We start from the raw sequence: 57,308 nt of genomic DNA on the forward strand, positions 1-57,308 counted from the left end.
TCCTCTTTATCGTGTGCGCCTGAGCGGCTGGGCGCTGAAGCTAGACATCAAAAACGCCAACTATTTATCATTTCTTCCCTTTTGAAAAAAACCGTTCCCGCAGTTTTGAATTCTTGACGAAAAAAAACCCCGCCTATTTGGGCGAGGTAAGAAAGGTTAAATACTTGCTGAGCGGTTCATTTGTTTAATAGCTGCTTTTTCAAGTCTTGAAACTTGAGCTTGTGAAATACCAATTTCATCTGCGACTTCCATTTGTGTTTTTCCTTGAAAAAACCTCATACTCAATATCATTTTTTCTCTTGCTGTCAGCTGCACCATCGCTTCTTTCAAGGCAAGGTGCTCCAGCCATTTTTTATCTTGCTCTTTATCATCACTAATTTGATCCATCACATAAATCGGATCTCCACCGTCATTGTAAATAGGCTCAAATAAAGAGACAGGATCCTGTATGGCATCCAGTGCAAATACGACTTCTTCTTTAGGCATTTCCAATTTCGCTGCAATCTCTTGTACAGTCGGCTCTTCTTCGCGTGCTCTTTCAGCCATTAACTGATCACGAACTTGAAGGGCTTTGTAAGCTGTATCCCGCAAGGATCTTGATACTCTAATGGGATTATTATCACGAAGATAACGTCTTACTTCCCCTATTATCATCGGAACAGCGTACGTCGAAAATCTTACATTTTGAGAAAGGTCAAAGTTATCAATGGATTTCATTAGTCCTATGCAGCCAACCTGAAACAAATCATCCATATGTTCACCGCGGTTGTTAAATCGTTGAATGACACTAAGAACAAGACGAAGATTTCCATTTACTAATTCTTCTCGAGCTTGTTCATCTCCTTGCTGCATTTGTCTAAACAGTTCTCTCATTTCTTTATTTTTTAGAACGGGAAGTTTAGAAGTATCAACACCACAAATCTCCACCTTGCTACGTGCCACTGTAGTCCCTCCCAAGCAATGATGTAGGGGATGCAATACACATCCCGTTAATCTTGTATGTTCATGTTCAGTATTTCCTCGCAAAGGAAAATTATGCAGACACCAATAAACATAAAAGGAGGCTGTTCTTAATTCTTCGTGTCAAAAATTCCAGCAGAAGCACACTTTTGATACATGAAGGCCTGCTTTTTTTGACTCGAAAAAAATTTTGAACAGCCTCTATATGAAGAGGAGGAATCACACCATTTTATTAAATTCTTTTCGTAATCTTTTGATTATTCTTTTTTCTAAACGAGAAATATATGATTGCGAAATGCCTAATAAATCAGCAACATCTTTTTGTGTTTTTTCTGGTTTTCCCGCCAGCCCGAAACGCATTTCCATGATTTGTTTCTCCCGCGGATTTAAGGTGCTAAGAGCTCTTCTAAGAAGCCTGCGGTCTACTTTATCTTCAATGCCCTTTGTAATAATATCTTCTTCTGTACCAAGAATATCAGAAAGAAGCAGTTCATTTCCGTCCCAGTCAATGTTAAGCGGTTCATCAAAAGATATTTCCGAACGTAATTTGTTTGTGCGGCGCAAATGCATTAGAATTTCATTTTCAATACAGCGCGAAGCGTACGTAGCAAGTTTTATCTTTTTTTCTGGATTAAACGTATTTACCGCTTTGATAAGCCCAATCGTGCCGATACTAATGAGATCTTCAATGTTTATACCAGTGTTTTCAAATTTACGGGCAATATACACAACCAATCGTAAGTTGCGTTCAATTAAAACCGACCTGGCAGCTTCATCATCTTTAGGAAGCAAACTGATTAAATGGGCCTCTTCTTCTTTGGAAAGAGGCGGCGGCAAAGCTTCACTGCCCCCAATATAATATAGTTCGTCCGGTTTTAAACCAATCTTTTGCAGCAGCCTGTACCATAATAGTTTAAACTTTAGTTTCAGCAATCATATGACCTCCTACAAAAATAGTTTTACGCACTTTCATGTGCAGAAGCCTGCAGAGGATCAGAAGGAATTATCATTTGAAAATCTTCATTTGAAGATAAAGACTGCGATTCTAAACCGACTAATATAGTATCAAAATCAATTTGTTTTTCTTCAAATTGAACCGTAACTAAATCTGGTTTTAATGCAAACATCATTTGCATATTTTGCCCCGCTGTTCGATAAGGAACCAGCCTCCACCTCCCTTCCCACCAGGTTACATATTCTAAATCTTCGATCCGTTTATGGTGAAGCATAGTCTCTAGCTGTTTAAACTGTTCTTCCGGCAGTTCTTTTCGCAATAAAGAAATTTGCATCACCATAACCGGGGACCGAGTGACCGGATCCTTTAATTGATTGCCCGTATCAATTAAAGCTTCGCCTTTCCAAGTTGTATTTTCTACTTTGATTGTCACTGTCGCTAGCTTAGACCATTGCATTTTTCTAGCTTTGGTCGTGTTGTCCGTCCATTTAAATGTCAACCATAAAACAGGAAGCGAAAACACAATAAGTATGATGGAAAAACTGCTGTACATCGAAGCGGCATACTCAGATAAAAATCCTTCTCTATGCTGTAAAGAAAAACGCATCGTTTCTATAGCTGTAATTGTCCCGGCTGCCAAAAAGCTCATCACGTAAAACATAAACAAACTTTGCAAAAAGGCGAATAGAGACGGAAAACCAAATGCAGCAAAAACTAAAACGATAGATAACAATACTTTGCCTAACGGATGCACCAGCCATAGCTCAAATGGAGTAAGTACAATAAAAATACTGCAGGATCCAATCACAGAGACGATAAACAGACGTTTTAATGAGAGTTTTCGTTTGATCAACCGCGCAGTCCCTGCGAATAACACAAGATGAATGATGACATTTAATCCCCATAACAAGTCAAGATAATATATTCATATCACCTTCTAGCATTCATCTGTTGATAGAGTATTTCCTATTATATATATAAACTATTTAAAAGTCTGTCAGTTCATGACAGTTTTTTTCTCTTCTTTTCAGTTATTTTGTCATTAGAAAAACGCGGCTTGAGAAATACGTCTAAATTCAGGGCAAGAGTATATTTTGATTGTTTAATAAACTTAAACCTTCCTAGGCTTGCCGCCTGTTCCTTATTGGAAAATATTTGATCCTTTAGCATAGTTAATCTTTCAAAGCAAAAAAGAGCTGTCCCTTTAAGCCAAAAAGTCGGCTTAAAGGGACAGCCCTTGTAAAATATTCTAAGATTATTTTCTTCTGCGGCGGTTGCGCAGAAATGTTGGTATATCCAATGTTTCTGTTTCTTCTTGCGGCTGCTGCTCTCTTACAGGTTCATTGACTTCTTCTTGTTGAGGCGGTCGTTCTTGCTGCTGGTTATTCATCCGCGGTGTTACTCCTGCAGCAGGCTGGCTTCGCCTTTGCTGTAAACTTGACTGCCGCTGCGTTTGTTTTTCCTGTTTATCTTCATTATCTTCAAATCCGGTAGCAATGACAGTGACCACAATTTCATCATTTAAATTTTCATTAATAACAGAACCAAAAATCATATTCACTTCATGATCAGATGCATCTGAAACAATCTCTGCTGCTTCATGCACTTCAAATAAGCTGAGATTCGTGCCGCCTGTGATATTCATCAAGACTCCTTGTGCGCCGTCCACTGACGTTTCTAGAAGAGGGCTTGATATCGCTTTTTTAGCGGCTTCTGCTGCTCTGTTTTCACCCGTAGCTATACCGATCCCCATTAACGCCGAACCTTTTTCACTCATAATGGTTTTCACATCAGCAAAGTCCAGATTAATAAGACCCGGTACTGCAATTAAGTCTGATATACCTTGCACACCTTGACGGAGCACGTTATCTGCTTCGCGGAACGCTTCAAGCATTGGAGTATTTTTGTCTACTATTTCTAGTAAACGATCATTAGGAATAACAATTAACGTGTCTACTTTTTCTTTTAAGGCAGAAATGCCAGTGGAAGCCTGTCCCGAACGTTTCCGGCCCTCAAAGGTAAACGGCCTGGTAACAACACCAACCGTTAATGCGCCAATTTCTTTTGCTACCTCGGCAATGACAGGCGCTGCACCTGTACCGGTTCCGCCCCCCATTCCAGCCGTTATAAATACCATATCTGCTCCGGTTAGAGCTTCTTCAATTTGTTCTTTGCTTTCTTCTGCTGCTTTCTTTCCAATTTCAGGGTTAGCGCCGGCACCAAGACCTCGCGTTAGTTTACCACCAAGCTGAAGTTTTGTTTCAGCTTCTGATAATTGGAGTGCTTGGGCGTCGGTATTTACCGCAATAAACTCTACTCCCTGAAGACCATTTTCAATCATTCGATTTACAGCGTTGGAGCCGCCGCCGCCAACACCTATTACTTTAATTTGGGCTAGTTGTTCCATATCCATCTCAAATTCCAACATTCAAGGTCCTCCTAATTCATCAGTTCTATCCATGCAGCTTTGCACCTTATTCAAAAAATACTTTAAAGAAATTTTTCACCTTATTTTTCATCCCAGGGTCATCAGGATTTTTTTCTTTTTTTGGTGCTTTTTGCTGACTCGTGCTCTCTTCCGGTTCATTGTTCTTCGAAGAAGAAACCGAAGCAGCTGTCTCCTTACCCTGCATTTTAACATTTCGGTGAGCAAATTCAATCAGACCGATTCCTGTTGTATAAACAGGCTCTCTTACTCCGATATAGTCAGGAACGGCCATTCGGACATTATGGCGCAGTACGTCCCTTGCAAGTTCAAGTGCTCCCGGTACCATGACAGATCCTCCCGTGAGTATATATCCTCCAGGAAGATCAGAAAAACCCATTTTATATACTTCATCATCAACCAGCTCTAATATTTCCTCTAATCTCGGTTCGATGATATGAGCTATTTCATATTGAGAGTATTCTTCCATATTTTCATTGCCAATCGTTTTCATTTCGAAAGTGACTTCATCAGATGCCTCATCAATAAAGGCATGTCCTTGTTCTTTTTTCACTCTCTCCGCTTCTTCTGTAGTCGTGCGAAGACCAACAGAGATATCGTTCGTAATATGATCTCCGCCGATTGCTAATACGGACATAGCCTGCATCATTCCGTTTTGAAAAACAGAGATGGTCGTAGAACCTCCGCCAACATCCACCAGTGCGACTCCTAAAGACTTTTCATCTTTAGATAGAGCTACAGTACCTGCAGCAAGAGGCTGCAAACAAATATCAGCAACTTCTAGTCCAGCTTTTTCTACGCATCGAAGCAAATTATGTAATGCAGTTTTCGCTCCTGTAATAATTATTCCTTCTAATTCAAGGCGGACTCCAAGCATTCCCCGCGGGTCATTAATCCCTTCAAGACCATCTACAATAAACTGTGTTGGAATAACATCAATGACTTCTCGTTCTGGCGGGATCGACAATACTTGAGCTGCATCCATTACGCGCTCAATATCATCATTTCTGATCTCTCGGTCAGGGCTCGAAACGGCAACAACCCCGCTGCATGCCTGCATATCAATATGATTGCCATTCACGCCCACAATTACCTGATCGACTTGAAGTCCTACCATACGTTCTGCTTGATCGACAGCCTGTTGGATTGATCTTACTGTTTCATCGATATCAACAATAGCTCCTTTTTTTAATCCGGTGGAAGGAGCATTACCTACTCCAATCACTTTTAAGGAGCCTCCGGACATTTCTCCTATTATAACTCGAACGCCGGACGTACCGATATCAAGGCTGACATAGATATCTTCGTTGTTCATGTATTGGCACCTCCCGTTGCATGTCTTAACTGCATCTATTATTCTTTCTTTTTCTGTTTCTTTCACCTTCCTTCCATCTTAGCATGTGAAAAGATGGTTGGTGTGAAAAAACTAACAAAAAATTATTTACGATTGTTTTTCAATATTATTACACTTCAACAACTAAAGTTGAAATCCTTTGAATAAGAGTGAAAAACTATTCAGCAAGTTTCAAAGATGCCTTATTTTATCTTCCACCGCCTTAAAAGCTCTCGTCTCATTATGGCAATATTTCGAAAAAGCCTTACACCAAAAGCAAAAACTGCTGCTAAGTATAAGTCTACACCAAGTTGGTTACCTAGAAAAGCTAAACTTAAAGCAAAACCAAGATTTATAACTAAACCAGATAAAAATAAGGAATCTTCAAATTTTTTTTCCAAACTGGCTTTACACCCTCCAACCAATGTATCTAAAACTGCTAAAATGGCTATGGTAAAATAAAGTGAATATCCAGCTGGAATGTGAACACCTGTTAATAATCCAATCACGACTCCTAGAAACACACCGACGACTGGCAGCCACATGACTTAGTCCTCCTCCACTGCTTCCATATGACGCACTCTTCGTATTTCATCATAGGCAGGAATGGTTACTTCATCTTTCACTGCTGATTCGGGCTCCACATTTTCAAATGATAAATATTCCACCGACTCAGAAACAATAAATTGGTTATGTACTTTTTCTGGATCATCAGCAATTATTTTTATTTGGACAGGCAATGCTGGCAGTCTATTTCCATTAATGTGTGTTGCCCCTCCAATGTCACGAAAAGCAGTCGTTTCTAAAATTCTTTCTCCTTCAATGGAAATTTCCTCGGCCCCGAAACTATATAGTTCATTCACAAGACGGCGAAGCAGTACAGGTGTTAAACTCACTTCACTGCTGCTTGTGTTAGCTTGAGTTGCGCCTGCTTTCTTCAATTCTATGGTGATGCCTGGCCCGCTTACTTCTGTAAGACCTGCTTTTTCTTCAAGGTTAGCGACGGCTTCTTTCATCGCAAACTCTCTGCTGTTTTTCTGTTCCGCTGCATATTCTTCAAGTAAACGTTCATTTTCTCTTATTCTTTCATATAACTCCTGCCTGTGCTCTTGTTCTTCTCGCAGGGTCTGCCGCAGCTCTAGAATATCCCTGCTGTTGTCTGCTGCATTCGTTGGAGCGATATTTTGCAGTTGAGTTACAGCAGCAAAACCAACTCCAACACTCACAACAAGAAGGATTGTTTTTATTACGAAACCCATATTACTCACTCTCTCCTACAACGGCTTCCATCATTACTTGATTCTGTTTTTGAGTACGTACTTCTACATTCTCATTAACAAGCTTGTCCTTCACTCCGCCAGATAACTCCAGTGCAGCTTCAAGCTGTTCAGGGTCTCCAACAGCCTGGATTACAAATGGGGCAGCAGACGTGCTGCTGTCCACTTTAATAACGGGGCCGATACATTGAATATAAGAATTTCGAGTAATACGAAATCCATTAATAGAAATAGCTTCAGCATCTGCCAACATTAATTCATCTACCACTTCTTGTATATGACGCTCGTGAACTATGTAATCATTTGGGTTGCTGCCATCCGGCACGTATGTATGATCATCAAGAGTTACTTCTATTCCGGGCCCCTTTACCGGCACTTCTCCCGTTAGCATACGCAGTCTTTCTAGATCTTCTACCAAATTAAAAGAAGACACTTCTTCCCCGGCAATCTCTTCTTCCATTTCCCGAACTTCCCCTTGCAACGAACGCCATTCTTCTTCTAATTCCTTGTTTTGTTCCTGTTCTTCTAATACGGAATTTCGCAGCCGGTCTTCTTCCCACAATGCTTGCCCTTCTTCTGCTTTATTATTTTTTTCCGCTGCTGTTTGATAAGACAGTGTTAATAAAAAACCTAGCACCATACATAATATAGTAAGTATCCGGACTTCACTCTTCTTCAACATTGTCCTCCTCTCCAGCGTTTTCTGCTTCGGTTTCTTCTATGCCTTCTGATTCTTCCGTTTGATCTGTTTCTTCTTCCGTACTTTCAAAATAAGGGCTCATTTTCATATGAAGCACACCTGGCGTATTTGGGCTTATCTCTCTTGCCACAGAAGGATAGGAAGACATATAACTTGCGAAATTATGGATGGTGGTTGCTACTTCTATGCCATCATTCATATACAAAACAAGTGAACCACTTTCTTCTGCTTGTACATAAGACACTTCTGAAATCCGGTTTAATATCCCTTCGCCTAGTTGACTTAATTCTTGTGCAAATGCTTTAAGCTGTCTTTCTTCCTCAAAGTTTTGGAGAACCGGTGCGTCTGCCGGAAGAACAGAAGTAGTATTGTCATGAAGGACCTCTCCATTTTTCAAAATTGGGATGTACTGATCTTCTGTTTCTACATAAGCCATCCGTTCATATTCGTCTATCTCAATGTGAATAGTAGAGGGGAATGATCTGCTTACTGCAGCACCTTCTACCTCAGTAAATTCTTTTAATTTAGCTGCTGTTTTTCCCGTATCTATATTCCATATACTTGTGCCTTCCTTAATATCGCTGGCATTAATAATTTCTTCTTTGTTCACATGGACATTCCCATCAACCTGAATATTCCTTACATGACTTAAAGGTGATTGGAAATAAATAACCATTAAAATCAGAATAAAAAAGATGGAAAGATATAAAATCAAGCGGCGGTTAGACCTTTTCTTCCGCTTCTCTTTCAGAGCAGGAATACGGTCATCAATTGTCACTACCTTTTTATCCGGCATCTTTTTTATCCCTCCTTAAGAAAAGCGGAAACACACTGATTTAATTTCCAAATAAGACAGGCGTTACGCCTGTCTTTTCACGAGCTCCACCTCTGTATTCATATCTACCTGAAACCGATCACGAATGGTGTCTTGTACATGCTTTATAATCGCTAACACGTCAGCTGCTTTAGCATGATTCACGTTAACAATAAAATTTCCGTGAAGCTCTGAGATTTGTGCCCCTCCAACCTGGAATCCTTTTAGGCCTGCGTTTTCTATTAAAGCACCGGCATGATCTGGGAGCGGGTTACGAAACACACTGCCTGCACAGGGATAATTCCACGGCTGGGTTTCCCGGCGATAACTTTTATGGCTTTGCATTTCTTCTACAATTGATTTTTTATCGCCTTTTTTCATTTGAAGTTTAGCTTCGACACAAATTCCTTTCTCTTTTTGCAGCCTGGAGGTGCGATAGGAAAAGTTCATATCTTTATTTTTTATCCATTCTAATCTTCCGTCAGGAAATAACACGCGCGCTTCTATTAAAATATTGGACATATCCGAACCATGAGCGCCAGCATTCATAAAGACAGCACCACCAACGGTTCCAGGAATTCCACCCGCAAATTCAAGTCCTGAAAGACCCTCTTTACTAATAATAGTAGCAAGTTTAATAAAAGAGTAGCCGCCGCCAACACGAAGGGTTTCCCCTTCTATTTCCAAATGACTAATATTTTGGCCCAGTTTTATGACTGCTCCTTCAACCCCATCATCATCAACGAGCAAATTCGATCCTCTGCCTATAGCTCTCCAGGGAACATTATGTTCGTTTATAATTTTCATCGTTTTAACAAGACCATCTACGCCGTCCGGTTCGATAAAAATATCGGCAGGACCGCCTATTTTCCAAGTAGTATGTTTGGAAAGCGGTTCTTTTTCCACTACTTTTCCGACATTTTCCTTTTCTAATTCATTTATTATTTCTTGCATTACCTTCTGATAACCTCCTTTTTTTAAAAAGATAAAAACGGAGTTGTTTTCCCATTCCCTTTTTTCTTATTAGGGCGTCATTAATTCTTCCATTAACCGGTATATGTTTTCAGCAGCACGAGGCGCTGCTAATTTTAACGCGGATTTATGCATGGCTTGCCATTTTTCATCATTTGCTAATACATCATCTATATCTTGTAACAATATATTTTCATCCAATTCTTTTTCTGTCCTTACTATTGCAGCTCCGTTATCACTTAATGCTCTTGCATTTTTTTCTTGATGATTGTTGGTTACATACGGACTTGGAATAAGAATGGATGGCAGACCTAATGCTGTAATTTCAGCCAGTGTAGTAGCGCCAGCTCTTGTAACCATGAGGTCTGCATAAGAAAGAACAGCAGGCATATTGTGAATAAACGGTTTAATCACGACATTCTTCGGATTTCCAGCTTTTTTCACTTCTTCTATTACTTTATCATAATGAACAGATCCAGTTACATACAAATATTGCCATTTATTACTGCTTACAGTAGGTAATGCTTTAAGAAAAGCTTCATTAATAGGTCTTGCACCGCGGCTGCCCCCTACAATGACCACTGTTTTCTTTCCTGCTTGCAATCCTAACTCAGGCAGCGGATTTTTCGGTTTCTCTCCTGAAACTTCTGATGCTCTTGGGTTTCCCGTATAAGCTACTTTTTCAGAAGGGAAAAACTGTGACGATTCCTTAAATGACACAGCCACTTTATCAACATACCGGCTTAAAAATTTATTGGTAAGGCCAGGCACACTATTTTGTTCATGAATAATGGCGGGCACTCCCATCTTTGAAGCAGCATAAACAACAGGACCAGCTACATAACCGCCTGTTCCTATAACAATATCGGCTCCAAAGTCTTCAATTATTTTTTTTGCTTTACGTGTTCCCCGGATAAAGCGCCATACCGTTTTAAAATTATGCAATGATAGTTTACGCCGAAATCCGCTAATTGTGATGGTTTTAATTGGGATTCCAGCTCTTGGTACAATGTCGCTTTCTAGTCCATTTTCGGTTCCTATATATAAACATTCACTATGCGGTGCAAATTTCTTTATCTCTTTTACAAGCGCTAGTGCTGGGTATATATGGCCTCCAGTTCCACCACCTGTCACAATTACTTTCATAACATCCTCCTGATTCATTATCTAACGATGATAATTCGTTCGATACCTCGTAATATTTAATAGTATACCAACAGCTACCAACATAAGTGTAAGTGAAGACCCTCCATAACTTAAAAAAGGAAGAGTGATTCCAGTTACAGGAAAAAGACCAGTGACGACCCCGATATTGATCAGAACCTGTATAAATATCATGCCGCATATGCCCGTTGCAAGAAAGGCACCGAACATATCTGGAGCAGTAAGAGCTGTCGCAATTCCTCTCCATAATAGTATTCCAAAAAGGATGAGCACAAAACCAGCCCCAATAAAGCCAGCTTCTTCTGCCAATATAGCAAAAATAAAATCCGTTTGAGGTTCCGGAAGATAATAATATTTTTGTCTGCTGTCTCCAAACCCTAATCCAAATAAACCTCCGGGCCCAACGGCATATAGCGACTGAATAATTTGAAAACCTGCTCCTAAAGGATCTGACCATGGATCTAAAAAGGAAGTAATACGCTGTATGCGGTAAGGAGCAGATAAAATCAAACCAGCAAACCCTGCAATACCTAAAGCACCTAGAAAAACAAAATGACGAATGCGGGCTCCTGCAACAAATAATAAAACAAAACAAGTTCCAGCCATAACCGTACCTGTACCAAGATCAGGCTGAAGCATGATTAAACCAAAAGCTGTGAATATGAGAAGGAGTGAAGGCAGCATCCCTTTTCTAAAGGAAGTTATTTTTTTATGGTGCTCCATTAAAAAATGAGCCAAAAAAATGATCATTCCAAGTTTCATAAATTCAGATGGCTGAATAGAAAAGGCTCCGGCTCCAATCCAGCTTCGTGCTCCGCCCCGTACCATCCCGATACCTGGGACGAGTACAGCTATTAACAGGAAGAAGCAAATGACCAGAATAACTACGGACCAGCGCTGCCAAAACCAATAATCTATTTTGGAAATGAATATCATTGCTGCCACACCAACACCGGCGAAAATGAGCTGTCTTTTTAAAAAGTAGAATGAATCTCCTTGTACAAATTCACCCCAAACAGAGCTTGCGCTATATACCATGAAAAGTCCGGCTGCGAGTAATCCTATAACTGCAGCAAGCAGTACCGTATCTAAAGGACGTACCGTTTTTTCCATTTTTGTTCACCTCTCGCTTACATTGAACTGTTCTTCTTTCAATGTATGCTTCTAAGAGGTGAACATGCTTACCTGCTCGGACTCCTCCGCTAAATTACGTTCACTTCAGTTTTTCTACTGCTTTTATATATTGACTTCCTCGTTCTTCAAACGTCTTAAATTGATCCCAGCTTGCACAAGCAGGGGAGAGAAGCAGAATATCTTTTTCATTTGTAAATGAATAGGCTTCGCTTACTGCTTCATCTAGTGACTCCACGACTGAAACGTTTTCTACGCCAGCATCGTGAGCTGCCTTTTTAAGCTTATCTTTTGTTTGTCCGTAGAACACAGCTGCTTTAACCGTTCTTAAGGATGGAATCAAGTCTTCGAAACCGTTGCCACGATCAAGCCCTCCAGCGATTAAAATAACTGGATCTTCAAAGGCTTCTATCGCTTTTTGGGTAGAAAGTATATTCGTCGCTTTTGAATCATTGTAAACTTTACGGCCAGAGACCTCTCCGACATATTGAAGCCGATGTTCAATTCCTTTAAAATTTCTCAGCACTTCACGTACCGCAGATAAACTTGCGCCATGAAGCATTGCTCCAGCGATGGCAGCCAGCATATTTTCCTGATTATGCTTTCCTGGCAGTGCCGCTTCGCTTAAGGGAAGTACTTCTTTATTTTGAAAGTAAAGAGACCCATTTTGCACGCAGGCGCCTGTACTTACCCATTTTGATACGGAAAAAGGAATTAATTGGGCCTTTGATTTTTCAGCAAGATCTGCTGCTGACTGAACGTCGGCATTATATACGGCATAATCATCAGGGCCCATATTGGCAAAAATTTTCCCCTTGGAATACTCATAATCTTCCCGTCCGCCGTGATAATCAAGATGAGCGTCAAAGATATTTAAAAGCACTGCTGTTCGAGGGTGAAAATGTTCGGTTCCCTTTAATTGAAAGCTTGATACTTCTGTAACCATTACTTCATCTTCTTGGACAGCTTGAGCTACTGTACATGCTACTTTACCGATGTTGCCAGCAATATGAGCAGGAACAGCGCTCTTTTTTAACATGTCATAAATAAGGGTGGTAGTAGTGGTTTTTCCGTTTGAACCTGTAATAGCTAGAATATCACCTTTTGAAACAAGATCAGCCAGCTCAATTTCTGTCACTACTGGCAGGCCGAGAGAAAGTGCCTTTTCTATCAGGGGAGTGTCATATCGTATTCCCGGATTTTTCACTACATAATCAATGGAACCATCCAACAAAGACAGGGGATGGCCTCCTGACACGAGTTTTATTCCTTCTCTTTCTAATTCTTGTTCTTCAGCTGTTCCTTGAAGATTTTTAGCATCATTTACTGTTACTTCAGCACCTAATGTATTTAATAGTTTTGCCGCTGCCATCCCGCTTTTAGCAAGACCAACAACCAGTACGTTTTTTCCGTTAAACCAACTTTTATTCATTATACCCACACCTCAATATATATCCCGAGTACAGCACAAACCATTCCAACAGCCCAAAAAGTGACTACAACGCGCCACTCAGACCATCCAGTCAGTTCAAAATGATGATGAATCGGGCTCATTTTAAAGATTCTTTTACCTCTTAACTTAAATGAAAGTACTTGCATAATAACCGACAACGTTTCAGCAACAAACACACCGCCGATTAAAATCAGCAGCAGTTCAAGTTTTGTGAGGATAGCAAGAGATGCGATCGCTCCACCAAGTGCAAGAGATCCAGTGTCTCCCATAAATACCTTTGCTGGATGGGCATTAAACACTAAAAAGCCTAAAACAGCACCTACAACAGTTGAAGCAAAAACAGCCGCTTCCCCCATGTCTGCATTCCATGCAAGTACGGCAAACGCCCCAAACGCGATCGCTCCTGTTCCTGCCAAGAGACCATCAAGTCCATCGGTTAAATTAACAGCATTCGATGCTCCTACAAGCATGACGATGACAAGCACCACATAAAACCAGCCAAATTCAAGGGACCAGCTCGTTCCTGGAATAGAAACAGAAGTATCAAAATTACCGTTGTTTAAAACGAGAAAGAAGATGAAAGCAATAACAAGCTGTCCAGCCAATTTTTGTTTTGATGTCAAACCGAGATTTCTTTTTTTTGTAATTTTAATAAAGTCATCTAAAAATCCTAACAGACCAAACCCAATCGTGACCAATAAAAGGAGAAACGCTTCGGTGCTGAATTCCATCTTTACCGCTTGTATAATAAGGGTAATGACCAGTATGGAAAGAAGGATCATGACACCACCCATCGTAGGGGTCCCGCCTTTTTTCATGTGTGATTTTGGTCCTTCTTCTCTTATGCTCTGTCCAAATTTCAACCTTTTTAGAAGCGGAATGAACAGCGGGGAGAAAATAACTGTTAATATAAAAGCTGCGACAAGTGCTAGAAATATTGTAGTTAACATGGCGTATCCTCCTTTCTTATTGTCTGCCTTGTTTTATATCTATGATGGCTTTTTCAGCTTCTTTCCGATCATCGAATTCTAAAACGTTTTCACCGATCACTTGATAGGTTTCGTGGCCCTTTCCAGCAATTAAAATAACATCATTGTCGTTTGCTCGTTCAACAGCGTAACGAATGGCTTCTCTTCGGTCCGCAATAACGGTATACGTATCCTCTTGATGCACACCGCTTACCATTTGATCGAGAATTTGCTGAGGGTCTTCATTTCTCGGATTATCAGATGTGAAAATGGCATGATGACTGTATTTCACAGCAATTTTAGCCATTTCGGGCCGCTTGGTTGCATCTCGGTCTCCTCCGCATCCTGCAATGACATAAATGCTTCCCTTTGCCATATCCTGTATCGTTTGCAAGACATTTTCCAAACTATCTGGTGTATGTGCATAATCGACAATAACAGCATATGGCTGACCAGCATCGACTGGTTCAAAACGACCAGCTATACCGCTCACTTTAGTTAGAGCGTTTTTTATTGTGTCAAGCCCGACCCCTTCTGCCAAACAGGCACTAGCTGCAGCAAGCGCATTGTAAACACTAAAACGACCGATTAAAGAAAGTTCAATTTTTCTCTCTCCCCACGGGGTTACTAAGGTAAACGTCGTGCCAGTCGGCGAAATGTTTACATCTATTGCTTGAATGTCACTTCTATTGTCGATTCCGTATGTAAGAACAGAAGCAGCACACATTTTTTCAAAATCCTCTGAAGCAGCATCATCTGCATTTAGAACAGCTGTTTTGCGCTCTCCATCATACGTGTTTCCAAGCTGGGAAAACAAGAGACCCTTGGCCTGTTTATATGCTTCCATTGTTTGATGATAATCTAAATGATCCTTTGTCAGATTAGTAAACACGGCTGTATTAAAATCACTGCCTCTTACTCGGCCAAGATCAAGGGCATGCGAAGACACTTCCATCACACAGCTGTCAACTTGTGAAGAAGCCATTTCTGAAAACAGCTCTTGCAATGGCAGGGATTCTGGCGTCGTATTTTTCGTTTCAGCTTTCTTTGCACCAATTTTTGTATACATGGTGCCGATTAAGCCTGTGTTACGCTTATCTTCTTGTAAAATCGTTTCAACTAAATGGCTGGTCGTTGTTTTTCCATTCGTTCCCGTGATTCCAATCAAACGGAACTTGGTAGTCGGGTGGTCAAAAAACATATTTGCCATTATAGCCATTGCCCGTTTTGAATCTTTAACAAGGACTACGGGTATACTAACATTAAGTTTTTCTTCGGCTACGATAGCGCTGGCTCCTTGTTTTTCTGCTTGCTCGGCAAATTGATGACCATCTACGGTATAGCCTCGGATACAAAAAAACAAGCCGCCTTTTTTTACTTCCCTAGAATCCATATGTATAGAAGTAATAGATGGATTTTCATTAGGTATTATATTTTCACCGAGCAAATGACTTGTTAGATCTTTTAATTTTTTCATTGTAAATCTCTCCTGAAACATAAAATAGTTAGAAAAACTTGGCTTCTCGCCAGCCAAGTCCTTATGGCGGAAGCCTTAGGAGTTAATAAATTTAAAGATAGGACACCGGCTGAACCGTATGGAAAACAGCCGGCTCTCAAAAGACGTCTTTTCTATTTTAATCGGAAGAATCTGTTTTGTCACCAAGGTAAAGTCTAATTGTTGCACCTTCTTTCACTTTTTCCCCTGCTTTTGGAGACTGAGAAACAATTACAGACCCCTCTCCTTGTGTTTCAATATTAAGTGGATAATAAGCATTATGAAGCTCTTTTAACGTTAACCCGGTCATATCAGGCATTTCCATAAGCACATCATCATTCCAGGCTAGATCTTTTTCAATTTGTTCGCTTCTTCTTTCTACTTCCATTACCGTCAAACTATCTTCTATAATGTTTCCGACAATCGGAGCAGCTACAATACCACCAAACTGCAGCGTGTCTTTTGGATTATCAATCGCTGTATAGACGACGATTTCTGGATCATCTGCAGGCGCAAATCCAATAAAAGATACGATATGGTTATTTTCTAAATATTTACCGCCTACTGCTTTTTGAGCTGTACCTGTTTTCCCGCCGACTCTATACCCGTCCGCAAACGCTCCTTTTCCTGTACCTTTAGCTACAACGTGTTCTAAAGCATTTCTAACTTCTGCTGAGGTGTCCTCAGAAATGACTCGTTTTTTCATAACAGGCGGCTGAGACTCTTTCACCTGTCCAGTTACGGGGTCGAGCCATTCTTTTGCTAAATGTGGTTCATACAAATATCCGCCATTCACAGCCGCCGATACAGCTGCCACTTGCTGCAGCGGAGTAACCGAAACACCTTGCCCGAATGCGGTTGTTGCTAACTCAAGCGGCCCGACATTTTCCTCATCAAACAAAATACCCTTTCCCTCTCCTTGAAGATCGATGCCAGTCTTTTGTCCAAAGCCAAAATTTTTAATGTAGTCAAACAGCGTTTCCTTCCCAAGCCTCTCTCCGAGTACGACAAAGCCAGGGTTGCAGGAGTTTTGAACAACTTCTAAAAATGACTGCTCACCGTGGCCGCCTTTCTTCCAGCAGCGAAGTTTCGTACCGTTAACTTCAATATAGCCCGGGTCGTGGAAATGGTCATGCTCAAGGTCAACCTTGTCCTCTTCTAATGCTGCTGCAAGTGTAATGATCTTAAACGTAGAACCCGGTTCATACTGGGACCAAACCGGCTTATTCTGGTTGTAGATCTCAGGCGGAACTTCCCTGTATTCTTCTGGATGAAAATCGGGCCGGCTGCTCATTGCTAAAATCTCGCCCGAATCCGGGTCCATTGCGATGGCCAGTGCTCCGTCCGGATCATATGTTGCTTCTGCTATATCGAGCTCTCTCTCTATTATAGTTTGGACCCTAGAATCAATTGTTAACCTTAAATTTTCCCCTTGTTCTGGACGTTTGTACTGATCCGCCATACCTTGCATACGCTGGCCTTTTGCATCCGAAAAGAAGGACACTCGTCCTGGTACACCTTTTAACTTCTCATCATAATATTGTTCAATCCCTGTCAGCCCTTGGTTGTCAATCCCCGCAAATCCAAGAACGTGGGAAAGATACTTCCCTTTCGGATAATGGCGTTTATTGTCTTCTGCAATATAAATCCCTTCTATTTCAAGGTCTCTTACTTCTGCAGCTTTTTCTTTGCTGATTTTTCGTCCTTCAGGGGTAAGGCGGACCATCCGTTCATTTTGGGTGACCCACCCATGTGCTTTCTCCACACTCACACCAAGCACTTCTGCTAACTTCTGTGCGGCATCTTCCGGATCTTCAATTTGTCTTGGCACAGCCAAAACGGAAGGGGCACTTACATTTGTTGCAAGAACTTCTCCATTCCGATCAATAATCTCTCCGCGTTCTGCTTCAAATGGAACATCTCTGCTCCAAGAGTCCTCTGCTAATTCAGTCAGCCACTCCCCCATGGAAAATTGAACATAGCCAAGTCGTATGAGAAGAATCATTATTGCTAACCCGCCTGCAATGAGTACAAAAAAGAGTCTTTTTCTAACCGTTACAAATGATACGCGCATGTCCGAAACACCACCATAAGGTTGATAGTAAAAAGAGAAATATCTGCCTCTTTACACCTTATGCTTGTTTCTTTTTTATAAGAACGGTCACAAATTCAAGCTTCTTCTCTATTAATCTCTTCGTTGTATATCATCGTCTGTTTCTCCTTCAGCTTGTCCTTCTTCAGGCGGTTGTTCACCACTTTCTCCCTCTTGATTTTCTCTAATTTGGGATGGTGCGTTTAACTCTACGGTTACGTAACCCTCTTTCTGTATGGAAGCTCCAGGTTCAACACTTTGATCTGTCACATAACCAGAACCAACATGGTGCAGTGATAAGCCGAGCAGATCGCTCATCCTCTTCACATCTCGCAGCGACCATCCTCCTAAGTCTGGCATCTTTACTTCTCCATCAGTGCGTAAAAATACTTTTTCTCCTATAATTAACGGTTCACCTTCTGTCGGATATTGGTCAACAACCGTGCTGCCATCACCTAGCACAACCGGTTCAAGTCCAAATTCCTCTAATTCATGGACGGCTTTATCCATTGGCTGATCAACATATGATTCAGCTTCGATACCCTGTTCTTCATATACCTCTTCATCTTCTACATCTTGAGGAGTAAGATTCATATAAGACAAACTTTGTTTCATAACGGGGTTAAATATCGCAGCTACTGGAGCGGAACCTGCTTCATGCCCCTCTAACTTCGGACGGTCAACCGCTACATATACAATAATGCTCGGATCATCTGCCGGGGCCATGCCCATAAAAGAGAAAATATTTTGGTTTTGTCCAGAAATATAGCCTCCACCCTCAGGATTACTGATTTGTGCTGTTCCTGTTTTTCCGGCTACATCAATCCCATCTATATAGAAAGGACGCCCTGTCCCATTTTCAGAGGTGACTACGTTCTCTAGCTTTTTTCTCACTTCTGCTGCTGTTTTTTCACTAATTGGATTACCGGCACTTTCCGGGTCAGATTCATAGGTATACGTTTCATCACTAGAATTATAAATTTTGTCGATGATATAAGGATTCATCATTTTCCCATCATTCGCAATCGCTGTAGCTGCCTTTACCATTTGAATCGGAGTTACCGCAGTCGCCTGGCCAAAAGCAGTAACAGCCGCATCCAATTCACTTGACTCTGCAATATTGCTGTTAGCTTCATTTGGCAGATCAATTCCGGTCGTTTCTCGAAATCCAAAGGCTCCAAGGTAATTATACAGCCGCTCTGGTTTTAACTTTTCTAAAGCAAGCTTAGCAAACGCCACATTAGAAGAGCGTTCAAGGCCTTCATCGTACGTAATTTCACCCCAGCCTTTGTTATTATTATGATCTCCTATTGTGGTGCTTCCAATATCATAAGTTCCTGAATCAAATGTTTCTTCTCCATTATAAACTCCTTCTTCTATTGCAGCTGCTAAGGTAAACATTTTCATAGTAGACCCCGGTTCAATCCGGTCGGATACGGCATAATTTGTATAATTAGTAATGGATTCATATTCATTAGGATTAAAGCTTGGACGATTGCTCATCCCAAGAATTTCTCCGGTTTCAGCGTTTGCTACGATAGCTGTCATTTTATTTGGCTCATATTCTTCTTCAACCTCTGTCATGGCCTGTTCCAATGCCGTTTGAATATTCGAGTCAATCGTAAGGTATACATCCTCTCCGTCTATTGGCTCCTGGAGGACTTCCTGTTTATCAAATAAAGGAATCCCTTTCACATTACGCTTATATGACAAAGACCCATCTGTTGGAGACAGGCGTTCGTCCAATCCTGCTTCTAATCCCATTCTCGCTTCACTCATATCTCTTTCGGTATACCCCAGTACATGAGAGGCAAACGTTTGGTTAGGATAATACCTCTGTTCTTCTGTACGAAAGTGTATTCCAGGAAGTTCTAATTCCTCGATCTCCTGTTTTTCAGATAAAGTTAAGTATCTCGAACCCGGTCCCAGCTCTACCTGAAAAACTTCTTCTCGTGTTAAAAGGTCGATTAGATCCTTTTTTTCTATATCAATTAATGGTGCCAGCTGTTCTGCTGTTTTTTCAGGATCTTCTACATGACCTTCATAATTTTCATCGAGAACTGCAAACGCCGTATATGATTGCACTTCTTCAGCAAGTGCTCCTCCTTTACGATCAAATATTGTACCTCGTTTTCCATGCAAAGTCTGAGTCGTCGTCCAGCGTGACTCTGCCATTGCTTGTAAATCCTGCCCTTTCACTTCTTTTGCTACTTGTACGTACACCACTCGCCCGGCAAATATTAAAAAAAACAAAGATATAAGAACCATTAATAGCAATGCTCTTTTTATAATGGTTTTTCGAGTTTGCGCCAAATTAATCACCACCTGTAGATGTAAATGTCCTCGTTGTTTTCCTTTCACCTTAAAAGGGGCGGCCAGTAGTAAATGCTACTTTCGGCCAACCCCCAAGATTTACTTATATTATTGTTAAGGCCTTGAGTTTTGAATAACTTTTACTTTATCATCATTGAGTTCCATTCCAAGCTCCTCTTTAGCATAGTGCATTATGCGATCTGGAGCGCTCAATTCTGATACTTCTAATTCAAGGCTTTTATTTATATCAGATTGTTGATTGATCGAATGGTTTAAAGAAGAAATTTCTCGTTCTTGAGCGTATATGTTTGCATAATTTGTGACAACAAGAAGGGAAGCTAATATCACAGCCATCAGCATGCCTGTAATAATCAGTTTCTCTCCTTTCGTTACTTTTCTCTGAATCGAATGTTGCTGTACTTGCTGCTGTACAACTTGTTTCTCTTGTTTTTGGCGCTGAAGTTGACGGGCCAGATTATCCATATTGCCTTCCCCCTAACGTTTTTCCGCAATTCTCAGTTTAGCAGAATGCGCACGGTTGTTCTCTTTTAATTCTGACTCTTCTGCCAGAATAGGTTTTCTTGTTATAAGCTTTAAGTTAGGTTCCGCTTCATCCGGGATAACAGGTAACCCTTTTGGCAGATCAGGCGGACTGCTTTCCTTTTTAAAAACTTGTTTACAAAGCCTGTCTTCTAACGAATGAAAAGTGATCACACAAATGCGCCCACCGCTGTTTAAAAGGGAAATTGCATCTTTTAACGCCCTTTCAAACACCTTCAATTCGTCATTAACTGCCATTCGAACAGCTTGAAAAGTACGCTTTGAAGGATGCCCTCCTTTTCTTCTCGCTGGAGCAGGAATCGCCTCTTTAATAACATCTGTTAATTCAAACGTCGTTTCAATAGGTTTTTTAGCTCTTGCAGCTTCAATTTTTCTTGCGATTTGTTTCGCAAATTTTTCTTCTCCGTATCTTGAGATAATATAGGCCAAATCCTCAAAACTCCAATGATTAATTATCTCTCTGGCGGTCAGCTCTTGATTTTGATCCATCCGCATGTCAAGAGAAGCATCATAACGATAACTGAATCCTCTTTCTGCTTGATCAAATTGCGGAGAGGAAACGCCAAGGTCAAATAATACACCATCAACGCCTGTTACATGCATTTCTTGAAGTTTTTCTTTTATCTCTTCGAAATTCGAGTGGATGAAAGTAACAGAACCGCTGTAATTATTTAAACGATTCTTTGCATGGTAAATGGCTGTTTCATCTTGGTCAAAGGCATATAAATGACCTGTTTCTTCTAAACGCTGCAAAATGGCCTCACTATGGCCACCGCCGCCAAGGGTGCAATCAACGTATGTACCATCCTTAACTGCCAGTCCTTCTACTGCTTCTTCTAGTAACACGGTATCGTGCTTAAACGAGTCCAACGGAGCGCTTCCCCCCTTTTTATGTTTCTATGTTATCTTTTCTCTTTTCACCATTTTTTAAAAATCAAAGTCTACAATATTTTCTGCGATCTCTGAAAAAGATTCCTGTGACTCTTCAAAATAGTCATCCCAGCGTTCTTTACTCCAGATTTCCACGCGTGTAGACACTCCAATAACAACACATTCTTTGGTCAGGCCAGCATAGTGGCGCAAAGTGGAGGGAATACTTGTCCTTCCCTGCTTGTCCAGTTCGCATTCCGCTGCTCCTGAAAAGAAAAAACGGGTAAAAGCTCTAGCATCTTTTTTTGTAAAAGGAAGAGATTTAAGCTTCTTTTCAAGCCGTTCCCATTCATCCATGGGGTAAATAAATAAGCATCCATCCATTCCCCGTGTGATAACGAAGGAAGCCCCCAGCCCTTCCCGAAATCGGGATGGTATTATCATTCTTCCTTTATCATCCACGTTATGGTGATACTCCCCCATAAACATTGCGGAACCATCCTCCTCCACTTTCTATATTTAAGTTACCACATTCCCCCACTTCGTACCACTTTTTCTATAAATTTTTTCACGACAAAAAAGCCCCCTTCCTATGAAGAGGACTTCCAAAAACAGCCTTTAGTTTTAATGAATTGCATCTTTTTTACAAATTAATTATTTTATGCGAAACAGTCTCGGAAAATTCCAGGGTATTTAGTCTTGAGACGAAATCATCACCGGACTTATTCACAAAGTATAAAATGTTAAAAACTCGTTCCTGAGGTCTATTTAAAGGGCATAATAATTGTGCCGTTTTTCTTATTTTTTGAAGGCGACATTGTTCCTGGTTCTCCTGGAACCCGTCTATTTTTTTCGCTAAATCCATAATATTTTTTTTCAGTAATGACCAATTTTTGTCGCCGAAACTTTTTTCTGAGGGATTTAAACGTTCCCACTCCTCCCTCATCTTCGCATGATATGGGGAAATTTCAGATAGAAGGACATCTGCCATATGGCCCCCATCGACTTTTTTTGCCCTCTCTTGAAGCCGATTAATTATTTTATCTGCTTCACCGTTTAAAAACTGGATCGCTGAAAGATTTTCATGTCGTAAAATGGATTGAATTCTCCGGGGGATAAACGTAAACTCGTATCTCGGATAAACAGGCGGAACTTTTACATGAAAACTATGAAAGAGCGGCTGCAGCATAGACCAATAGTTAATTTCACCCGGGCCAGCTATAAAAGTTAGTACTGGCAGTAATTTCTCTTGAACGAGCGGGCGTGTAAATACATTTGCGCTAAAAGAAACAGGAGAGGAAGACAATGAATCAAGTAATTCCTCTTTATAAAACACAGCGCGGCCTTTTTTATCTGTAAAAGACTGGCTGTCTCTTTCAAATAACAAATGCCTTTGAGAGCGATAATGATAGAATAGGTGAACGCCTTCCTGAGGCAGCCCTTCCGGCAGCGGGTACTCGGCTGCCTCTCGGTTCTTTCTTCCATATTCTACTGCCTCTTGCACGGTTTTATGATTTTTTATTAAAGAAGCAAACGTATCTTTTTCTAACGCTCGCAGATTAGGATTATGAGCATCTAACATAATTAGACCAGTGTCCCTGAAAAGCCAGCGCATTACTTCGCCAAAAAAATCTGTGTAATAATAAGAACGCCCGGCTAATTTTTTTAAGGTATAGTAAATGCCTTTTGTATGATTGGTCTCTGGCAGATATTCTTTCAATTCAATCCACCATTTGATTATTGCATCTTCTTCGATTGTCTGCTCTGACACCGGAACTCCTGGACGAAACGGACCTTTATATGTAAATTTCTTTAGGCTGGTCGATCCAGGAAGAAATATATGGTTTACTTCTTCCCAATCGTGATCCTCCCCTGCTATCCAAAAAACCGGAAGCACTGGAATTCCTAAATGTTTTTCTTGTTTTTGTGCTTGTTTTAGCGTCGTTATTGCTTTCGATATGGTATATAAAGGACCAGCCGCAAGACCTGCCTGCTGGCCTGTTACAACCATAACAGCATTTGAATCCTTCAGCTTTTCGATTTCTTCGAGGGCTTTTTCGTTATAAAGAAAAGAACTATTGTATGTATGCAAATGATGATATAGTGCTTTTTTATCAAATGACCTTTCTTTTAACTCTTTAGAACGGCGGTGGATCTCATCATCTGATAAGCCATAATCGAAAAAAGAAGCGGCCTGCTCAATATTTTCTTTATAATCTTTTACAAATGCATTCGGATGAGGAAAATACGATTCAAAAACATCCATGTACGGTCCAACCTTTCTACTTCATCCGCGTTTACTTATTCTGTTTATCACAATATCACGTTGTGTTAAGCAAGAAAAGCCGAAAGCAAATAGCTCGTCATTCCATAGAAAGCGAGCAAAAAGTAGACTGTAAAAAAAAGAAAAAAATTAAATCTCCAAATTCCTTTCATTAATTTTACAAATTCGACTTCTTCTCTAGAACGGTAATGTAAAATTGTAAAAATCGCAGCGATCAATAAAATAATAATTATAATAATCCCAAAAAAAGACTCCCCCCATATGACATTGGCGAGAAAATGGACGGAACCGATGAATAGAATAGTAGATGAGTCTGCAGCAAGCCGGATAGCTTTTCCTTTTCTTTTTGTCCATTTTACCGTAATAATATATACGATATACCAGGCTAAAAACGGGAGAGTGATCATAGTGGCGAATAAGAAAACCATGGCATCAGTCAAAATCAAATACTCCCCTCTCCTACCAAGCGCCGCGCGGAAAAACCGTTCACGGTTAATCAGGGCAAAAGCGTATTTTCTAAAATTTAGCATATACGACTATTTCTCATTAATCAAGGGGGGATACTGTTTGAAAGTTAAAATTATTGCGCCTATTTAAAGTGAAGATATCTTTTACCAAAAGTGTTTTACGGTATAGTACAATAGAGGTAGACCTAAGTAGAGGAGGCTTAATATGAGTACACATCATGTAAAGCGCTTACTTGTAAACTACAAAACATTAGAAGAATTTAATAACTTTAAAGAAATTGGGGCACAAGAACTTTCGATGAAAGAGGAGTTAGAAGAAAACATTATAGAAAATGACAGCCAGTCCCCTTTTTATGGTATTTATTACGGTGACCGGCTCGTAGCCAGAATGTGTTTATATAAAATTGATCGTAAATTTGACCGCTACTTTGAACCGCCCCAAGATTATTTAGAACTATGGAAACTAGAGGTCCTGCAGCCATATCGCAATAAAGGGTTCGGAAAATCACTTGTGGATTTTGCAAAAAGTTTTAATCTCCCAGTAAAGACGAATGCCAGACAGCGTTCCGATAATTTCTGGGAAAAAATGGGCTTTGAATCGGTTGATTATAACCCTGAACGTGACCGCGGAGAAAATCCTTATGTATGGTACCCAGCAGGAGTGCAAGCTCAAGAACAGCCGGATTCAGCAGGCACAACAAAATTAAGCCCAGAATAATAAAAACATCAATGAACCAGGGAATATATGATTTGTTTGCACATTATTCTATGAAATAAGAGATGCTCCCTGGTTCTTTTTATTTGAATCTGCCATCTGCTATATTTAGCCGCTTTCTTCCATCTCTTTGTCTTCATTCAAATAAGGTAAGGCCCCTTCCGACAGAGCTCTGGCTTTTTCCATAACTTCTAATAAAGCCTTGTAATCTTCCTTTAATCGATTGAAATCTTTTTTAACTTGATTTAATTCTTTATCAAGTTTTTCTTTTTCACGCTGCAGTTCATTCTTCTTTTCAAGCAGCTGTTCTGCTTGTTGAGCTTCATTATCTTCCAAGTAATCAGATAGCTCCCTTAAAAAAGAAACCATGTTTTTTAACTCTTTAGCCATTTTAGCCGGCTCTAAGTTCTTTTCGCTTGCACGAGCATTCAGTGTTTCTTTTTTCTTCGATGTTTTTTTCTGCGTATCTTCTTCTACTAGTTTTTCAATCTCCTTTTCAGGGGAAGCAAACGTTTTTTCCGTATTTCCTTTATGTTTTCTAGCTAATTCAATCGCAGCTTCATATTTTTTTCTAATACAAGCATTCCAGCGAAACCCACAAGCTGCAGCCGTTCTAGAAAGTTTTTCACCTGCTTCTTGAAAAGCTGCTAACTGCGTACTACCTTCTCTTACATGTCTTAAAACAATTTCTGCCAACATGATATCTTCATCTGCAGACCAAGCATCCTGACGCGGTAATACCATTACGATCCCTCCGATCTTTTTCTTTATTTCTATGATTAAAAACTAGAAGATAGAATGACTCTATCAAAAGATTATCTCCTACTTTTCAAAAAAATATTCCAAGTTAAAGAAAAAGAAAGGAAAGATGGACATTTTTTATCTTTTTCGCTGCTGAAAAGCCTCTACTGCTTGATGATGAATATCCGTCTCCCAAAGGACCGAACATTCTTCTACTTCTTTTTGAATTCTTCCTTTCAAGGAGGAAAGATTTGTTCTATCAAGCTTTCGTTGTTTATAAGCTTTTAGTACTTGTAAAGGGACATTCCGCCACGCCGAAAAATGTTTTTCTGCTTCGGTTTTTACATCACTGTTACCTAATACCTGTTGGACAAAGCCTAGTTCTTTGGCTTGTTGGGCAGAATACATTTGGCAAGATAACAGCATCTCAAACGCCTCTTCTGGACGAAGGCGTTCCATTAGCATAGAAGCCCCTCCCCATCCTGTCGTTATAGCAAGCTTCCCTTGTACAAACCCTATTTTTGATTGCGGAGCAGCAAGCCGAAAATCACAAGCTGTTGCAAGCTCTGCACCGCCTCCTATAGCTAATCCATTTAAAAGGGCAACTGTTGGTATATTAAGCGCATACAATTTAAACAATACACGGCTCATTTGATGAAGCATTTGATAAGCGTCTTCTTTCGTATACAGTTCATGAAATACGGAAAGATCTCCACCCGAACAAAAAGCATCCTCCCCAGTACCCGTAATAACGAGGCACTTGTCCTCTTGTTTTTCCTTCACTTCGTCAAGAATGAGATGTAATTGCTCTATAACTTCGTAATCTATCGCATTTCGTTTTTCCGGCCGATTTAATTCAATATATGTAAAAAAATCAGTCCGATTCAGCTTGAGCTTATTTCCCACTTGGTTTCTCCCCCCATGTACTAAGATAAGCTTGATATAAGAAAAGCGTATAATTAAAGTATAAAAAAAGCTGTTTCTACGAAGGGGATAGCCCTTGTAAAACAGCTTTTTTACCTATATTACTTTTCCACTACCGTTTCACCTTTGTAAGAACCGCAATGCTTACATACACGGTGAGATAGCTTCAATTCGCCGCACTCTGAGCATTTAACCATTCCAGGCACTTCAACTTTGTAGTGCGTGCGACGTTGTCTTGTGCGGGTTTTAGAAGTACGTCTTTTTGGTACTGCCATTCTTCCCACCTCCTTTACGGGGTTGCATGTTTTTCACAACGAAGAGTTCCTCGTTATTTCTTTTTGTCAAAAAATTTGGCTAGATCAGCCATTCTCGGATCTACTTCATTTTGTTTTTCTGCTTTTTGATTTTCCGCTGCCTGCTGGCTTATAACTTCCCAATCTTTGCCTTCTTGCGGAGCAGGTGATTCCTTTTCATCTATATTTTCCGCAAATATTTGAATCGGCAGTTCAAGCAAAATATTTTCTTTAATGTACGGCAGCAGATCGACGTAACCATTTTCAGGTTCATGAAGAGAAATATCCTCTTCATCGACAGGCATGCCATCTAAACGAAAACGTTCCGTTGCTTCTATATCAAAAGGAAAGTCCACATCGGCAAGCGTACGGGAACAAGGCAAGGTCATCGATCCTTTAATCTTTAAATAAAAAGCGATCGTTTCACCAGAAAATGATGCGCTGCCTGTAACCTTTACAGGCGTGATGTCTCGAATCTCCCGGTCACGATCTACTAATTCTGATACATCTACCTGTTCGTTCACCGTAAGACCTTCATGCCTTTTAGCAAGAAGTTGTTGTATACTCCATTTCATTGGGTATCACCTCTAGGCAACAAGAGTAATTATATCCACCATGTAACTATTTGTCAATATTTTTTCTTTACATTATACTGATATGAAAGCGTATGCTTCCTAAAAAAAGCGAACTTCGTCTTACTCACATCTCTTAGCATGCAGAAGGTGCTGACGCCGCCAAAGGGATAGGGTATTCTTGTTTATTTTTTTATATAATTTGTATATCATTATAAACGAACATTATATAAAACCCCCTCGTTATCGTTCGATTTTCGCTTTAGACGGACACTTTCACTTGCACAGGACGTGTGCGCTTTTAGTAGAAGTTCCTTTTCTTCTATTCAGCCTCCTTGGCAGCAAGCTGCCTGCGGGGTCTTCAGCTCAACCTTTCCGGAGGGAGTCGCCGCCTTCCGCTGCAATCGATATAATGTTCGTTTTTGATAATCAAAATAGCACTTATGAAATTGATTTAACAGTTAGTATATCATAACATGCTGCATTTTTAAGAAAAAGATGTATGCGTTAATTCAATACCTATATCTTATTATGAAACAAAGGGAGGAAATTATGAAAGCACTAGGTTTAATTGTGGAATATAACCCATTTCATAACGGACATGCCTACCACCTTCAAGCTTCAAAAGAGAAAACAAAAGCAGATGTTGTCATTTGCGTAATGAGCGGCTATTTTCTGCAGCGAGGCGAACCTGCTCTAATGCCTAGAAGAGACAGAACGTTAATGGCCCTTGAAGGCGGGGCTGATTTAGTTGTTGAACTTCCTTATATTTTTTCGAGTCAGCATGCAAGCTGGTTTGCAAAAGGTGCTGTCTCTGTTTTGCACCACCTAGATGCTGATGTGGTTTGTTTTGGCAGTGAACACGGCGATATTCAGCCATTTCTCGATGTATTAGCATTCCTTCAAACGAACGACAAAATATATAATCAATACATTAAAGAATTCATCTATGAAGGGTACAGCTATCCAAAAGCAGCTTCTCTAGCTTTTCTAAAGCTTGACCCAAAAAAAGATTGGCCAGACTTAACCCAGCCTAACAATATACTTGGGTATCATTATATTCAAGCAGTACACGACTTAAAAAGTTCCATTAAACCAGAAACCATCCGGCGCACAAAAGCGGGTTATCATGACCAGCACATTTCTGAACATTCGATCGCAAGCGCAACCAGCATTCGTCGTTCTCTTATCGATCAAGGGGACAAACCAGGAGACATTGCTCATACGATTCCCGTTTCAACACGAAATTTAATGGAAACGTATTTAAAAAAGCAGGAAAATTTTTTTCATTGGGAGCAATATTTCCCGTTATTGCAAGCGAAAACATTAACTTTATCTCCCTTGTACCTCGAGCAAATCTATGAAGCAGAGGAAGGGCTTGAGCACCGGTTTCATTCATTAATTAAAACACATGATTCTTTTCAGTCATTTATGAGCGCGTTAAAAACGAAACGATACACGTGGACAAGGCTCCAGCGTCTGGCTGTTCAAGTGTTAACAGGCACCACGAAAACGGAAGCTAATGAAGCATTGCTGACAAGCCAAGCGGATCATATCCGCATTTTAGGTATGAATGAAACCGGTCAGTCGTATTTGAACCGAATAAAAAAACATGTAGAAATCCCGTTGATTACAAATCTCCCAAAACAAAAAACTCCACAGCAAAAGCTTGATGAAAGAGCCGCACTCGCTTATTACAGCCCGTTACCGCCGAATAAAAGAAATACAAAATGGAAGGAAGAATATCAACTTCCCCCCGTTTTTCTTCATAACGACCGGTGACGTTACTGTAAGAGAAATCGCTAGCATCTTCATTACAACAAAAGGCACTGACTCATAATTTTTTCATAGCATACAAAGCTGTCTATAGGTTAGTTTAGCTGAAATACACTCTGTTTTTCAGCTGGAGTTTTTTAAAAAAATTTAGCCGACCTGACTTATGACAGCTCCTTATTTAATACTACTGAATTTAATACTACTGATTTTTAAAAATAAATTAGGATGCTTGATCCGTCTCATTTGCTGTTTTTTCTTCAAGCCTGCTTTCTAAATAGGATACAGCATCATCAAATTTTTTTACCGGAACCACCTTCATGTCGGCATTAATGTCTTCAGCTGTTTTAACAGCTGTTTCATAGTTAGACGGATCAGCTATATTATCATCCGGGGCAAAAAAGATATCCACACCTGACTTATCAGCAGCTACAATTTTCTGAGCAATGCCTCCGATTCTTCCTACATTGCCTTCATCATCAATGCTGCCGGTTCCTGCCACATCCATCCCCCCGGTGAGATCTCCTTCAGTTAATTGATTATATATTTCAAGAGAGAACATTAAACCGGCAGAAGGCCCGCCAATTGCACCTGCTTCTATAGTAACCTCTGGGTCAAAATGAACACTTCTTTGAGTAAAAGGGTATAGAAGTCCAAGCCCTGTGCTGCTCTCTGCATTCATCTCTTCTGGAAACGTATCAATTTTTACTGTTTCTTTTTTCGTTTGATCACCTCTTTGAACGGTTAGCTCCACTTCTTCCCCAGCTTCTTTACCTTCTAATAAAGCGTTCATTTCTTCGAGGGTTTGCAATGTTTCCCCGTTTAATTCTGTAATAAGATCGCCTTCCTGCAAGTGATTAGACGCATCCATTTTCTCTATTACTTCCGTTACACGTATCCCTTTATACTCGACCTCAAATTCAAAGCCTGCTTTTTCATAAGCGACCATTTTAGAAGCTTGCTGAGCGCTGTCCATCATCATTTCCTGACGATGAAAGTATTCTTCATCTGTTTCATTTTCTTGTAAATAAAGATCAGATGGCACTACTTCGCGGTAATCCGAAAACTGAGCCCAAATGTATAATGGAATATTAGCTCTGCGCTGCCTTATCGTAGTCAAATAAAATTGACCTTCTTCCCCAAAACCTTCTTCTACAGTAATCATATCAGCAAGTGCCGTCGCTTCTCCCGGCTGGGAATAAAAGTAAGGTAATGGAATTTGGTTCACCAATAGAATGAGGATTAAAACAATAAGTAATAGCCAGCTTCTGCGGATGCCTGGTTTCTTATTCCTTGCCATGCTCGATCTCCTTCCACTTATTTATCTTTTCTAGTATCTCTGGAATGTAGTTTTCTGCTGTTTCTCTTCCGGCTTCTATTAATTCGTCCACATTTTCAAAAACGACCGCATTGTAATACGAGGATATAGGTTTAATAAGCACATCTGCATCGACTTCTCTGTATTTTATTAATTGTTTCCCCATAATATCCATGCTTTGCATAATCACATCATAAATAGAACCAATCACTGGTTCTTTGTTATAAAAAGATACATCTACTGCTATGGTTAAATCTGCTCCCATACTGCGAGCAGTACTTGCCGGCACTCTATCTGCCACACCGCCGTCTACAAGCATCCGTCCTCTATAATTTTGAGGAACAAAAATTCCTGGTATGGAAATACTTGCTCGAACAGCATCCGCTGCACAGCCATCTCGGAATACAATAGCTTCACCCGATGTAAGATCGGTTGCCACAATTCCAACAGGAAGTCTCATATCTTCAATGTTCATTTTTTTTGAGAGCATATAAATAAGGTCTTTTACCCGCTGGCCTTGTACTAAACCCATTTTTGGGACATTAAAATCAAGATAATATTTTCGTTTGAAAAGCCGGGCAAATTTTTCTAGTGTATCGGGTTCATGTCCTGCTCCATAAAGAGAAGCAACAAGCGCCCCCATGCTGCTACCAGCTATTAAATCCACCGGTATGTTATTTTCTTGCAATTTCTCAAGTACTCCAATATGTGCGTATCCTCTAACACCACCTGCCCCTAAAGCGAGCCCAATGGATGGACGCTCTGGTTTCACTATATATCACCCTCCTTGCCCTTGCTTTCTGCTTTTAAGGTCATTCCTTTAGAAACAAGCCATGAATATGGTCTAAAATATGATGTCTCTTTCATATTCATGTATAAAGGACAACCAATCTTGCGGCATGCAGGTGTTTTCATTCTAACACGAATCCAGCAGGAAATTCCTAGAAAAAAAGAGGGCGTCCCTTCAGTGTCTGGATGCTTTACACAAGGAAATACATTCTATAATTCTCTATTACTAAGCGTACTTCTATGGATTAAACGACAGCAGCTATGTAGTAAAATTCCACCGCAGCAATATTATTATAACCAAGCTTGAAGGAGGCAAGCCATTTTGAAAATGAAAGACTTCCGGATGCTCTTTGCGGCGCTCGGACTTTTTATATTTGCACTATGTCTCATCCTTTTCCCAAAGGACGTTTTGGAAGCATCTAAAAGCGGGGTAGCAATGTGGAGTGACTCTGTTTTCCCTTCGCTTCTTCCCTTTTTTATAACAGCTGAATTACTTATTGCTTTTGGAGTTGTTAGTTTTTTAGGAGTGTTATTAGAACCACTAATGCGTCCTTTGTTTAATGTTCCAGGCTGCGGTGGATTTGTTTGGGCGATGGGGCTTTCATCCGGCTTTCCATCCGGGGCAAAATTCACAGTGAAATTGCGTAAACAAAATAAACTAACGAAAGAAGAAGCAGAACGATTAGTAAGTTTTACAAACTCTTCAAGTCCATTATTTATTTGTGGAGCCGTAGCAGTCGGTTTTTTTCAAGATGCAGCATTCGGTTTGCTATTAGCCGTTTGTCATTACGGTGCCAACACATTGGTTGGAATTTTTATGCGTTTCTATAAAAAAACATCTCCACCTTCTTCACCTACAGCGTCATCTGCTTCTTTAAAATCTGCCTTTCAAGCTTTGAAAAAAGAACAGGAAGAAGATGAACGCCCGCTCGGAAAAAAAATAGGAGATGCTGTTACGACCTCTATTCACACCCTCTTTATGATAGGGGGGTTTATCGTTTTGTTTTCTGTGTTATACCGTATTTTAAAAGTAACTGGCGCTATTCATTATATTGCTTTAGTGCCAGCTTCCGTTTTATCCGTTTTTCAATTCAGCCCAGAACTCGCTTTCCCTTGGCTGTCTGGATTTTTTGAGATAACAGTAGGGAGCAAATTAATTAGTGATCTCACACAACCGGATATGTTAGAGAAAGGAATCATTGCTGCTTTTGTCCTCGGCTTTAGCGGATTTTCCGTACAAGCTCAAGTAGCCAGCCTGCTTGCTGAAACGGATATTCGATTTGGACCATTTTTTGCTGCTCGGTGGATGCATGGTTTTCTAGCTGCTTTGCTTACGTATGTATTATGGGAACCATTGTATATAAGACAAATCGACCAACCTGTCTTCAGCACCGGACCAGCTGCATCTTTTTTTGTAACATCATGGGAGACAATAGGTACCTGGCTGTCTATGTATGGAAGCTATATTACAATAGGAGCACTGTTTCTATATTTGTATATCATTCACACGAAAACGTTTCATTCTTAGAAAGAAAAAGAAAAGCGCAAGCGCCTTGTTCACGAGCGACTAGTCCTGGAGGGTCGGCATATGGAAAGCTGATCTTTGCTTTCCATTGACGAACCAAAGGAATCTCGAGCGAGTAGGCGCTTGCGCTAGACATGTAAAACGCCAAAGAAAAAGGGTGTCCCATTAGTGAAAAATACTTTCCGGAACACCCTTTTCTGCCTACTTTTCATCCGTTAAATGGCTGTATTTTTGCCGAAGCGCTTTTTGGACGGAAGCTGGAACCAGATCTTGCACATTTGCCTCGTATTTCGCGACTTCTTTTACAATACTAGAACTTAAATAAGAATATTGATTATTTGTCATCATAAAAAATGTTTCAATATCTGGGTCAAGCTTACGATTAATGGAAGCTGCCTGCATTTCATATTCAAAATCAGACACTGCTCTTAAGCCCCTTACAATCGTCCTTGCGTTTTTTTCACGAATGTAATCAATTAAAAGACCATTGAAAGAGTCTACTTCGGTATTGCTTATGTAAGCTGTGGACTCTTTTAGCATCGCAACACGTTCCTCAACAGAAAACAACGGAACTTTGTTACGATTATGTAGTACGGCGACAACCACCTTGTCAAATACCTTTGCACTGCGTTCAATTATATCAAGGTGACCATTTGTTACAGGGTCAAAACTTCCAGGATAGACAGCTATAGCAGTCATGAGCTTGTTCCTCCTTTATTTATCCAATGCATATATAGAAACACCTGTATCTCCATATAAATCTTCGGTTTGTTTCGTTATTAAAGAAATGGCATCCGGTAATTTCACAGAAGAACGGTGTTCACAAATAATTTTTCCTGATGAAGTAAGAAGTTCCTTATCATAAATGGCTTGCAGCATTTTAGCGAGTTCTTGCTGATCGTATGGCGGATCCATAAAAATGAGATCAAAAGATTTCTTTCTTTTTTCTAGCGCTGCTAAAGCACGTTTTGCATCATTACGGTAGATTTCACAAGAGTCGAGCAGATTTGCAGCTTTTACATTTGCTTTAATTACCTTTACGGCTTGAGGTGATTTATCGACAAATACAAAGGAGGAAAATCCTCTACTCATAGCTTCGATTCCTAGACTTCCAGTGCCTGCATATAAATCAAGTCCGCTGCCGCCGTTAAAATATGGACCGATTCGATGAAAAAGTGCTTCTTTTACTTTATCAGAAGTAGGCCTGGTTTTCATCCCCGGTACCGCTTTCAAGGTAGTGCCTTTGCTTTTTCCAGAGATTACACGCATACCACTCACAATCCTTTATATAATTAGAAAATAAAATAAATAATGCGCTTGATAGGAACCCATTTCGCTGATTCCTATAATGAATGAAAGGCCGTATATAAAAGCGCTTTACTTATCGAAGATATCGACCTAATCCTACCATAAAATTAGCATATGGCAAAGAACTTCAAGAACGTGAAAATTTCATTTTAGGTGTATAAAAGTACAGGACAAGGTCCATACTGACAAACAGCAGCATGAATCCATGTTGCTGATAACCGCGGAGAAGGCTTACGTTTCCCCATAAGCTCTTCCTCCGGTTTCTCCTCTCCCATAGCCCGGGATATACGGGCAAGGCTGTTCCTACACCCTGAGGAACAGCCTTTTTTTAACTAATAAGAAAGTATATGACTATGAAGTTTGTTTTAATCTAGGAACCACTCGTTGTTTCATAACGAAAACGCCGATTATTAAGAGCAGTGCAGACAAAACGAATAATCCTCTAACCCCAGCTGCTGCAGCAATCATTCCGCCTATCATCGGGCCGAGCATGGAACCAAGAAATAAGAAACTATTGGAAAATCCGTAAGTTCTGCTTTCCATTCCTTCGGGCGCTAATTGACGGATTAATGTATTTGCTGCCGGAAGTAATCCCCCTAAACATAGTCCTGTCATAAACCGCATAACGATGAGCTGCCAGAGTTCTGTTACAAAAGCCTGCGGAATAGCAAACAGTGCTGCGCCGATTAAAGAACCATACAACACATACTGTGCGCCTTTTTTGTCACTAAGCTTTCCAAGACGAGGGGAAGCAAGCATATTTGCAAACCCCATGACAGAAACAGCAAGACCTGCATAAAAAGCGCTGTTTTGCCCTCCGCTTAACTCTTCAATAAATAAAGACACGAGAGGATTCACACCGATTAAAGCAAATTGGATGATGAAAATAATAACATAAACAAATGGAATGGGCTGAATAGCCGCAACTGTTTTGAAGTCTTGCCATGTGCTTGTTTTTTCTTCATTTTTCGGTGGAGTGAAATCTTCTTTTACAAACAGAGTAACCGTAAGTGCAGCGAAAGCAATACATACACCTGTAATATTGAATATGGCCCGAAAACCGAGTATTTCGGCCATTAATCCTCCAAAAAGCGGTCCGCAAATACTTCCAGCCACTGCCCCTGCTTGTAAAATTCCCAAGGCGTATCCTACATGCTGTTTCGGAGTGTTCGTAGAGATGAGCGCAATCGAAGCCGGATTAAACCCAGAAATCGTTCCGTTTAATAAACGGAAAAAGAATAAGCTCCATGGACCTGTCGCAAACCCCATAAGTATCATGACCACCGCCATTCCAAACCCGGAGCGAAGCACCATCAACCGTCTCCCGTGCCGATCGGCTAATCGTCCCCAAAAGGGAGAAACAAGAAAAGCACTAAAAAAGTTAATGCCAAAAATAACACCTGACCAGATGCTTACCTGCTCAGGATCGGTAACGCCAAGGTCTTGTAAATAAAGAGGCAAAAACGGGATAATCATGGTCATAGCTGCCATCACAATAAACAAAGACGCCGTTAATATATATAGATTTTTCTTCCAATTTATCATGAAAGAGAATCCCTTCTTTCTACTTCGCTATTATATTATATTTCGAATAACGAAACAAACAGAAGGATTTTACTATTTTGTTTGAGCAAAAAATCTGAAACCATTCTCATCACCTTTTGTCAAACATCCCGTCTTAGTCTTTTATGTGGAAAATACCACGTCCTAAAGCAGCACCGTCTTCATCCTTTTCCTGTACATTGAATGCCGTCATTTTTTATTCATAACCGTATAAAAAGCTGCTCTCTTCCCATCAGGAAAGAAAAGCAGCCTAAATACCTACGTTATAATCAAACGTTTTTTCTGCAGGATGTACCGGTCCGTTAAATTCTGTACGAACTTCCGGCTTCATTGACCGTTCAGCTTTACTTACAAATGACAAGGAATTCAAGGTTTGAACCGTATCATCTGCATCCTTTAAGTCACAATATAAAATAGCATACTTCATTGTTTTCGAAACGTAATGAACAACTCCGTATTTTCGCAGCTGACGTACTTGCTTCGTTGAATGAAGCCAGACCGCAATCCCCGCTCTCTTTGTCAACATTATACGGTCTCCTTTTTGAAGATTTGTCTATAGTCTAGCATGCTGAGCTAATGAACAGCAATGTTTCTTCCTATTTAATAATAAAACTACTTAAAACTTAACATAATACAATTATATTAAACTCATTTTTTCTGAAATTGCTTTTTGCCTGCTTTTTCTACTAATCCAGGAAAAAGTCCATACAGCTTAGAAAGTCCAGCCATCCACCAAGGTATGTTTATTTCACGTTTTGGTTTTTCGATTGTACGAATGATTTTTTTTGCTAAATCATCTGGTTCTATAAGCAGCTTTTCTACCGCTTTTTCATAACTTCCGCTAGGATCTGCTTTTTGAAAAAAAGGTGTGCGGACCGGGCCTGGATTAACGGTAGACACAAAAATATGATACGGTTCTACTTCTAACCGCAGTGCATTGCTAAAGCCTATTAGCGCGTGTTTGCTTGCAGCATAGATCGATGCTTTCGGTGTGGCAAGACGCCCTGCCTGAGATCCGATATTGATGATATGGCCTCCCCCGTGCTTTTTCATACTGGGCAGCACCGCTTTTACGAGATAAAACACCGACAGCACATTCACTTCTACCATTTCCTTCGTTTCTTCTGCAGTCAATTCTTCTACATATGCGAACTTTCCCACACCAGCATTGTTGATTAAAACGTCTACGCTCGAAAAAGATTCATGAAGAAAGGAAACGACATTCTCCACTTCTAATTCATTCGTAACATCTGCTTGAAAGAAAGAACACGTTTTCCCGTTTTTTTCTATTTCCTTTTGTACGTTTTCTAATTTATCTCGAGATCTAGCAATTAAAACAGGATGATGGCCCTTTTCTGCTGCTTTTTTTGCTATTGCAGCACCAATTCCGCTCGATGCTCCTGTAACAACGATCACTTTTTCTTTCATAGACATTGGACCAATTCCTCCTAAAAAGATATAAATCTAACTAAACTCCTTGACAAAACGGCAGAATTTTTCACATAATATTATAACTAAATGTATTTTACAGCTAAAAGCTTATACTTAAAAACATAACCATTCATAGGCTTTGAAAGGGAATAGTAAGAGGTCAGACTTCACCAGAGAGCAAATCCCCCGGCTGAAAGGATTTGCATGAAGAAATGTCTCTGAACCCGCCCTGGAGCTGTCTGGGATATAACCTGACCGTAAACTCCTTCGTTACAGGAGAAAGAGGAAATACGTATGTAATAAACAGTGCTGCTGCTCATTTACGCGTGTTTCAATAAAGGTGGTACCGCGGAATCAGACTCTTCCGTCCTTTACTAAGGACAGAAGAGTCTTTTTATTTTACTAATAATTTAAGGTGATCCTGATGAAAAAAGAACGCATTGTTGTAAAAATAGGAAGCAGTTCCTTAACCAATCCCGGGGGTGAATTGAGCCGGGAAAAATTAAATGGATATACTACTGCCATAGCAGAATTAAGAAAAGCCGGTCATCAGGTTATTCTTATTTCATCCGGAGCAGTAGCTGCAGGATTTTCCGGTTTAAAATATCCGTCTCGCCCTGTTACTGTAGCAGGTAAACAAGCTGCAGCAGCAGTAGGCCAAGGTTTATTAATGCAAGCCTATACGGAGGCGTTTAACCGATATGGTATTGAAACAGGACAAATTCTGTTAACGCGTAGTAATTTCTCCAATAAGTCTCAATACCAAAATGCTTATTCTACTTTGTCCGAATTATTGCACCGCGGTGTACTTCCAATAATAAATGAAAATGATTCGATTGCAGTAGATGAGCTTACTTTTGGAGATAACGATATGCTTTCTGCTCTTGTCGGCGGGTTGATTCATGCAGACTGTTTAATGATTCTAACAGATATCAACGGTATTTATGATTCTAATCCGAAAACAAATCCAGACGCTAAACGGTATCACTTTTTATCAGAAATCACGCCAGACCTTTACGATCAAGCGGGGGAAACAGGCAGCAGCGTAGGAACCGGGGGAATGAAATCAAAGCTTGAAGCAGCAGATACCGCACTCTCCCTTGGCGTCCGCGTCTTTATCGGCACTGGAGACGGTCCCGTTTTCTTAACGGATATCCTGGCAGGAAAAGGGGACGGCACGTATATCGGATTTCCTGGCGGTTTTATATTAAACAGCAAAAAACAATGGCTGGCCCTTCATTCTCTGCCTGCCGGAGAACTTATTATTGACAGCGGCGCAAAAACTGCCCTTTTGGAAAAAGGAAAAAGCCTGCTCCCGGCTGGTATTACAAAAGTACATGGAACATTCGAAAGTGGAGCTGTCGTAGAAGTGAAAGATACTAAAGGCCAATTATTAGGAAAAGGCCAGGTCAACATGTCTGCAGAAGAAATAAAAGAAATTAGAGGGAAATCATCTAGTGATGCTGCAGCTCTTACTGTAACAAACAGAGCTGAAGTGATTCACCGTGATGAATGGGTCAATATTTCAAAGGAGAGGATATAAAATGGGAGTTATGCTAGAACAAGGAAAAAAAGCAAAGAAAGCTGCAGAACAAATCTCTCAACTCACAACAGAAGAAAAAAATAATCTATTGCACGCTATGAGCGAACAACTTGAAACAGATACGCAAGATATTTTAGCTGATAACGAAAAGGATTTACTTGCAGGCGAGAAAAATGGATTATCAGCAGCACTTCTAGATCGTCTTCGTTTATCTACCGATAGAATCAAAAACATGGCCGAAGGATTTAGGCAAGTAGCTTCTCTTGATGACCCTATAGGAGAAGAAATAGAAAACTGGGACCGTCCTAACGGCCTTCATATTCAAAGCATCCGCGTGCCATTAGGGGTAGTTGGCATCATTTATGAAGCACGACCTAACGTAACAGCAGATGCTGCTGGACTTTGCTTAAAAACAGGCAACGCTGCTTTTTTAAGAGGAAGTTCTTCGGCTTATCATTCTAATAAAGCGATTGTTGCCTCTATTCACAAAGCATTGCGTTCACAAAATATACCAACAGATGCCGTACAGCTTGCAGAAGACACTTCAAGAGAAGCAGCATCAGAAATGTTTACGATGAACGAATATCTTGACGTCCTCATCCCTAGAGGAGGGGCCGGTTTGATTCAGGCTGTAGTGAAAAATTCATCTGTGCCAGTACTTGAAACCGGTGTAGGAAACTGCCACGTCTACATTGATGAAACAGCAAGTAAAGAAATGGGTATCTCCATAGCCGTTAATGCGAAAACCCAGCGTCCGTCTGTTTGTAACGCTTGTGAGACCATTCTTGTAAACAAAACATGGGCAGAACAAAATGGAAAAGATCTAATTGAAGCGTTGTTTGATAAAGGAGTCGAAATAAGAGGAGACACCATTATTCAAAGCTTGCACCCAAACGTCCAGCAAGCAAGGACAGAAGACTGGAAAGATGAATACCTTGACTTAATTGCAGCGGTTAAAAGTGTAGAGAACACAGAAGAAGCAATCGATCATATTAAGCAGTTTGGTACAGGGCACTCCGAGGCTATTATTACTGAAACAGAAAAAAACAAAACTATGTTTCTCAGCCAGCTCGATGCTGCCGCTCTATATCATAATGCTTCTACCCGTTTTACTGACGGTGATGAATTTGGTTTTGGAGCAGAAATCGGTATCAGCACACAAAAACTTCACGCCCGTGGTCCAATGGGGCTGAAAGCTTTAACGTCCTCAAAATATATCATTTCCGGAAGCGGACAAATTAAAGAATAGGAGGAGAGAAAGATGCTTCAAAACAAAACCATTGCTTTCATCGGAGCAGGCTCCATGGCAGAATCCATTCTCGGCGGCTTGCTCTCTGAAAATCTTGTAAAGCCTCAACAGATTGTTGTTACCAATAAAACGAATGATCAACGGTTAAATGAATTAAACGAATGCTACAAAGTTAGCATTGCTGAATCAAAAGAAGATGCTATGAAAAAAGCTGACCTCGTGATTCTTGCGATGAAACCAAAACATATTGAAGATGGTATTTCATCTATTAAAGAATACACCAAGGACAATCATTTAGTCATTTCTGTATTAGCCGGTATTTCTACTAGTTATATAGAAGAACTGTTTGGTATGAAAACAGCTGTAGTCAGAGCGATGCCCAACACTTCTTCAAAAGTCAGTGCTTCAGCTACAGCTCTTTGCCGGGGCTATTATGCAAGCGCTCATCACCTTGATACGGCTTCCGCGTTATTTGCAGCAATTGGTACCGTAACCATATTTGATGAAGCAAAGATGGATGCAGTTACTGGAATATCCGGGAGTGGACCAGCTTACTTCTATTATTTTGTAGAAGCTATGGAAATAGCAGCAAAAGAAGCAGGCCTACCGGAAACAGAAGCGAAAGAATTAATCGTTCAAACGCTTGCAGGAGCAGCCAAACGCTTGCAAAACTCAGATCAGCCGCCAAATGACCTTTATAACGAAGTAATGAGTCCTGGCGGTACGACCGAAGCAGCGTTTAAAACACTAGAACACCATAGTGTACAAGAACATTTCAAAAACAGCATCAAAGAAGCTATTAAACGATCAAAAGAACTGGGCTCTGCCACACGCAGCCCTATATCTTAGTTCAATGGAAGCTGTCTCGAAACCAACGAGACAGCTTTTCTTCTCCTTTGAGGAATTAGTCCGTCTCACCCAGATTCATTTTAGATGACGATACGTTTTTAATATCATTATCAAATATCCTTTACTTTTCACCATTTATCCATTTGTTTTCACTCCTTTTCCCTTTCTTCTTTGTTATTCTTTTAGTAAAATTTAATAGGCAATTACATTACATAAACGTTAAAGGAGAGGAAAACCAACACTTATGAACAGCGAGGCAGTAAATCGTTTTAGAAATAATATCGCCCGCCTGGTTGAACACCGCGCTTTTATAAACACAGTAATGATTTTTATCCTTATTAATGCTGCTATTGTTGGCGTAGAAACATTTCCTGCTATCTATGAAAACAATGCTTTTCTCTTCTATTTGGCAGACAGAGTGCTCTTATGGATTTTTACTATAGAAATTGTACTACGTCTCATTGCTGCCAAACCAATGCTCGGCTTTTTTAAAAGTTCATGGAACTGGTTTGACTTTCTTATCGTGTTTGCTGGGCATGTTTTTGCTGGTGCTCATTTTGTAACCGTCCTTCGGATTTTAAGAGTGCTGCGCGTACTTCGTGCTATATCTATTATCCCTTCCCTGCGCCGGCTTGTTGACGCCCTTTTGTTAACCATTCCGGCTTTAGGAAACATTATGATTTTGATGAGTATTATATTTTACATTTATGCTGTTATCGGCACAATGCTGTATCAAGAGATTGCGCCTGAATACTTTGGCAATTTGCAGTTGTCTTTATTAACATTATTCCAAGTCGTCACTTTGGAATCGTGGGCCAGCGCCGTCATGCGCCCGATTTTCGAACAATCTCCAATGGCATGGGTTTATTTTGTGAGCTTTGTTCTCGTAGGTACATTTGTGATTTTTAACCTATTTATTGGTGTTATTGTTAACAATGTAGAAAAAGCGAGTGAAATGGAATTACCCGGTAATGATACCGATGAAGAAAAAAAAGAACCTACTCCCTTTACGAATGAAAATCAAATTGATGATTTGCAGCGAGAAGTTCAAGAATTAAAAGAGCTGTTATTAGAAGAAAAACGTGAACGAATTAAGTAGAAAAAGGAGCCCCTTCCAATCTATTTGGATGAGACTCCCCTTTTTTTAAAAGGTAAGAAATTATAAATATTTGGTGTTTTTGATGTCTAGCTTCAGCGCCCAGCCGCTCAGGCGCACACAATAAAGAGGAACTTTTGCTAAAACCGCGAACGTCCTGTCGCAACGCAAAAGTCTACACTTCCTGTGCAAGCCCGTTCAGCGTTGGCACAGGACGTCCTTCCACACGATATGGTGACTTCTACGTTGTACACTCGTCGCCAAAAACGCCACGTCCTTTGGCATTGGCGACATTAGCACATCCTATGCGTCGATGTGTGCGATCTTAGTAGAAGTTCATGAAAATGAGCTGAACGTCTTATGTCTTCCCTTTCGACTCCGGGCCGCAGGCGACCCAGCGCGAAAGCTCCAGAACCTGTCGCGGGCTCCCAGGATGGGAGTCAGTTCGGCGTTGTCACAGGACGTGACGCTCGTAGCCGAACTTCCTTCTTTTAAGGCGCTTGCGCTTTTCTTACTGGAGGACTTCTTTTGTACTAAAGAACTCTTCATATAAACCGCGGATCGCAAGGTCTACGTTGTCTTCGTGAATACCAAATGATAATGACACTTCAGAAGATCCCTGATTGATCATCTCAATATTGACACCTTGTTCAGATATGGCTTTTGCTGCTCTTGAAGCAATACCTACCGTTTCATGCATCCCTTCTCCAACTAGCATAATCATAGCAAAACCTTTTTCAATATAAGCATCATCTGCATCTAGTTCATCGATAACTCGACGGATAATCGTATCTTCCTTTTGGGGTGTTAATTGACTGTCATCTAAGATGACGGAAGTATCATCAATACCTGAAGGAATATGTTCATAAGATATCCCTTCATCTTCGATAATTTGAAGCAATTTACGTCCAAAACCAACTTCACGGTTCATAAGGTATTTACGCACATAAATAGTGCTGAACCCTTTTTCTGCTGCAATCCCGATGACAGGGTTCATCGTGTATTCACGCTCATTAATAATCATGGTTCCGTCTGCACTCGGATTATTAGTATTCTTCACACAAACAGGCACATTCTTTTTAAAAGCAGGGATAAGCGCTTCATCATGAAACACGCCAAATCCAGCATAAGAAAGCTCTCGCATTTCACGATAAGTCATCCGCTTAATAGAACAAGGGTTATCTACTACTTTCGGATTGGCTGCAAATACCGAATCGACATCTGTAAAGTTTTCATAAAGATCTGCTTGTACTCCAGCTGCTACGATAGAACCTGTAATATCTGAACCGCCGCGCGGAAAGGTAACTAGGCGGCCTTCTTTTGAAAAGCCGAAAAAACCAGGGATAATTAAAATACCGTTTTTTTCTCTAAGCTTAAATAAATGATCATATGCTTCCGGAAGTACTTGGGCATTACCTGGTGTATCACTTACATATAATCCTGCTTGTTCCGGATGAATATATTCTGCAACAAATCCCATGCTTTGTAAGTAACGGGCAATTATTTTAGCATTATTGTCTTCTCCGCTCGCTTTGATCTGGTCCATAAACTGTCCTTCATTGGATCGATCAAAGGCAAGCCGGCTTTTTAAGTCATCTTCAATCGTATGGACAATATCTTCACCAAGTCCAAGACCTTCGGCAATGTCACGATAACGTTCTACCACTGCCTGCAGTTCAGCTTCAGCTTTTCCGTCTTTTAAAAAGGTCTCCCCAAGAGTAATCAACAAGTCTGTTACTTTTGTATCTTCATCATTGCGTTTCCCTGGTGCTGATACAACAATAAACTTTCTGTCTGTATCAGAGGTAACTATATTTGTTACTTTTTTAATTTGTTCTGCACTGGCAAGAGAAGTGCCTCCGAATTTAGCTACTTTCATCTCTGTTATACATCTCCTATGCTTTGATTGTCTTCTGTTTTTGTTTATCAGAAAATTTCACAAATATTAGCTTATCACACGTGATAGTTCATCACAAAGTGCTTTTTACAGCATTATATACAGTTCTTATGCTTATAGATGTGTGAGAGGTAGTCATCCGCCATACGCTCTTTATCTGTCGATGGTTCTGTTACGTGCTTAAAAATAGTAATAACTCGGCTTACCACCATGTAGCAGAAGCCATTTTTGCTTATGCTGTATATCCGTAACACGATAGATATCTGCTTTAAAAGAAATATCCGCTTAACCCCAAATCGTTTCATCATCCCATTTTGTTTCTGAAATACCAATTGTTTTTAATAACGCAATATTAATCGGTACATTTTTTTCTACCAGTGTTTCCTGGGTACAAGAGGATTCAGGCTTATAATCCAAATCTTTTGCCTCCCTATACTCTGCTTCTTGTAAGTAGTTGCTTAAATCCGCTTGGTTAAAACAAGGCGGCGTAACATATATGTGATTTGTGTGATCCACAATCGTACGCGCATCAGGAGGTGCGCTTAATTGAATAGGAATAAAGAAACCTAAAGTTACCAAGAGCGAAAGCACTGCTGCTGCCGTTATTACAATGTTTTTCATATTACCTTCCTCCTCAGTCAAGCCAGCTTATATTATCTTGTTCCTTCCGGGTTTTTATCTTCGGGGTATCTTTTGGATAGCCGAGAAAAAGAAAACCAATAATTTCTTCTTCTTCTCCAGGATTGATAATCTCCCTCGCTTTTTTATCTTTCACAAGCTGACCAGTGGCCCATTTGGTTCCTACTCCTTCATCCCATGCCGCGAGCATAAAATTTTGAACAGCACATGCAGTGGCAGCAAAATCTTCTTTCTCACGTACAGGATCTACACTATAACGATGCGTCGTTACAGCAATCACCCAAGGAAGTTCTGCCATGAACGTATACGCTTGTTCCTTTGCTTTTACAGCTCGCTCTGAATCTTTGTCCATAAATTTTTCTATTTTCAATTGACTTCTTCTTGACGCCAATTTTTCTTTGGTTTTTCCTGTTATCGCATAAAAATGCCATGGTTCCGTCATTTTATGATTCGGTGCATGAATAGCACAATGAATAGCTTTTTCAATAATAGACCGCTCGACTGGTTCATTTTTAAAAGTATGTATCGTTCGTCTTGACAACAATCCTTGTGTAAGTTCCAATGTCCTCTTCCTTTCTTCCATCTATTTATAACGTTCTCCCCCATATATATTATACCGCGAGCAGCTTCCTTTCTCCTAGAGGAAATGTAAATATTCATAACAAAACTAACACCTTGATAGAGCAAGTTCGGCTAAGGTAAAGGATATGAAGTCGCTCGAGCGGCTAGGAGTATCAGATCAATAATACATAGAGGTTATCCATTATTGAAAGCCAAAAAGCCGTCCCTGCTTTTAAATTGGGACGGCTTCTTACCAATCAAGATGGTTCTGGAACTGCATATTGTTCAACCCTAAAACCCATATCCTCGATCATTTGATGATCATCCTTTACTTTTTGTCCGCCTGTTGTTAAATAATCACCTACAAATATGGAGTTTGCGGCATACAATGTGAGCGGCTGTAAAGAGCGGATATTTACTTCTCTTCCGCCTGATACGCGGATTTCTTTGTCCGGCAGAATAAACCTGGCAGCTGCAAGAATTTTTAGCGAGCGCATAGGAGCGACACCATTTCTATCTTCAAGCGGCGTTCCTTGCACAGGATGTAAAAAGTTTACCGGAACAGAATCAGCATCCAATTCCTTTAATGCAAATAATGTTTCAATTAATTGTTCATCTGTTTCGCCCATTCCTGCTATCACGCCCGAACACGGAGAAATACCTGCATTTTTCGCGTGATTGACCGTTCTTTCTCTGTCTTCATACGTATGAGTGGTAGTTATAGCTTCATGATGATCTTTATGTGTATTCAAATTATGATTGTAGCGGTCAACCCCAGCTGTTTTTAAACGCTCAGCCTGGCCTTCTTTTAAAATCCCAAGACAAGCACATATTTTGAGCGGCATTTCCTGTTTAATTTCTTTAACCGCTTCTGCGACATGATCTACTTCCTTTTCCGTCGGACCTCGACCGCTGGCCACAATACAATATGTACCGGCCTTACGTTCCATCGCTTCTTTTGCTCCTTTTACTAAGGAATCTTTATCGAGCAAAGGATATTTATCTGCATTGGTATCTGCAATAGAAGATTGAGCGCAATACCCGCAATCTTCAGGACACAAGCCGCTTTTAGCATTCACAATCATATTTAATTTAACGTCATTTTTATAGTAATGATATCTCAGTTTATAAGCTCCGTTTAGAAGCGACAGTATATGATTATCTCGTACCGAAAGAATATCAAGTCCATCTTGCTTCGTTACTTTTTTTCCTTGCAATACTTCATCCGCCAAACGAATCCAACTGTTATTCATGCCTCACACTCCAATGTAAACATATTTTATATAAACGTTAACATTAATTATGTTTACAAGCAATTGCTTTTTGGAAACTTATTCAAAAATGTGTTTGTGTTAATTTTTTTGATTTGTTATGTTAGTTTTTCTTACATTAACCCTCCATTTTGTTTTAACATGTGATATATTAAGGACAAAGTAAAAGAAACTTCGTTAGATATTGTTTAAAAGGAGCGCACGTTTATGTCTTCTTCTTACAAAGATAAAAAAGTAATCACAATAGGAGTCGTAAGTGAATTAACAGGATTGTCTGAACGAAAAATCCGTTATTATGAAGAAAGAAAGCTTGTCTTTCCTGAAAGAACATCGGGCGGTACTCGCAAATACTCCTTTGACGATGTGGAACGATTAGTTGATATTGCCAATAAAATGGAAGATGGAATGCAAACGTTTGACATCCGAAGAATGGAACAGAAAAAGTTACCAAAAAAAGAATTGCGTGAACGTATGCTGCGTGGTCAGCTTAATGCAGCTTTCAACATGAGAAAATAAAATTTTAAATGCATGTGCTTACGATTAAAATCTAATACGATCATAGCGACAACGAAAAACGTCGTTCACTTATACTCCTCTTTAATAAGCTGAAAATAAAAAGTACATTCATCTGTATAAGTGAAATGACGTCGTTCGCTTTCAGAAAACGAGATATGTCGATCAACTCATAGCTTATTAAGAAAAGCGCAAGCACCTTGCTCACGAGCGACAAGTCCTGGAGGGGCGGCAAATGGAAAGCTGACCTTTGCTTTCCATTTGCGGACCGAAGGAATCTCGAGCGAGTAGGCGCTTGCGCTAGACATGTAAAACGCTAAATATTCTTACCTTTTAAAAAAAATCGTTTTAAAAACGTAAAATTTCACCCCCTCCTTAAAGAAAACGCTTACATTTAGCACTTGACATATTCTCCCTACCCCTCTACTATTATATTGGGTCACATTTTTTAGTTTGTTTAGGGCCACTTTCTTTTTCAACGGATAAATTATTAAGAAAGAAAGTGATGAAGATGTTACAAACATTAAAAAACAGCCAAATCATGGATAGTGAGATCAAAGAACTGATGATTTCGCACGAAAAAGTAGCACATGTTCAATTAAACAACCCGCTTGACCATGCACTGCTTGTTTTAATTAAGTCTGGCTACACAGCAATCCCAGTGCTTGACACAGAATATAAAGTACACGGGCAAATTAGCAAAGCCCAAATTCTTGATTCTATTTTAGGTATTGAACGAATTGAAATGGAACGCCTTCATGATTACAAGGTTAGTGATGTTATGACTACGAAAGTACCTAAAATGAATAAGAACGAAACGTTCGGAAAAGCGTTAATGCTCTCTATTAACCATCCATTTGTTTGTATTGAAGACGATGAGCGTTCTTTCATTGGGATAATGACACGCCGTTCTATTCTTGCTTTAATTCATCGTTACCTAGGTAAGTGATAATACAAGTTTATTTTGCTTATTCATTCTATCGCTGATAGGAGAAAGATGGCCCTTAGGGTACATGAGTCAATATTCAACAAGAAAGAAAAAGCTCTGAGCAGACGCTCAGAGCTTTTTCTTTCACTCCATTATTAAAAACTGGTAATATAAGAACGTACCATATAGTGATTAGAAAAATTCGGGTCGCTGCCAAGTCCAGATGGCAGAAGTCGCAGTTTTACTTATACGTTTAAACTTTCCTAAAGTAAAATAAAAATGAAGGTGGAGTTACTGTATGAAACCAGCATTATTTACCTCTTATTCGCTCAAAAACATAACATTTAAAAATCGAATTGTGATGTCGCCGATGTGCATGTATTCTTGTTTTAACCAGGATGGAAAAATAACGGATTGGCATCTTTATCATTATGCAAGTAGAGCCATGGGACAAGCTGGTCTTATCTTTACGGAGGCTGCTGCTGTAACTCCTCAAGGACGTATTTCACACGAAGACCTTGGTATTTGGGATGACAGTCAACTAGATGGGTTACAAAAACTGACTAGAACAGTAAAAGAAAATGGTTCTCATATTGGAGTTCAGCTCGCTCACGCCGGCAGAAAAGCTACTGTGGATGGGCCGATTATCGCTCCTTCTCCGATCCCTTTTAATGATGACATCAAAACGCCAGATGAAATGAGCGAACCAGACATTCATGAAACCATAAAAGCATTCAAAAATGCGGCAGAACGGGCAATCGAAGTAGGGTTTGATGTATTAGAAATACACGCAGCGCACGGCTATCTGGTTAATGAATTTTTGTCTCCTCTAACCAATCACCGCACAGACAGCTACGGAGGATCACTAAAAAACCGTTACCGATTTTTAGAAACAATCATTAAAGAAGTGAGAAAGGTGTGGGATGGACCACTATTTGTCCGGATCTCTGCAAATGAATACGAAGAGCATGGAAACAAAATAGAAGACTTCATTCAGCTGGCATCGTGGATGAAGCTGGACGGTGCAGACCTTATAGATTGCAGCTCTGGCGGTATCACACCTAAAAGACCTCATGCATTTCCAGGTTTCCAAGTTCCAAACGCTGAAACCATCCGCCAAAAAGCAGGGATATCTACAGGAGCTGTAGGTTTAATTACGAGCGGCATTCAAGCTGAAGAAATTTTGCAAAATGAACGAGCCGATCTCGTTTTTATTGGAAGAGACTTGCTTAGAAATCCGTACTGGCCGCTTAAAGCAGCGAATGAGCTGAATTACTCTCTTGAGGGTCCTAAACAATATGATAGAGGCTGGAATTAAGTGAAATGTAACGACCAAAAAGCAGCGGAGCAGATACTTTTTTCTTTAGCTCCACTGCTTTTTTCATTTAAATTGCGTTTTGATTGCATGTGCTCTTGCTTGAAACATTTTCTTTAATATGCTTTTCATTAGGAAAGCTGGCAGTTTACAACTAAAATTCACACGATCGGTAATCCCTGTAAACTCTCCCCAGTTTTGAAAAGAGTGTTCGTGCTTCCAATAAGTAAAAGGAAACGGCATTTGTATTCCTTTATCTACAAACAGATAAGGATGTTTAACTTCCACTATTTCTGCAGCCCAATCCATTTTTTGAATACCAATATCTATACTTAGATGAATTACTTCATTTTGAGCCGTATGTTCTCCGGAAAGTACGTTGATTTTTGGAAAAGCAGTGAGCACTTCCAAATATTTAGGATTTTGAAAAAGTTCCCATACTCTCTCTACATCTGCTTTTACTATCGTTTGATATATACATTCACCTTCAAACAATGTCCTCCTCCTCTTTATAATCATTACTTTATTATCTTACCTCTATTGTAAAAGAATCTAGATATTTAAAACTTACAATTTAAAGTATAAGAAAAGCGCAAGCGCCCTGGTCAGCCGCGACAGGTTCTGGAGCTAGACATGTAAAATCCCAAATATTTATAATTTCTTACCTTTATAAAAAAATACAACCCTGCCTGCGTATTACAGCCAGAGTTGTATTATAACTGATTTTAACCGCAGCCGCAGCTTCCACCAGATCCGCAACCGCCGCCACATGAAGCATTATCAAAGTACGGATTGCCGGTTGGTACCTTAATAGTTGGGGAAACAGCACCTGCAACTTCCGCACATATCTCGTTTAGAAGCTGTTCTAATTCTTTTTCCGCTTTTTTAAAACTTGCAATCGGTTCATACAAATCAAGCTCACGTTTAACTTGACGTACTTGTTTGGAAATGGTCTTATAATCTGGGTGATACTTCCCAAACCTCTGAACATCATCATATTTGTCTTTCCACGATGCAAACTCAGCGATTAAACGTTGTGCCTTTTTGTCGCTTTCCATCTGCTTTCGTGCTTGTTTATAATGTATAAAAACCTCAGACTGGAGAACGATTTGTCCAACTAAGGCAGATTCATCTAGCAAATCAACCGAGGTTGATAAAACTGCAGACATGAGAACACCTCCGTTATTTCATTATAACATGGGTAGTCCGCAATTATGAAATAACGTTTTTTAAGGTGCAGCGATTTCTATTTCAAATGATATGGTTTCTGCTTTCGATTTCCCATCATAAGAAACCGGCCTAACATCAATCGTGTGCTCTCCAGGAGGCAGACTTTTCATAATAAAAGCTGCTTGATTCATTTTGGCCGCTTCCTGCCCATTCATTTGAACGAGTAAATAACCGTCTCCGCCTTTTTCTTTATCAGCAAGTGAAAAATCTGGTATTACACATTCAAGATATAAATCTTTATTTTTTAACTTATATTGTAAAGTCCAATCTTCTGATTCTATGCCTTTCATTTTAGCAGCTGGGACAGCAGCATCTTCTCGCACTTCAAGAATTTCTAAAGCATTCACGTCCTGCTGCCCAAAACATACAGCTGATGCCATCAAAATAATAAAAGCTGCAAGCCCTTTTATCATATCAAAAAACCCTCCTTTGCTCATTTAGTATATGGCATTGGAAGGTTTTTAAACATTTCGTGCTTTACTTTATTTATTATTTAATAATTTTAAAATCATGAGAACCATATCCATATTTTTCTGAAACCGTTCGAGCCGCTGCGGAATCGTTTGACCATGATATACTTTAGACGCTGAGATAAACTCTTCTATTTTTTCTGGATGCTTATTTAAAGTACGGTACCATTGAGGATGAAAACGGAGAAACTCTTTGTATTCTGGTTTCGTCTGAATAAGTGAATACGTTTGCGGATGCATATACCGATGCCTCCCTTCCGTTTAGAAACCTCTGAAAGAAAAAGGATCTTGCGGCGGCCGCGGCGGTCCGGACGGTTTTTGAAACTGCTGCAGTACACGCTGAACATTTCCCATCATACCACTAAACTGAGAGATTTGTTTCTGCAAATCTTGAATGTTTATTTGTCCGATCGTCTTCATTAAATTGGATAACGAATCCGCTTGAGCTGAATTATCATTAGATTTCTCTTCTTCAGAAACTCGGAAAGGCTTCCAATCATCATGTTCCTCTCCTAATATAACCCAATCTTGATACAATTGATTCCACGTACGATGTCCTTCCCTTACTTCTTTTATTAAACGTGGATGCTTTTGAAGAAATTCACGAAATTCATAAAGTGACGATGGCAAGGAGTCGCTGCTCATAGATTTTCCACCTCCAGCAAAACTTGTTGCTTTCATCATACGCATATGCCCTGTTTTTGTTCGCCCAGATTAGACTTTCTTTGCATTGTTTGGCTATTACGTTACAATATTATTGTTCAAGCAATACACACAAGAAAGGATCTACTTCATGATTATGTCAAAAAATGAATTACAAGAAAGATATGCTGCTTTTATTGAAAATGCCACAGAAGAAGAGCAAAATGTAATGGAAGAAATGATTCGCGGATGGGAAGGTAAACGGGAGGGTCAATATTATTCGTTTGTTGGAAGCTGGCTGCAAACCAACAGAAATTGGAAAGATGATGAAACATATGAGGTAACGATCCCTCTTCATAAAGGATTAGAAAACCCTTTATCTATGGTGCACGGCGGAGTCACTGCCACTCTGCTTGATTCCACGATGGGCGGTCTTGCGAATGAAATTACTCCTGAAGGCAAAGGATCCGTTACGTTGGAAATGAAAATCAACTATATTAAACCTGGAAAAGGAGAAACACTCCGCTGTGAATCAAAAGTGATCTCAAAAAGTAAAAGTATGATTGTAACCGAAGGAAAAGTATACAATGATGATAATCAAGTTATTGCCTTCGGATCCGGCACCTTTTATATTATAAACCTTAAATAAAATCTCTTTAACGTATTATAAAGCGTCTAAAATCTGCAGCTGGTAAGCTGTACTCACGTAAACTCGGTCAACTTCAGCCCCTAAAACATAGAGAAGAGCTGCCCCTAGGGACAGCTCTGTTTTTTATATTAGTGATGTACTTCCGGCCTCTCTGAAATTTCACTGAGTGCAAACGAAGCCTCTTCATCCGTCGTTGTATCGACAGCCATATCTCCAAGTGAAGCAATTCCTATTAGCTGCTGATTTTCAACTATCGGCAGACGACGTATTTGTTTTTCCGCCATCATCCTTGCTGCTTGGTGAATATCCATATTTGGTTCTGATGTAATAATATTTGAACTCATGACATCAGATACCGATGTAGTGTTTGGTTTCTTTTCTGCAATGCAGCGCAGCACGATATCCCGATCTGTAATCATACCCATGAGATTTTTATCTTGCGTCACTGGTATAGACCCTACATCATAATCTTTCATTTTCATGGCTGCATCATATACGGTATCATCTGGTCTGCAGCATTCCACTTCAGTTGTCATTACGTCTTGTACAGTCTTCATTTTACTCTTTACCTCCCTCATTTGGATTCGCTTGTTACTATGCCCAGCTTTTTTTTATTTATACTTGAGTAAAAGTTCATGAAAAGTTTCTATGCCCCGGCGTTGCATCTTTTTTTTTTTCGTACTATGATTAAATAAGATTTGTATGTAACTAATAATCAGGAGGGAATTAACATGAAAATTGAAGATTTCGACTTCCATGGAAAAGAGTTTCAATTCGGAAGTTTAGAAAGAATTATGAAAAAAAATGGCTTTATCCATGAAGGCCAGTGGGATTACGAACGTGTTACATTCGATTATAAAATGCTAGACAAAACAGATGATGCTACCTACTTTTTACGTATCCAAGCTTTTGCTGTCCAAGGAGAAATTCCAAAAGAAGATGCGGAAGTTCAATTACTGACTCCATTTCTTGGAAGACACTATTACCCTCATGGTGTGGAATACGATGAAGATTTCCCAAATAAGATTGTAACGAAGTGCAAAAACAAAATTGAAAGCGTGTATAATGAATTGGTGGAAGCTGACAAATAAGAAAGTTATATCTGTCATTACATAAGTTAAAGAACCGGATGAATTCATATTCACCGGTTTTTCTCTTTAACCATTCACTTTTAAAAAGCTTCAAGGTGTTTTTCTGTTCAATCTAAAGCTGTCATATTATAATAATATTAGAAAGGAACTGGCAACGCCAAGTTAATGGCAGTGCCTTACAACAGCAGAATCAGGTATTGGTCGAAAGGAGCTTGGCTGTGTCATCCATTTTCAACAAAAAAATAATTTTGCGCATCTTTACAATTGCACTTATACTAGTTGGCGCATACTTTATTCTGCCGGTCTCCGGTCCTATAATACTTGCTCTGTTAACTGCTTTGCTTTTATCTCCAGCTGTACGGTTCATTATGGCAAAAACCGGCGTCAAACGAAGCATGGCTGTTACTCTCGTGTTCACCTTATTTCTTTGTATTCTTGGTCTAAGCGGCTACATACTTGTTACACAAGTCGTTACTCAAGTTGTGTATCTTATTGAGAACCTGCCTGCTTATGTCAGTGACTTAAATCAAACCTGGCTGAATATTCAATTCAAAATAGAAAAGGCTTACGAAGACTTGGATTTGCCTCCTGAAGTGATTCATGAGATAAACAACCAAATTACGGATATGTTAAATAATCTTCGCGATCAACTTTCAAGCGGGGACCTGATCAATGAAATTACTGGTATGGTGGCAGCCATTCCAAGATATCTTGTCAGTTTTCTAGTTTACTTAATCGCTCTTTTTCTATTTTTAATTGAATTGCCAAGGCTCAAACAAAAAATGCATGCTTTTATGAAAGAAGACACTTCAGAAAAATTTAAGTTTATGACATCAAGACTTTCATATGTTATTTTAGGTTTTTTCAAAGCTCAATTTTTAGTCAGCATTATTATATTTTTAGTTACGATTGTCAGCTTATACATTTTCACACCTGATGTGGCACTGATTATGTCGATCGTCATATGGCTGATCGATTTTATACCGATCATTGGATCCATTGCGATACTTGCTCCGTGGTCATTGTATTATTTCATTTCCGGAAACGCGCTTACTGGAACGCAGCTTCTCATATTAGCAGCTGTTCTGCTGATTATACGAAGAACCGTTGAACCGAAAGTGATGGGACACCATATCGGATTATCTCCATTAGCCACCTTGATATCGTTATATATTGGTCTTACATTATTTGGCGTAATTGGCTTCATTATAGGGCCGCTTGCTGTCATTGCATTTACTTCAGCGAGAGAAGCAGGTATTATTAAAATGAATTTCAAAATTTAATAGATACAGAAAAGGCTGTCCTGCTTGTATATAAGCGGACAGCCTTTTCTTAATAATAAGGGGAAATCATAACATACACAAGCACACCAGTAATGCTGACATATAACCATAAAGGCATGGTCCAGCGCGCAATTTTTCGATGCTTCTTCACTTGATATTTGATTCCTCGCATAAAAGACAGTACGGCTAAAGGAACAATTACAATGGCAAGAATAATATGGGTTATTAAAATAAAATAATAAATAGCGGCCATGGCTCCACTGCCGCCGTATTCTGTTGATTCTGCGATGTAATGATAGGTAACATACGTAATTAGAAACAATGCGGTTGACGTAAAAGCAGCATAAATAAAGCGGCGGTGCATTTTAATGTTTTTACGTAAAATGAAAAACAAAGCGGTAAACAAAAACACAGTGGTAAAACTATTGAAAATTGCATTCAACATCGGAAGAACGGTTAAATCAAAACCTTCTACTTCCCCGCTAAATCCATCCATAAAAAATAAAACGGTGACGAGTCCATTAATGATAATCGTTAATATAACAGCAATCCATACATTACTTTTGTCGTTAGCATTCTTATTTTCATTGGGTAAAGACGACTCATTTTGATCTGCCAATTCATTTACCTCCTTTTCACCTCTTGTGCCCTCTATTATACATGAATAAAGCGTATTCTTTGTTAAAACCTATAACAATCAAGTGAACAGGAAAAACTGCTCCAAGGTTAAAACCCGGAGCAGTTGATTAACTTAATATTTTGTTACACCTAATAGGAGTATCAATGCAATCAATGCCGGTGTAGAAAGAACAACACCAGAAATGATGAAAGCATTCGGCCAGCCGTGGTCTTTGTCTTTAAGATGCATAAAATAATACATTTGAAGGAAAAACTGCACCACAGCCAAAAGTAAAATAAATGGTATAGCAAATCCTACTTCAATCGTTTCAGTTGCTACAGCAATAAATGCGAGGATTGTTAAGAAGATCATGAAAGCAAAGGAAGTTACTTGAATCTTTCTCTCCTTATTAATTTTCATTATCTCTTCTTCTGACATCGAACTTTTCGTAAATGGTTTCGATAAATCATCAGACATTTTTATGCACCCCCAATTCCCATTAAATAGACAACGGTAAAGATAAAGACCCACACCACGTCAATAAAGTGCCAATATAGACTTGCTACGTAAAATTTCGGCGCATTGGTCAGCGTAATGCCTGAACGGCTGTAACGAATAATTAATGTGGTGATCCAGCAAAGTCCAAAAAGTACGTGCGCTCCGTGAAGACCAACCAGGGTATAGAAAGATGATGCAAATGCACTGGTAGTATACCCAAGTCCGTGATGGACATATTCCACAAATTCGTAAATTTCAAATCCTAAGAACCCTAGACCTAATAGAACAGTTACTATCATTAAAACCAGCATGTTCTTAAAGTTATTTTTCTTCATGGAAAACATTGCCAAAACACTTGTCAAAGAACTTGTTAATAACAGCATCGTCATGATAAATACTAGCGGCATCGAAAATAATTCTTCTGCAGACGGTCCGCCAGCCGTTCCTTCTCTAAGACCTAGAAACGTACCAAAAAATGTAGCGAACATGATCGTTTCCCCGCCGAGAAAGATCCAGAAACCTAAAAATTTATTTTTCCCTTCTAACGTTGATTTTTCCGGGTGTGAAGGGAGGCCTTTTGAAAGATCAACCGAGCCTGCCATATCAGCTAACCTCCTTTTCGATTTTCTTTACTTGTTCGAGAGGTATATGATAGCCATGATCCTCTTTAATTGAACGTATAAGCATCGATCCAAAGGTCAGAATAACTCCTGTGCCAATAACTAGGAATGGAGGAACAATGGTATTTTCCATATTCATCATAACCATTCCAAATCCCCAAGTAAATAGTCCAAGACCAATAACAAACGGCAGTATAGATCCGTTTGGCATATGAATATCTGTCATTGGTTCTGCTGGTTTCATCGTGCCATCACCATGAACTTTTTCATAAAACCATGGATCCAACGAACGAACCTGCGGAGTTTGAGCAAAGTTGTACTCTGGGATAGGCGTTGGTGTAGACCATTCTAAAGTACGCGCATCCCATGGATCATTAACTGTAATGCGCTCTGAATTAAATGCAGAATACACGACGTTAATGACAAGAACAAGAATCGCTGCCCCCATAACAAAGGAACCGATGCTTGAAACGAGATTCATTGTTTCCATGCCTTGACCTTCAAGGTACGTATATACACGTCTTGGCATACCGATTAAACCAAGAATGTGCTGAATAAAGAAAGTCATGTGGAAACCAATATAAAACAGCCAAAACATAAGGATACCTAATTTTTCATTCAGTTTATGGCCGAACATTTTTGGATACCAATAGTAAGTACCAGCAAGTAACCCTAATACAATACCACCGATAATAATGTAGTGAAAGTGAGCAACAACAAAGTATGTGTCATGATACAAGTAATCTACAGGCACCATGGCAAGCATTACACCTGTCACACCGCCCAGTACAAATGTCGGTACAAAGGAAGATGCACAGAGCATTGCTGTGTTGAACGTAATTTTTCCGCCCCACATTGTAAAAAGCCAGTTAAAGATCTTGATACCCGTTGGAACGGCGATACCCATGGTAGCAATTGCGAAGACAGAGTTTGTAATCGGACCTAAACCTACTGTGAACATGTGGTGAACCCAAACCATAAACCCTAAAAATGCAATGACTAACGTTGCAAATACCATTGCTGTATAACCAAACAGGCGTTTTCTTGAAAATGCCGGAATAACCTCTGAAATAATACCAAATGCCGGCAAAACAAGAATATATACTTCCGGATGACCAAAAATCCAGAAGATGTGCTG

62 protein-coding genes and 1 other annotated feature (1 of these 63 running past the window's edge) are annotated in these 57,308 nt (G+C 39.8%); of the genes, 13 read left to right on the forward strand and 49 right to left on the reverse strand.

Features of this window, described 5'->3' with window-relative positions; all coding sequences use genetic code 11:
* Window positions 1-156 precede the first annotated feature (156 nt).
* The 22 genes from sigG to FZF09_RS04845 all read right to left on the reverse strand — a co-directional run bounded on the left by sigG (window position 157) and on the right by FZF09_RS04845 (window position 24,228).
* A complete protein-coding gene (gene sigG, locus FZF09_RS04740) occupies window positions 157-942 on the reverse strand; it encodes an RNA polymerase sporulation sigma factor SigG (protein ID WP_158735442.1) in 786 nt (261 codons plus the stop codon).
* A 237-nt stretch (window positions 943-1,179) separates the two neighbouring features.
* Window positions 1,180-1,893, reverse strand: a complete 714-nt coding sequence (gene sigE, locus FZF09_RS04745) for an RNA polymerase sporulation sigma factor SigE (RefSeq protein ID WP_091582866.1) — start codon at window positions 1,891-1,893, stop codon at window positions 1,180-1,182.
* 26 nt (window positions 1,894-1,919) lie between these two features.
* Window positions 1,920-2,825, reverse strand: a complete 906-nt coding sequence (locus tag FZF09_RS04750; protein ID WP_158735443.1) for a sigma-E processing peptidase SpoIIGA — start codon at window positions 2,823-2,825, stop codon at window positions 1,920-1,922.
* A 345-nt stretch (window positions 2,826-3,170) separates the two neighbouring features.
* On the reverse strand, window positions 3,171-4,343 hold the full coding sequence (gene ftsZ / locus FZF09_RS04755) for a cell division protein FtsZ (RefSeq protein ID WP_158735444.1): 1,173 nt from the start codon (window positions 4,341-4,343) through the stop codon (window positions 3,171-3,173).
* A 46-nt stretch (window positions 4,344-4,389) separates the two neighbouring features.
* Window positions 4,390-5,676 (reverse strand): cell division protein FtsA, encoded by a 1,287-nt coding sequence (ftsA, locus tag FZF09_RS04760; RefSeq protein ID WP_158735445.1) that lies wholly within the window; start codon window positions 5,674-5,676, stop codon window positions 4,390-4,392.
* Between the two features lie 221 nt (window positions 5,677-5,897).
* On the reverse strand, window positions 5,898-6,239 hold the full coding sequence (locus FZF09_RS04765) for a small basic family protein (protein ID WP_158735446.1): 342 nt from the start codon (window positions 6,237-6,239) through the stop codon (window positions 5,898-5,900).
* Window positions 6,240-6,242: 3 nt separating this feature from the next.
* Window positions 6,243-6,953 carry a DUF881 domain-containing protein gene (locus FZF09_RS04770; protein ID WP_158735447.1) on the reverse strand — a complete coding sequence of 237 codons (711 nt, stop codon included), beginning with the start codon at window positions 6,951-6,953 and terminating at the stop codon, window positions 6,243-6,245.
* A gap of 1 nt (window position 6,954) precedes the next feature.
* Window positions 6,955-7,653, reverse strand: a complete 699-nt coding sequence (locus FZF09_RS04775; protein WP_158735448.1) for a DUF881 domain-containing protein — start codon at window positions 7,651-7,653, stop codon at window positions 6,955-6,957.
* Window positions 7,637-8,467 carry a cell division protein FtsQ/DivIB gene (locus FZF09_RS04780; protein WP_158735449.1) on the reverse strand — a complete coding sequence of 277 codons (831 nt, stop codon included), beginning with the start codon at window positions 8,465-8,467 and terminating at the stop codon, window positions 7,637-7,639. Before FZF09_RS04780 ends, FZF09_RS04775 begins: the two co-directional genes overlap by 17 nt.
* A gap of 63 nt (window positions 8,468-8,530) precedes the next feature.
* The gene (murB, locus tag FZF09_RS04785) at window positions 8,531-9,439 is read right to left on the reverse strand and encodes a UDP-N-acetylmuramate dehydrogenase (RefSeq protein WP_158735450.1); all 909 of its coding nucleotides are present in this window, start codon (window positions 9,437-9,439) and stop codon (window positions 8,531-8,533) included.
* A 69-nt stretch (window positions 9,440-9,508) separates the two neighbouring features.
* Window positions 9,509-10,603: an undecaprenyldiphospho-muramoylpentapeptide beta-N-acetylglucosaminyltransferase gene (gene murG / locus FZF09_RS04790; protein WP_158735451.1), complete on the reverse strand. Its 1,095-nt coding sequence runs from the start codon at window positions 10,601-10,603 to the stop codon at window positions 9,509-9,511.
* A gap of 21 nt (window positions 10,604-10,624) precedes the next feature.
* A complete protein-coding gene (gene spoVE / locus FZF09_RS04795) occupies window positions 10,625-11,734 on the reverse strand; it encodes a stage V sporulation protein E (RefSeq protein WP_091582839.1) in 1,110 nt (369 codons plus the stop codon).
* Between the two features lie 100 nt (window positions 11,735-11,834).
* On the reverse strand, window positions 11,835-13,184 hold the full coding sequence (gene murD / locus FZF09_RS04800) for a UDP-N-acetylmuramoyl-L-alanine--D-glutamate ligase (protein WP_158735452.1): 1,350 nt from the start codon (window positions 13,182-13,184) through the stop codon (window positions 11,835-11,837).
* Window positions 13,184-14,155 (reverse strand): phospho-N-acetylmuramoyl-pentapeptide-transferase, encoded by a 972-nt coding sequence (mraY, locus tag FZF09_RS04805; protein ID WP_158735453.1) that lies wholly within the window; start codon window positions 14,153-14,155, stop codon window positions 13,184-13,186. Before mraY ends, murD begins: the two co-directional genes overlap by 1 nt.
* Before the next feature lie 16 nt (window positions 14,156-14,171).
* Window positions 14,172-15,650, reverse strand: a complete 1,479-nt coding sequence (locus tag FZF09_RS04810) for a UDP-N-acetylmuramoyl-L-alanyl-D-glutamate--2,6-diaminopimelate ligase (protein WP_158735454.1) — start codon at window positions 15,648-15,650, stop codon at window positions 14,172-14,174.
* Between the two features lie 157 nt (window positions 15,651-15,807).
* Window positions 15,808-17,742: a stage V sporulation protein D gene (locus FZF09_RS04815; protein ID WP_158735455.1), complete on the reverse strand. Its 1,935-nt coding sequence runs from the start codon at window positions 17,740-17,742 to the stop codon at window positions 15,808-15,810.
* A gap of 111 nt (window positions 17,743-17,853) precedes the next feature.
* Window positions 17,854-20,082, reverse strand: coding sequence for a penicillin-binding protein (locus FZF09_RS04820; RefSeq protein WP_233269416.1), 2,229 nt, complete (start codon window positions 20,080-20,082; stop codon window positions 17,854-17,856).
* A 105-nt stretch (window positions 20,083-20,187) separates the two neighbouring features.
* A complete protein-coding gene (gene ftsL, locus FZF09_RS04825) occupies window positions 20,188-20,556 on the reverse strand; it encodes a cell division protein FtsL (RefSeq protein WP_158735456.1) in 369 nt (122 codons plus the stop codon).
* Window positions 20,557-20,568: 12 nt separating this feature from the next.
* The gene (gene rsmH / locus FZF09_RS04830) at window positions 20,569-21,504 is read right to left on the reverse strand and encodes a 16S rRNA (cytosine(1402)-N(4))-methyltransferase RsmH (protein ID WP_158735457.1); all 936 of its coding nucleotides are present in this window, start codon (window positions 21,502-21,504) and stop codon (window positions 20,569-20,571) included.
* Window positions 21,505-21,561: 57 nt separating this feature from the next.
* Window positions 21,562-21,993, reverse strand: a complete 432-nt coding sequence (mraZ, locus tag FZF09_RS04835; RefSeq protein ID WP_158735458.1) for a division/cell wall cluster transcriptional repressor MraZ — start codon at window positions 21,991-21,993, stop codon at window positions 21,562-21,564.
* Window positions 21,994-22,147: 154 nt separating this feature from the next.
* Window positions 22,148-23,770 (reverse strand): bacillithiol biosynthesis cysteine-adding enzyme BshC, encoded by a 1,623-nt coding sequence (gene bshC / locus FZF09_RS04840; RefSeq protein ID WP_158735459.1) that lies wholly within the window; start codon window positions 23,768-23,770, stop codon window positions 22,148-22,150.
* 65 nt (window positions 23,771-23,835) lie between these two features.
* Window positions 23,836-24,228: a DUF3397 domain-containing protein gene (locus FZF09_RS04845; RefSeq protein ID WP_158735460.1), complete on the reverse strand. Its 393-nt coding sequence runs from the start codon at window positions 24,226-24,228 to the stop codon at window positions 23,836-23,838.
* Window positions 24,229-24,460: 232 nt separating this feature from the next.
* Here FZF09_RS04845 and FZF09_RS04850 point away from each other — a divergent pair, with 232 nt between their 5' ends.
* On the forward strand, window positions 24,461-24,973 hold the full coding sequence (locus FZF09_RS04850; protein ID WP_158735461.1) for an N-acetyltransferase: 513 nt from the start codon (window positions 24,461-24,463) through the stop codon (window positions 24,971-24,973).
* 105 nt (window positions 24,974-25,078) lie between these two features.
* Here the strand turns inward: FZF09_RS04850 and FZF09_RS04855 are convergent, their stop codons facing one another.
* From FZF09_RS04855 to FZF09_RS04870, 4 genes are all read right to left on the reverse strand, one after another.
* Entirely contained in the window at window positions 25,079-25,714 is a 636-nt protein-coding gene (locus FZF09_RS04855; protein ID WP_158735462.1) for an RsfA family transcriptional regulator, read from the reverse strand.
* A gap of 135 nt (window positions 25,715-25,849) precedes the next feature.
* A complete protein-coding gene (locus FZF09_RS04860) occupies window positions 25,850-26,617 on the reverse strand; it encodes an enoyl-CoA hydratase/isomerase family protein (RefSeq protein ID WP_158735463.1) in 768 nt (255 codons plus the stop codon).
* Between the two features lie 119 nt (window positions 26,618-26,736).
* A complete protein-coding gene (rpmF, locus tag FZF09_RS04865) occupies window positions 26,737-26,910 on the reverse strand; it encodes a 50S ribosomal protein L32 (RefSeq protein ID WP_158735464.1) in 174 nt (57 codons plus the stop codon).
* A gap of 53 nt (window positions 26,911-26,963) precedes the next feature.
* Complete coding sequence (locus FZF09_RS04870; RefSeq protein WP_158735465.1) at window positions 26,964-27,503, reverse strand: YceD family protein; 540 nt, start codon at window positions 27,501-27,503, stop codon at window positions 26,964-26,966.
* Between the two features lie 549 nt (window positions 27,504-28,052).
* On the opposite strand from FZF09_RS04870, the gene FZF09_RS04875 reads away from it, so the two are divergent.
* Window positions 28,053-29,282, forward strand: coding sequence for a nucleotidyltransferase (locus FZF09_RS04875; RefSeq protein ID WP_158735466.1), 1,230 nt, complete (start codon window positions 28,053-28,055; stop codon window positions 29,280-29,282).
* Between the two features lie 214 nt (window positions 29,283-29,496).
* Here FZF09_RS04875 and FZF09_RS04880 read toward each other — a convergent pair whose 3' ends face one another.
* Window positions 29,497-30,573, reverse strand: a complete 1,077-nt coding sequence (locus FZF09_RS04880) for a SepM family pheromone-processing serine protease (RefSeq protein WP_158735467.1) — start codon at window positions 30,571-30,573, stop codon at window positions 29,497-29,499.
* Window positions 30,560-31,363 carry a patatin-like phospholipase family protein gene (locus FZF09_RS04885; RefSeq protein ID WP_158735468.1) on the reverse strand — a complete coding sequence of 268 codons (804 nt, stop codon included), beginning with the start codon at window positions 31,361-31,363 and terminating at the stop codon, window positions 30,560-30,562. Before FZF09_RS04885 ends, FZF09_RS04880 begins: the two co-directional genes overlap by 14 nt.
* Window positions 31,364-31,708: 345 nt before the next feature.
* Between FZF09_RS04885 and ylbJ the strand changes: the two genes are divergently transcribed.
* A complete protein-coding gene (gene ylbJ / locus FZF09_RS04890; protein WP_199256754.1) occupies window positions 31,709-32,908 on the forward strand; it encodes a sporulation integral membrane protein YlbJ in 1,200 nt (399 codons plus the stop codon).
* On the opposite strand, the gene FZF09_RS04895 is transcribed toward ylbJ, so the two are convergent.
* From FZF09_RS04895 to FZF09_RS04920, 6 genes are all read right to left on the reverse strand, one after another.
* A complete protein-coding gene (locus tag FZF09_RS04895) occupies window positions 32,880-33,041 on the reverse strand; it encodes a hypothetical protein (protein WP_158735470.1) in 162 nt (53 codons plus the stop codon). The genes ylbJ and FZF09_RS04895 overlap by 29 nt on opposite strands.
* 65 nt (window positions 33,042-33,106) lie before the next feature.
* A complete protein-coding gene (gene coaD / locus FZF09_RS04900; RefSeq protein ID WP_158735471.1) occupies window positions 33,107-33,604 on the reverse strand; it encodes a pantetheine-phosphate adenylyltransferase in 498 nt (165 codons plus the stop codon).
* 15 nt (window positions 33,605-33,619) lie between these two features.
* A complete protein-coding gene (rsmD, locus tag FZF09_RS04905; RefSeq protein WP_158735472.1) occupies window positions 33,620-34,174 on the reverse strand; it encodes a 16S rRNA (guanine(966)-N(2))-methyltransferase RsmD in 555 nt (184 codons plus the stop codon).
* 390 nt (window positions 34,175-34,564) lie between these two features.
* Window positions 34,565-35,758, reverse strand: a complete 1,194-nt coding sequence (locus FZF09_RS04910; RefSeq protein WP_158735473.1) for an MFS transporter — start codon at window positions 35,756-35,758, stop codon at window positions 34,565-34,567.
* 268 nt (window positions 35,759-36,026) lie between these two features.
* Window positions 36,027-36,302: a YlbG family protein gene (locus FZF09_RS04915; protein WP_158735474.1), complete on the reverse strand. Its 276-nt coding sequence runs from the start codon at window positions 36,300-36,302 to the stop codon at window positions 36,027-36,029.
* A gap of 122 nt (window positions 36,303-36,424) precedes the next feature.
* Window positions 36,425-37,210, reverse strand: coding sequence for an SDR family NAD(P)-dependent oxidoreductase (locus FZF09_RS04920; protein ID WP_158735475.1), 786 nt, complete (start codon window positions 37,208-37,210; stop codon window positions 36,425-36,427).
* A 127-nt stretch (window positions 37,211-37,337) separates the two neighbouring features.
* Window positions 37,338-37,582 (forward strand) — a binding site (T-box leader).
* Window positions 37,583-37,631: 49 nt separating this feature from the next.
* Between FZF09_RS04920 and proB the strand changes: the two genes are divergently transcribed.
* The 4 genes from proB (at window position 37,632) to FZF09_RS04940 (ending at window position 41,947) form a co-directional block, all read left to right on the forward strand.
* Window positions 37,632-38,750 (forward strand): glutamate 5-kinase, encoded by a 1,119-nt coding sequence (gene proB / locus FZF09_RS04925; protein WP_158735476.1) that lies wholly within the window; start codon window positions 37,632-37,634, stop codon window positions 38,748-38,750.
* A gap of 1 nt (window position 38,751) precedes the next feature.
* Window positions 38,752-39,999, forward strand: coding sequence for a glutamate-5-semialdehyde dehydrogenase (locus tag FZF09_RS04930; RefSeq protein WP_158735477.1), 1,248 nt, complete (start codon window positions 38,752-38,754; stop codon window positions 39,997-39,999).
* 12 nt (window positions 40,000-40,011) lie between these two features.
* Entirely contained in the window at window positions 40,012-40,848 is an 837-nt protein-coding gene (gene proC / locus FZF09_RS04935; RefSeq protein ID WP_158735478.1) for a pyrroline-5-carboxylate reductase, read from the forward strand.
* 244 nt (window positions 40,849-41,092) lie between these two features.
* A complete protein-coding gene (locus FZF09_RS04940) occupies window positions 41,093-41,947 on the forward strand; it encodes an ion transporter (RefSeq protein WP_158735479.1) in 855 nt (284 codons plus the stop codon).
* Window positions 41,948-42,455: 508 nt separating this feature from the next.
* On the opposite strand, the gene FZF09_RS04945 is transcribed toward FZF09_RS04940, so the two are convergent.
* The 4 genes from FZF09_RS04945 to bioB all read right to left on the reverse strand — a co-directional run bounded on the left by FZF09_RS04945 (window position 42,456) and on the right by bioB (window position 46,294).
* On the reverse strand, window positions 42,456-43,823 hold the full coding sequence (locus FZF09_RS04945; protein ID WP_158735480.1) for an aspartate kinase: 1,368 nt from the start codon (window positions 43,821-43,823) through the stop codon (window positions 42,456-42,458).
* A gap of 303 nt (window positions 43,824-44,126) precedes the next feature.
* Entirely contained in the window at window positions 44,127-44,462 is a 336-nt protein-coding gene (locus tag FZF09_RS04950) for a hypothetical protein (RefSeq protein WP_158735481.1), read from the reverse strand.
* A 13-nt stretch (window positions 44,463-44,475) separates the two neighbouring features.
* Window positions 44,476-45,042 carry a nitroreductase family protein gene (locus FZF09_RS04955; RefSeq protein ID WP_158735482.1) on the reverse strand — a complete coding sequence of 189 codons (567 nt, stop codon included), beginning with the start codon at window positions 45,040-45,042 and terminating at the stop codon, window positions 44,476-44,478.
* Between the two features lie 256 nt (window positions 45,043-45,298).
* On the reverse strand, window positions 45,299-46,294 hold the full coding sequence (gene bioB, locus FZF09_RS04960; protein WP_158735483.1) for a biotin synthase BioB: 996 nt from the start codon (window positions 46,292-46,294) through the stop codon (window positions 45,299-45,301).
* A 225-nt stretch (window positions 46,295-46,519) separates the two neighbouring features.
* On the opposite strand from bioB, the gene FZF09_RS04965 reads away from it, so the two are divergent.
* Complete coding sequence (locus FZF09_RS04965; protein ID WP_091582760.1) at window positions 46,520-46,828, forward strand: MerR family transcriptional regulator; 309 nt, start codon at window positions 46,520-46,522, stop codon at window positions 46,826-46,828.
* Between the two features lie 167 nt (window positions 46,829-46,995).
* Here FZF09_RS04965 and FZF09_RS04970 read toward each other — a convergent pair whose 3' ends face one another.
* A complete protein-coding gene (locus tag FZF09_RS04970) occupies window positions 46,996-47,133 on the reverse strand; it encodes a hypothetical protein (protein ID WP_158735484.1) in 138 nt (45 codons plus the stop codon).
* 203 nt (window positions 47,134-47,336) lie between these two features.
* Between FZF09_RS04970 and cbpB the strand changes: the two genes are divergently transcribed.
* Both cbpB and namA read left to right on the forward strand, forming a co-directional pair.
* Entirely contained in the window at window positions 47,337-47,774 is a 438-nt protein-coding gene (gene cbpB / locus FZF09_RS04975) for a cyclic-di-AMP-binding protein CbpB (protein WP_091582758.1), read from the forward strand.
* 277 nt (window positions 47,775-48,051) lie between these two features.
* Window positions 48,052-49,071 carry an NADPH dehydrogenase NamA gene (gene namA / locus FZF09_RS04980; protein ID WP_158735485.1) on the forward strand — a complete coding sequence of 340 codons (1,020 nt, stop codon included), beginning with the start codon at window positions 48,052-48,054 and terminating at the stop codon, window positions 49,069-49,071.
* A 63-nt stretch (window positions 49,072-49,134) separates the two neighbouring features.
* On the opposite strand, the gene FZF09_RS04985 is transcribed toward namA, so the two are convergent.
* The 5 genes from FZF09_RS04985 to FZF09_RS05005 form a co-directional block, all read right to left on the reverse strand.
* Entirely contained in the window at window positions 49,135-49,563 is a 429-nt protein-coding gene (locus tag FZF09_RS04985) for an SRPBCC family protein (RefSeq protein WP_158735486.1), read from the reverse strand.
* A gap of 230 nt (window positions 49,564-49,793) precedes the next feature.
* Entirely contained in the window at window positions 49,794-50,237 is a 444-nt protein-coding gene (locus FZF09_RS04990) for a YlbF/YmcA family competence regulator (protein WP_158735487.1), read from the reverse strand.
* 60 nt (window positions 50,238-50,297) lie between these two features.
* Window positions 50,298-50,711 (reverse strand): hypothetical protein, encoded by a 414-nt coding sequence (locus FZF09_RS04995; RefSeq protein WP_158735488.1) that lies wholly within the window; start codon window positions 50,709-50,711, stop codon window positions 50,298-50,300.
* Between the two features lie 69 nt (window positions 50,712-50,780).
* Window positions 50,781-51,008 (reverse strand): YlbE-like family protein, encoded by a 228-nt coding sequence (locus FZF09_RS05000; RefSeq protein ID WP_158735489.1) that lies wholly within the window; start codon window positions 51,006-51,008, stop codon window positions 50,781-50,783.
* A 21-nt stretch (window positions 51,009-51,029) separates the two neighbouring features.
* Complete coding sequence (locus FZF09_RS05005; protein WP_158735490.1) at window positions 51,030-51,452, reverse strand: YlbD family protein; 423 nt, start codon at window positions 51,450-51,452, stop codon at window positions 51,030-51,032.
* A 109-nt stretch (window positions 51,453-51,561) separates the two neighbouring features.
* Here FZF09_RS05005 and FZF09_RS05010 point away from each other — a divergent pair, with 109 nt between their 5' ends.
* Window positions 51,562-52,059 carry a PaaI family thioesterase gene (locus tag FZF09_RS05010; RefSeq protein ID WP_158735491.1) on the forward strand — a complete coding sequence of 166 codons (498 nt, stop codon included), beginning with the start codon at window positions 51,562-51,564 and terminating at the stop codon, window positions 52,057-52,059.
* 128 nt (window positions 52,060-52,187) lie between these two features.
* Here the strand turns inward: FZF09_RS05010 and FZF09_RS05015 are convergent, their stop codons facing one another.
* The gene (locus tag FZF09_RS05015; protein WP_158735492.1) at window positions 52,188-52,616 is read right to left on the reverse strand and encodes a CBS domain-containing protein; all 429 of its coding nucleotides are present in this window, start codon (window positions 52,614-52,616) and stop codon (window positions 52,188-52,190) included.
* Between the two features lie 174 nt (window positions 52,617-52,790).
* Between FZF09_RS05015 and FZF09_RS05020 the strand changes: the two genes are divergently transcribed.
* Both FZF09_RS05020 and ytvI read left to right on the forward strand, forming a co-directional pair.
* Window positions 52,791-53,150 (forward strand): YugN family protein, encoded by a 360-nt coding sequence (locus tag FZF09_RS05020; RefSeq protein WP_158735493.1) that lies wholly within the window; start codon window positions 52,791-52,793, stop codon window positions 53,148-53,150.
* Window positions 53,151-53,368: 218 nt separating this feature from the next.
* Window positions 53,369-54,433, forward strand: coding sequence for a sporulation integral membrane protein YtvI (gene ytvI, locus FZF09_RS05025; protein WP_158735686.1), 1,065 nt, complete (start codon window positions 53,369-53,371; stop codon window positions 54,431-54,433).
* 49 nt (window positions 54,434-54,482) lie between these two features.
* Here the strand turns inward: ytvI and FZF09_RS05030 are convergent, their stop codons facing one another.
* The 4 genes from FZF09_RS05030 to ctaD form a co-directional block, all read right to left on the reverse strand.
* Window positions 54,483-55,052: a DUF420 domain-containing protein gene (locus tag FZF09_RS05030; RefSeq protein ID WP_370514423.1), complete on the reverse strand. Its 570-nt coding sequence runs from the start codon at window positions 55,050-55,052 to the stop codon at window positions 54,483-54,485.
* Window positions 55,053-55,184: 132 nt separating this feature from the next.
* Window positions 55,185-55,529, reverse strand: coding sequence for a cytochrome C oxidase subunit IV family protein (locus tag FZF09_RS05035; protein ID WP_091582730.1), 345 nt, complete (start codon window positions 55,527-55,529; stop codon window positions 55,185-55,187).
* A 2-nt stretch (window positions 55,530-55,531) separates the two neighbouring features.
* On the reverse strand, window positions 55,532-56,152 hold the full coding sequence (locus FZF09_RS05040; protein WP_158735494.1) for a cytochrome (ubi)quinol oxidase subunit III: 621 nt from the start codon (window positions 56,150-56,152) through the stop codon (window positions 55,532-55,534).
* Between the two features lies 1 nt (window position 56,153).
* Window positions 56,154-57,308 carry the 3' portion of a cytochrome c oxidase subunit I gene (gene ctaD / locus FZF09_RS05045; protein ID WP_158735495.1) on the reverse strand. Its footprint extends 717 nt past the window's final position, so only the last 1,155 of its 1,872 coding nucleotides appear in the window; its start codon lies beyond the right edge, outside the window; it ends in the stop codon at window positions 56,154-56,156.

The organism is Alteribacillus sp. YIM 98480 (assembly GCF_009765375.1).
GTDB lineage: Bacteria > Bacillota > Bacilli > Bacillales > Marinococcaceae > Alteribacillus.

Excerpts from the sequence above, each read along its gene's own strand:
- ftsZ (WP_158735444.1), bottom strand. The coding sequence starts at position 4,343 with ATGTTGGAATTTGAGATGGATATGGAACAACTAGCCCAAATTAAAGTA.
- ftsA (WP_158735445.1), bottom strand. The coding sequence starts at position 5,676 with ATGAACAACGAAGATATCTATGTCAGCCTTGATATCGGTACGTCCGGC.
- FZF09_RS04765 (WP_158735446.1), bottom strand. The coding sequence starts at position 6,239 with ATGTGGCTGCCAGTCGTCGGTGTGTTTCTAGGAGTCGTGATTGGATTA.
- FZF09_RS04770 (WP_158735447.1), bottom strand. The coding sequence starts at position 6,953 with ATGGGTTTCGTAATAAAAACAATCCTTCTTGTTGTGAGTGTTGGAGTT.
- FZF09_RS04775 (WP_158735448.1), bottom strand. The coding sequence starts at position 7,653 with ATGTTGAAGAAGAGTGAAGTCCGGATACTTACTATATTATGTATGGTG.
- FZF09_RS04780 (WP_158735449.1), bottom strand. The coding sequence starts at position 8,467 with ATGCCGGATAAAAAGGTAGTGACAATTGATGACCGTATTCCTGCTCTG.
- murB (WP_158735450.1), bottom strand. The coding sequence starts at position 9,439 with ATGCAAGAAATAATAAATGAATTAGAAAAGGAAAATGTCGGAAAAGTA.
- murG (WP_158735451.1), bottom strand. The coding sequence starts at position 10,603 with ATGAAAGTAATTGTGACAGGTGGTGGAACTGGAGGCCATATATACCCA.
- spoVE (WP_091582839.1), bottom strand. The coding sequence starts at position 11,734 with ATGGAAAAAACGGTACGTCCTTTAGATACGGTACTGCTTGCTGCAGTT.
- murD (WP_158735452.1), bottom strand. The coding sequence starts at position 13,184 with ATGAATAAAAGTTGGTTTAACGGAAAAAACGTACTGGTTGTTGGTCTT.
- mraY (WP_158735453.1), bottom strand. The coding sequence starts at position 14,155 with ATGTTAACTACAATATTTCTAGCACTTGTCGCAGCTTTTATATTAACA.
- FZF09_RS04810 (WP_158735454.1), bottom strand. The coding sequence starts at position 15,650 with ATGAAAAAATTAAAAGATCTAACAAGTCATTTGCTCGGTGAAAATATA.
- FZF09_RS04815 (WP_158735455.1), bottom strand. The coding sequence starts at position 17,742 with ATGCGCGTATCATTTGTAACGGTTAGAAAAAGACTCTTTTTTGTACTC.
- ftsL (WP_158735456.1), bottom strand. The coding sequence starts at position 20,556 with ATGGATAATCTGGCCCGTCAACTTCAGCGCCAAAAACAAGAGAAACAA.
- mraZ (WP_158735458.1), bottom strand. The coding sequence starts at position 21,993 with ATGTTTATGGGGGAGTATCACCATAACGTGGATGATAAAGGAAGAATG.
- bshC (WP_158735459.1), bottom strand. The coding sequence starts at position 23,770 with ATGGATGTTTTTGAATCGTATTTTCCTCATCCGAATGCATTTGTAAAA.
- FZF09_RS04850 (WP_158735461.1), top strand. The coding sequence starts at position 24,461 with ATGAGTACACATCATGTAAAGCGCTTACTTGTAAACTACAAAACATTA.
- FZF09_RS04855 (WP_158735462.1), bottom strand. The coding sequence starts at position 25,714 with ATGGTATTACCGCGTCAGGATGCTTGGTCTGCAGATGAAGATATCATG.
- rpmF (WP_158735464.1), bottom strand. The coding sequence starts at position 26,910 with ATGGCAGTACCAAAAAGACGTACTTCTAAAACCCGCACAAGACAACGT.
- FZF09_RS04870 (WP_158735465.1), bottom strand. The coding sequence starts at position 27,503 with ATGAAATGGAGTATACAACAACTTCTTGCTAAAAGGCATGAAGGTCTT.
- FZF09_RS04875 (WP_158735466.1), top strand. The coding sequence starts at position 28,053 with ATGAAAGCACTAGGTTTAATTGTGGAATATAACCCATTTCATAACGGA.
- FZF09_RS04880 (WP_158735467.1), bottom strand. The coding sequence starts at position 30,573 with ATGGCAAGGAATAAGAAACCAGGCATCCGCAGAAGCTGGCTATTACTT.
- ylbJ (WP_199256754.1), top strand. The coding sequence starts at position 31,709 with ATGAAAGACTTCCGGATGCTCTTTGCGGCGCTCGGACTTTTTATATTT.
- FZF09_RS04895 (WP_158735470.1), bottom strand. The coding sequence starts at position 33,041 with ATGTCTAGCGCAAGCGCCTACTCGCTCGAGATTCCTTTGGTTCGTCAA.
- coaD (WP_158735471.1), bottom strand. The coding sequence starts at position 33,604 with ATGACTGCTATAGCTGTCTATCCTGGAAGTTTTGACCCTGTAACAAAT.
- rsmD (WP_158735472.1), bottom strand. The coding sequence starts at position 34,174 with ATGCGTGTAATCTCTGGAAAAAGCAAAGGCACTACCTTGAAAGCGGTA.
- FZF09_RS04910 (WP_158735473.1), bottom strand. The coding sequence starts at position 35,758 with ATGATAAATTGGAAGAAAAATCTATATATATTAACGGCGTCTTTGTTT.
- FZF09_RS04915 (WP_158735474.1), bottom strand. The coding sequence starts at position 36,302 with ATGTTGACAAAGAGAGCGGGGATTGCGGTCTGGCTTCATTCAACGAAG.
- FZF09_RS04920 (WP_158735475.1), bottom strand. The coding sequence starts at position 37,210 with ATGTCTATGAAAGAAAAAGTGATCGTTGTTACAGGAGCATCGAGCGGA.
- proB (WP_158735476.1), top strand. The coding sequence starts at position 37,632 with ATGAAAAAAGAACGCATTGTTGTAAAAATAGGAAGCAGTTCCTTAACC.
- FZF09_RS04930 (WP_158735477.1), top strand. The coding sequence starts at position 38,752 with ATGGGAGTTATGCTAGAACAAGGAAAAAAAGCAAAGAAAGCTGCAGAA.
- proC (WP_158735478.1), top strand. The coding sequence starts at position 40,012 with ATGCTTCAAAACAAAACCATTGCTTTCATCGGAGCAGGCTCCATGGCA.
- FZF09_RS04940 (WP_158735479.1), top strand. The coding sequence starts at position 41,093 with ATGAACAGCGAGGCAGTAAATCGTTTTAGAAATAATATCGCCCGCCTG.
- FZF09_RS04945 (WP_158735480.1), bottom strand. The coding sequence starts at position 43,823 with ATGAAAGTAGCTAAATTCGGAGGCACTTCTCTTGCCAGTGCAGAACAA.
- FZF09_RS04950 (WP_158735481.1), bottom strand. The coding sequence starts at position 44,462 with ATGAAAAACATTGTAATAACGGCAGCAGCAGTGCTTTCGCTCTTGGTA.
- bioB (WP_158735483.1), bottom strand. The coding sequence starts at position 46,294 with ATGAATAACAGTTGGATTCGTTTGGCGGATGAAGTATTGCAAGGAAAA.
- FZF09_RS04965 (WP_091582760.1), top strand. The coding sequence starts at position 46,520 with ATGTCTTCTTCTTACAAAGATAAAAAAGTAATCACAATAGGAGTCGTA.
- FZF09_RS04970 (WP_158735484.1), bottom strand. The coding sequence starts at position 47,133 with ATGTCTAGCGCAAGCGCCTACTCGCTCGAGATTCCTTCGGTCCGCAAA.
- cbpB (WP_091582758.1), top strand. The coding sequence starts at position 47,337 with ATGTTACAAACATTAAAAAACAGCCAAATCATGGATAGTGAGATCAAA.
- namA (WP_158735485.1), top strand. The coding sequence starts at position 48,052 with ATGAAACCAGCATTATTTACCTCTTATTCGCTCAAAAACATAACATTT.
- FZF09_RS04990 (WP_158735487.1), bottom strand. The coding sequence starts at position 50,237 with ATGTCTGCAGTTTTATCAACCTCGGTTGATTTGCTAGATGAATCTGCC.
- FZF09_RS04995 (WP_158735488.1), bottom strand. The coding sequence starts at position 50,711 with ATGATAAAAGGGCTTGCAGCTTTTATTATTTTGATGGCATCAGCTGTA.
- FZF09_RS05000 (WP_158735489.1), bottom strand. The coding sequence starts at position 51,008 with ATGCATCCGCAAACGTATTCACTTATTCAGACGAAACCAGAATACAAA.
- FZF09_RS05005 (WP_158735490.1), bottom strand. The coding sequence starts at position 51,452 with ATGATGAAAGCAACAAGTTTTGCTGGAGGTGGAAAATCTATGAGCAGC.
- FZF09_RS05010 (WP_158735491.1), top strand. The coding sequence starts at position 51,562 with ATGATTATGTCAAAAAATGAATTACAAGAAAGATATGCTGCTTTTATT.
- FZF09_RS05015 (WP_158735492.1), bottom strand. The coding sequence starts at position 52,616 with ATGAAGACTGTACAAGACGTAATGACAACTGAAGTGGAATGCTGCAGA.
- FZF09_RS05020 (WP_158735493.1), top strand. The coding sequence starts at position 52,791 with ATGAAAATTGAAGATTTCGACTTCCATGGAAAAGAGTTTCAATTCGGA.
- FZF09_RS05035 (WP_091582730.1), bottom strand. The coding sequence starts at position 55,529 with ATGTCTGATGATTTATCGAAACCATTTACGAAAAGTTCGATGTCAGAA.
- FZF09_RS05040 (WP_158735494.1), bottom strand. The coding sequence starts at position 56,152 with ATGGCAGGCTCGGTTGATCTTTCAAAAGGCCTCCCTTCACACCCGGAA.